The sequence below is a fragment of the Arachidicoccus ginsenosidivorans genome (assembly GCF_007971385.1).
Taxonomy (GTDB): Bacteria; Bacteroidota; Bacteroidia; order Chitinophagales; family Chitinophagaceae; genus Arachidicoccus; species Arachidicoccus ginsenosidivorans.
This window is the reverse complement of sequence record NZ_CP042434.1, coordinates 3,229,601-3,287,271: the sequence shown is the minus strand read 5'-3', so window position 1 is coordinate 3,287,271 and position 57,671 is coordinate 3,229,601. Positions and strand designations below refer to the sequence as shown.

The following is a 57,671-nucleotide window of genomic DNA, read 5'->3' as shown; positions in this document are numbered from 1 at the left end:
CCGCATATTGGAACCAAGATCCTTAAAAATTCGTTTTTGGTCTGATTCACTGATATCTTCTGGTTGAATACAGAGCTCATGAATGCCGTAATAGCCTCCAGGCTTTAAAATTCTGGCAGCTTCTTTTATAATTTGCACCTTGGTGTCTATTGGATGCATGGTTAGCATGGCCTCACCAAATACTTTTGTCGCATACTGATCCGGCAAAGAAGTGGCCATGGCGTCACCAACAATCACCCTGGCCTTTGAAAAATGGATACTTTCCCTGGCCCGCCTTGCGGCCTGCTCATTTCTATCTATCCCTGTATAACTGTGTGGCTTATATTCACAGGCCATATTCGCAGTAAGGCCAAGCCCCGGCGCAAACTCGACAAGGTCGTCCTGGTTATTAATTTTTAATTGAGACAATAATATACGGGTTAGTGCTATTCCTCCCGGTCTCAGCACCTGTTTACCCAACCTGGCCAGCATCCAATGTCCCTGCTTTTCATTATAAGTCTCCTCTATTGCCATTGCTAGAAATTTTGTATCGAAAAGCCTTCGCTATTCACGACATATACGATATATACATACCCACTCAACGAAAGCCCGGAAGATCTAAACGTCTTCCAACAATGTAAAATTAAGCACTAACCATCAATTTTAAAGAGGTTGTCCACTGTACTCAAAGCCACTACCCCTAATACCAGACAACCAAAATAAATATATTAGCTTAATTTTAAATTCAAAATATATTTATCTGAAATACAGACCCCTAACCTAAGCCTCCCACACAACACTTTGTGTAAAATAGGCTAATTTTGACTGGGAGTAGATTTAAAAACAAACAGCAAATTAATTATATGCGTCACATCATTAAAATGAGTATTCTGCTGGGCCTCGTATTTACTGCTAGTCTGGTTAAAACAGATGGCCAGAACCTTCGTATAGCCGTTGCAGCCAATGCGCAGTTTGTAACCGATTCACTAAAAAAGGCATTCCAAAAAGGACATCCTGGGAAAATAGAACTTATTGTCAGTTCTTCTGGCAAATTGACCGCACAAATTGAACATGGCGCCCCCTATGATATTTTCATGTCTGCCGACATGCTGTATGCCAAGACCATTTTTAACGCGGGCAACGCTTTAACCAAACCTAAGGTTTATGCGGCAGGCAAACTTGTATTATGGACCACTAAAGATCTGCCCGTTACTGGTTTGGATGCACTCAAAAACCCAGCCATCAAAAGCATTGCAGTGGCCAGTCCAAAGACGGCCCCCTATGGAGTAGCCGCCATTACAGCTTTGAAAAAAGCAGGCATTTATGCATCCATTAAAAATAAAATAGTTTTTGGCGAAAGTATATCCCAGGTAAATCAATACCAGTTAAGTGGTGCCACTGATGTGGCCTTTACGGCCTTGTCCATTGTCCAAAGCCCAGAACTAAGACACAAAGGCAAATGGACAGAAATTAGCAGTAATTTATACGAGCCTATCGATCAGGGTGTCATCATTTTAAAACATGCAGGTAACGCAAATAGTGACCAGTTAAAACAGGCAAAAGACTTTTATCAATTTCTGTTTAGCGCACAGGGAAAAGCAATTTTCACCTACTTTGGGTATAACGTAAAATAAATAAAAAGCTAATTGATGGATTTTAACTTCCAACCACTTATTTTGAGTCTTGAACTGTCTCTGATCACGACAGTTCTGCTCTTGATTATCGGGATACCAATAGCCTCCTTTTTAGCATTCAAGACCTTTAGAGGAAAATCCATCCTGGAAGCCATCGTCAGCCTACCCCTCGTTTTACCTCCGTCAGTTTTAGGTTTTTATCTGTTGGTTGCATTCAGCCCCAATAATTTTTTTGGAAAATTCCTGGATTCCTATTTTAATTTGCGCCTAGTCTTCTCTTTTTCAGGTCTCGTTTTGGGTTCTTTAATATACAGTCTCCCCTTTATGATTCATCCACTCCAGGCGGGCTTACAGGCGCTTGCCCCAAACCTTAAAGAAGCTTCCTACTCATTAGGAAAATCTAAAAAGGAGACCATGTTCAAAGTATTGCTTCCTAATATAAAGCCTGCAATACTTACTGGCATGGTGCTGACTTTTGCGCATACACTAGGAGAATTTGGCGTTGTACTCATGATTGGTGGTAATCTTGAAGGATCCACCAAAGTGGCCTCTATTGCCATTTATGATGCGGTCGAATCCCTGGATTTTAGGTCTGCACATATTTATTCCTTGGTATTGATTATTATTTCCTTTGTAATATTACTGATTACTTATGGCCTGAATAAAAGACTATTTGACAACCGTGTTCATCTATGATAAAGATCTCCATAGAAAAAGCAATCCCTACGACGCTGTACTCCCAGCCGTTGCGTGTCAACCTGGAAATCGGTACCGGTGAATTTGTTGTCATTTATGGAAAGTCTGGTGTTGGGAAAACAAGTCTGCTCAGAATGATTGCGGGTCTACTCAAACCAGATCAGGGTGTTATTGAGGTCAATCAGCAAATATGGTTCAACCATTTAAATAAGGTCAACCTACCGATTCAAAAAAGGCATCTGGGATTTGTTTTTCAGGAACTCGCCCTTTTTCCGAACATGACAGTTATGGAAAACCTATTATATGCAGCAAACAATCCAAAGGATCAAAGTTATTTGCAACGCTTGCTTAACATAACTGACATGCAATCCTTACGTAGTAGAAAGCCGGCTACTTTATCAGGCGGGCAACAACAAAGATTGGCGATTATCCGTGCACTTGCCAGAAAGCCGACTATATTATTATTAGACGAACCTTTCTCATCATTGGATTATCAATTGGCACAACAATTAAGAGCTGAATTAAAAATCCTCCACAAGGAATTAAAATTTACCACCTTATTAGTATCACATGACCCAAATGACATTAATGGGCAAATAGATCAATTGGTTGAACTAAAGCATGGTAACGCCCATCAATTACGAGGAACAGCACTGCATCCCACTCAAAATAAAAGCAGCCTGATTGGTAAAATTTTACGCGTATATCCTTTTGAGTCCGCCTTTATTATTGAAATTGCTGTAAATCAAGAAATCCTTAAAGTACCAACAGATCCCAAAACTGCCCAAGGCTGCCATCCTAACCAAATGGTACAGATCACTTTTATCGACGGACAAATCTTACTTTCTCAGCTGGGATAAACTTTTCATTCGCACCTATACAATTTCCATCAGAAAATGCAGATCAGACAGCATTCATTAGGCAGGAATAAAATTACAGCTATATTACTCAACTTTCATAATGCTTTTGGCATCACTAATGATCTCAGCAGTACTATCATCGATTTCAAGGATTCTTTTTAAATTGGTTTTCAAATAATTTACTTTTTGCACAGAATCCATATTCTTAAGATCAAAGTCAAAATTATCCATCCAGGTATACATGGAACCTTTTATTTGCTCCAACTGATGATCTGCCTGCTGAATTCGGGTGACAAAAGCATGGTTCACTGGTTGCAGTTTTTGCAGACTATCCACCATTGAAGTAGCCGCTTTCTGCAATCTTACGATTGTGCCCATTTTTGCCATGGCCAGATCGTGGCCATCATTAACCTTCTTATTTAATGAATCAATGACAGAAACAGCTTTGTCCTGTTTATCAGATTTCTTTTGATTTTCATGACTTCCGCAAGAAATCAGTGCCAGGAGTCCCAAAGAACATAATATGGTAGCGCATTTCATTTGAATAATTGTTTTAAAATTAAATAATTAAACATCCTACTTACAAAGGTACTACATCAGCTTACACATCTATCTCCATTATTACGTTAATTTATCCGTTAATGAGGATCGGAGTGAATTTTAAGGCAATTGTTATTGTAGTTAAAATTCAGGCAAAATCCCCTACTTTTATTCCACCTTACTGCAAATAATCAAAAATTAAATAATGAAAAAGTTTTTTCTTGTTTTCCTATCCCTCATTGTATTCAATCTGAATAATATTCAGGCCGCCAACCTGCCTAATAATGAAGATTCAGTGCAAACAGAGACGATCGTGCTTATACGCCATGGCGAAAAGCCGCATGGAGGCCTGGGACAATTGAGTTGCCAAGGGCTTAATCGTGCTCTGGCGCTCCCAAATGTGCTGATTGGGAAGTTCGGCAAACCACAATATATTTTTGCGCCCAACCCTTCCGAAAAGGTAGATGCGGCCAAATATTTTTATGTAAGACCTTTAGTTACCATTGAGCCCACCGCTATCCGGCTTAAACTACCAGTTAATACACAATATGGGTATCTAGAAATAGAGGCGCTACAAAATGAATTACTGCTCCACAAATACCGTAATTCAACGATTTTTATGGCCTGGGAGCATGGCATGCAAAACGTTTTTGCGAAAAGACTCGTGAAGCATTTTGGCGTTGATCCTAAAGTTATACCAAGTTGGCCAGGGAATGAATATGATATGATCTATGTTTTCAAGATAACCACAAAGGGAGAAAAAAGCACCCTGACCTTCAAGATCGAGCACGAAGGACTGAATAACCTAGATGAAAACTGTCCCAATTAATACAACCGAAGCTCAATTTGACAATCGAAGCGTTCTAAACACAGCCAAGAATATGGGCCTATCCAGTCGAGCCACTGGTTGCAATCAATTTTGATGAAGGGAATAATGTACCGATTATCAAGGATGTAAAAGCTTTTAGAAATCACAAAAAGGGATGGCAAATTTATGCTAATAGGCAGGTCGACAAATGTCCATACTTTGTGCTCTTTTATTAATAATTTTGATATCCTATTTTTCTTTATTCCAATAATGATCACGATATTAAGGCTTGTGGTTCACAAACTTGTTGAGTCGACCACAAAGCCAGGTTTTGCAGCAATCTAAATACCCTAAATAGCCGTAACACTATTCCAATAATATTTATTTTAGATTTCAACATCACAAAAGATCCCTGACAAACCATTTCGGTACCTATGATTAAAATATCCAAAATTGATCGCATCTTACTGTGGTGGGTAAGTCAATATTGTAGCTCCATATCTTTCCATCAAAACATCTCCAATTAAAAGAACGACCAACTAGGCTGATTGTCTAATACAATTTTGTCATTTGGGTATTATACCGTGCTACTTTATCTCCAAAATCCCCTAACAAGTTCCTATTGAACAGCAAACAAGGTCCTTTAATGAATTAGAATTCCAGTGCCGCACACAAATAAAAGAGGCCAGAAATATACGCTGACCTCCTTTTTGCATCTTCAATGCCACCTCTCATAGGCTTTATCAGCCAAATTTTTAACACCCATTAAAACCTTACTCAATTAAAGTTACACTTCCTTTCATGGTAGGGTGGATGGTACAAAAATATTGAATACTCTCTGTAGGCTTCATTTTCCAAGAGCTCCCAGGTTCAATATTGCCGGAAGTCCAGGCTTGGCTTTCTACATCTGTAACATTATGTCCCACAATCCCCTTATTAATCCAGATAACTTCATCACCTTTTTGAATGGAAATTTGTGAGGGCACAAATTGCATATTCTCGATAAAAATTGTATCTGTCTTAGCTATATTTTGTCCGGCATTGCGCTCTGGGTTACTACACCCCCGCTAAAATAAGCGATAGCTGCTACCCAGACCATAGCCAGAACTAAATTGCCTTTTTTCATGTAAACCAAATTTTATGCGAGTTACTTAAACTTTGCCTCTGCCATCTTAGCCATTTCCAGATGCTGTTCTAGCAGCGGGGTCACCTTAATCAACATTTGTTTCATCTCTTCATTTTGCGTCTGAGGGATCAATATAGTTTTGACAGCCGAAATGACCGCTTCATGATAGGTTACCTCATTGGAAATATAAGCCTTATCAAAAGCCTTTCCTTTCAGTTTATTCAATTTTGCAACGGTTCCTTTTTCTCCTTTTAACAAAGACTCAGTGACTGCGTTATCCTTGGGTGTCACTCCTAATTTCCCGGCTAGTGCAACTGCAGATTTAATAATCGATTCATGATCCTTAACCATGGATTCAGCAAAATGCTTCACCTCAGCACTTTGGGCTTTCTTTAAAGCAATCTTTCCATAGTTGACATCAATTTGATTAGCTGTGACGGCCACGGATGCAATTTCCGGATCTGTTAATTTTGTCGTTTTTTGTGCCAAAGTACTGCTTGTGGATAAAAGTGTTACACAACCAATCAAAGCGGTTGAAAAGAGACCTCTACGTAAGATATTTTTTTTCATTTTACACGTTTTACTTTTTAAAATTTAATCACTATACAGTATATAGAGTATTTAAATAAGCCAAAGGTTACAGAATATAAAATATTCTATCAAGCAGATGCCGAATTGGCGTTGATACTAAAGCTATACCAGGTAGGACAGGGAATAAATATGATATGATTTATGTATTCAAGCTAATCACAAAGAGAGCAAAAAGCGCCATGACCTTTAAGATTGATCATGAAGGGCTGAATAACCAAGATAAAAACTGTCCCAATTAACTGCGCCTCTAAGGTAGGAAGCGGCAAACAAGCATAATAACCAATGCGTTATTTTTAATCAAAATTAGATAAGATAATAGGTTAAAGACCGGTAAGTTCTGGCAAGATCTATATAATAAAACTTAATACAAAAAAATCAATTTGAGTTGACAACCCAGAAAGAGGTATGGCTATCGATCGCCAAACGAGGTTTTTCACGAAGCAATTAAAAATAACGGGGAGGTGCCGATTGCATTTATGACTTGAATTCACCATATTTCCATTACCATCATAAATATAATCCACCGTTGTAGCCGTCTTAGTAACAGGGGTATATTTAAAATCACCCAGTGTGCTATTAGGATCATTGGCAGCATCCACCACATACTTTTTTTAAACAAATAATAATTTCCAATCTCCACCTGAAATTGCCCAAATCGCCGTATATTTAGCTTACCGCTTTACCTGACTTTAGAACGATACACGATGATAAGCATCCGTCAACAAAGAAATCTGAGACTACTGTGGACCTTTTACCGGAATCATTTTTGGGCGGATATGCTCCTATCAGCAATTGGGTTATGGACACTCCACAACTGGGGACTCGTGGCATTTGAAGCAGTATTCTGGTTTAAGATTATCAGCTATGGAATCATTTACTATTTTGTAAATTCACTCCGAAAAAACGAGTATTACTATTATAGCAACCTTGGTTTTAGAAAATCAACCCTCTGGGCCATAACTTTATCTGTTGACTTTGTCCTGTATATAACACTCATCATACTTACCTATCAATTCCGATGACCCATACTTTAGAAGTCGACAGCATCATCTTAAACTTTGGCCTTCGCCGCATCCTCTCCGATATTTACATAAAATGTGAGACGGGCAAGATAACCACGTTTGCAGGCAGAAACGGCACCGGTAAATCCTGTCTTTTAAACATTATACTGGGGAAGTTAGCACCATTAAGCAAGTCCGTCAGAATCGACGGCCGGCCCATAAAAGCAGCTTATCCGGCCATCAACTATTTGCCGCAGACTCATTTTGTTCCTGCCGGGCTAAGTACCAGACGAGTCTTTTCAGATTATCAAATAGACCTGGACGAATTCCTGCACCATTTTCCGGAAACCAAAAACAGAATAAAGCACAGATTCCGGCAGTTATCCGGCGGCGAGCGGCGCCTGATCGAAGTTTATATACTCATCAAAGCGCCGGCAAAATTTACCTTACTGGACGAGCCGTTTAGTCAAATCATGCCCGTTCAAGTGGAAAAGATAAAGCCTATAATCCAGGCCGAAAGAACAAAAGGTTTTTTGATAACCGACCATCTCTATAAGGACGTAATAGACATTTCGGATAACGGTTATCTTTTGCAGGCGGGAAAGACCTGGCGAGTCCGAGATATGGCCAGTCTGGAAGAGCTGCAAGCCAGAGGCTATATATCCACTATATAATTTGCCGAAAATACCGCGGCAAACGATGCATTCGTACGCTTATTTATGTTCTTCTTGTTCTTGCGGATGGTTTTTTATGTTTAGCTTCAGCAACACCGTCGGCAGGACAATAAGTAGAAGCGGCAGGGCCACGATAAACCCACCGATCACCGCGATCGCCAGTGGTTGATGCATCTTTGCGCCAGTGCCGATCCCCAGGGCAAGCGGCAACAGAGCGATTATCGCCCCTACGGCCGTCATCAACTTTGGTCTCAGTCGGGTACTGATCGCATAGATAATCGAATGTGATTTAGTCATCGTTTTAAGCGACTCGAGATACTGAGCATAGGTAAACACGGCATTTTCACTGATAATGCCCACAATCATGATCGTTCCCGTATAACTGGCCACATTGAGCGCCGTTCCCGTCAGATATAGCAACAAGAAGCTGCCGCTAACCCCAAAAACCGCCAGCAGTAATATCGTCAGAGCCACTCCAAAATCTTTATATAAAAATAAAATAACAGTGAACACCAGCAGGCTGGACAACACAAGTATCAGCACCAATTCCCTAAAAGACTGCTGCTGTTCCCGGTAGGCGCCGCCATAGCGAATGGAGTAGCCACTAGGAAGCTGTATTTTAGCATGGATCTGCCGCTCAATCTCCTGCATGGTACTACCCAGATCCCTTCCTTCCAGCCGGGCGGTAACTTCTCCCATATTTTGTAACTGGTCCCGCTGCTCTTCAGCGATGCCGCTTTCAATATGAAACCGCGCAAAGTCAGAGAACGGCCTGGTACCGCCGCCCGGCAGAAAAACAGGCTGACTGCTAATTGCGGCGATAGACGGCGGATTATCCTGTCTATAGATCATTCTGATCGGAACCAACTGTAAAGGATCCTGCACTTTCCCGGTGATATTCCCATTCAGATAACTTTCCACCTGGGACTGAAAATCGGCCGCCGAAATCCCGTACCTGGCCAACTGCGCAAAATCCGGTTCCATGACCAACGAAGGGCCAGCTATAGTAATACCGTTAAAAACATCCGCGGTACCGGGTACCGAAGAAACAATAGCCGCTACTGATTTAGCTACCTGATGAAGGGTTTTTTGATCAGGCCCAAAGATCTGGATCTCAATAGGCTGAGTAGCCGTCATAAGATCCCCTAACATATCCCCTATAACCTGTCCAAAATCCACCTGCAGCGGCAGTCCTGCTTTCTCAATAGCACTACGCAGACGGCTGATCACTTCAACAGTAGCAGCCGTTTTATGCTTCTTTAAACTGATCAGGTAGTCTCCTCTGTTCGGTTCCGTAATAAAAAAGCCCATCTGCGTACCGGTTCGCCGGTTGAAAGTCGCCACGTCTTTGTCCGCCGCAATAATCCGGTCTACCTGGTCCAGCAACTGGCTGGTTTGTTCCAGCGTTGTACCGGGCGGCGAATTATAATCCAGCACAATCGTGCCTTCGTCCATTTCCGGCAAAAAACCCGTAGAAAGCCTGGGAATGGTATAGAGACTCACCAGTACCAGTAGTACCAGGAATATAACACTGTAAACCGGCCGCCTGATAAAAAAACGCACCCATTTTTTCTCTTTAACCAGGTGGCTTTCGGCCGGCCGTTTTCTTTTCGCCCCTTTTGACAACATCAGGTAGATAACGGGCAGAAAATCCAGGTTGAAAAGAAGGAACAAACCAATGTAATAATCATGGTATCCGTCATCACCGTAAAATAAGCCCCGGCAAGGCCCGACATAAGTATAAAGGGGATAAAAATAACCACCGTACTCAAAGAGGATCCCAGCATAGCTTTAAACAAATACCGAATCGCACTGCGGACCAGTGAACCGGGTGACTGATCGGTAAATTCTTCATGCGTCCGTTGTATCTGCTCAACAACGACAATCGCGTCGTCAATAATCAACCCGATGGAAGCGGCGATGGCCCCCAGTGTCATAATATTCAGCCCCTGGCCTGTAAGCTTTAAAACTGTAATGGTCAAACCAAGCGTAATGGGAATGGTGATGAGTAAGGTCAGGGTCGGTTTAATGGATTTTAAAAATATGATCGCCACAACGACAGCCAGCAGCAGCCCGATCCACAGGCAATCCGACACACTACGGACGGCGTCCAATACAAAATCAGCCTGGTTATAATACGGCTTTAGCTGCACATCAGCCGGCAATGTGGCCTTTAATGTTTTAATTTGTCGCTGCACGCCGTCTGCCACCTCTACAACACTGGCGTTCGGCTGTTTCAGGATACCGATTAGTATACTTTGGCGCCCATCGGCATATATCTTCTCATATTGCCGGGCAGCGTGAACGCTGACCCGGGCGATATCCTGCAGCCGAACCTGCCTTCCGGCCGTATTCTTAACGATCAACTGGTTGATTTGCCTGATAGAGGTTAGCCGGGCGTCCGTAACGCTTAGATACATGGATCTATGATCAGATAAATACCCGGAAGAACGGATAAAATTACTGGTGGCTACCGCGTCGGCAATCTGCCCGGGTGTAACACTTAAAAGGCGCATTTTCTCTGGATTAAGCTCCAGCCAGTACTCCTTATCCTGTCCACCCATCACACTAACGTCACTTACGCCCGGAACCCGCAGTAACCCGGGTTTGATCGTAAAATTAGCCAACTGTTTTAAGGCCATGGGATCCAGATGACTGCTGACAAGCGAATAGCCCATCACCTGCAGAATGGAAGGGTTCATTTTCTCCACACTAATCGTGACCCCTTGGGGCAGATCGCTGCGCACTTGATTGATCTGAGATTCAATCTGTTGTCTGCGGAGGTCCAGGTCCTCACCCCAGTTAAAAAACGCCGCCAGCTCCAGACTGCCCCGGCTGGTCGTACTTCGGACATCCGTCAGGCCGGGGACTTTTTTGATAGCGGCTTCCATGGGGCGCGTAATGGTCATAGACATCTGATCAACCGGTTGCTCACCGGCTTCCACGATGACTTTGATCTTCGGGAAAGTGATCTCCGGAAACAGTGCCACCTGCATATGGGTATAAGAATATACACCTGCCAGCAGCGCCATGACTGCTAATAGGAGGATCGGAAACTTATACTGAGCAAACCAATTGCGCTTCATGGTTATTTATCTTTAGTGTTGGGTTGTGATCCGGATATCAACCCGGTCTCCCAGCCCATATCCGCCGTCCAGCACAAATCTGTCGCTGTCAGAGAACTTCGGCGTGGCAATACCCGTTTGACTGCCATTTTCCAGACCGATCGCCACCGGTATTTTACGTGCAGTAGAATCACTGGTGAGTTGAAACACCCAAAAATGCTGTTTACTTTCATCCGAATAGATACTGGCTGTCGGAAGTAAAAAACCCGTAAAAGAATGGGCCGTTAAATAGACTGTACCCATCAGATTCGCGGGCAATGCCCGAGGAATCGTCTTAATAAATATTTGTTCCGTCTGAGACGCACTATCCATTTGCGGCAGTCGTCTCTCGACCCGGCCTTCCAGGGAGCTGCCATCCGGCAAGTGTATCGTTAGCGGCTGATGCAGCCGGATTTTGTCATTGTATTCAAATGGGAGGTTGAGTGTAAATCCAAAACTTGCATCGTCGGCAATCGTAGCCAGTGCTTCGCCTTCTTGTACATAATCCCCTGCCTGATGGTTTAATGTAGTGATATAGCCTGTCACCGGACTTTTGATTTTCCGCATACCCGAAAACTGGAAAGACGCGTCTAGCTGATTGATCAGATTGCCGATGTTTTTAGACTCCTTGGTCTGCACGGTAAAGAGTCGCTGGCCGCGCAGCACCTTATCGCCTACCCGGTTACCTATTTGTTGAATATAGCCATTCAGATCGTTTTTGACCGAGATTTCCCGCAGATAAGTAGATACGGCACTCAACTGTGTGCTGTCGGTCAGCGTCGCAAAGCTGCCGGCGGTAATGGTCACCGCCACGGGGCCGGGCCGACTACCCCGTCCTGGCTGGATTCGGCATCGCCCGGCCCACCGCTTTTGCAGCCCGCCATCCAGATAACGACCCAGCAGGTCAACAGAAAAGTTCGTCTCATGGTAAAATAATATGTTGCAATTGATAAATGACCAACAGCCTTTTTACCTTATTTTGTATGACTGTTGCACTCAGATTCATATAATTATTGATTCCCATTAAATAATCCGCCATTCGCATATCGCCCGCCGGCAACAGCTTTTTACCGGCAGTGATCAGGGTTTTCGCGTAGACCAGCCTTTTCTCAGCGGCCGCGATCTGCTTGCCGGCAAGATCCAGCTGTTGCTTTAATTGGAGTACCATGCCTTCATACTGCCTTTGACGCTGCGTGGCATGGCGTATACGGCTTTCGTCTGCCAGGCTATTTTGCAGCAGGGCATATTTTTTTTGCTTCCCGTCGTAAATCGGCAATGAATAACTCAGCCCGATGCTGGCCCCAAAATTTTTCCCCGCCTGTCTGGGAAGCGATGAACTATAACCACCGTCGCCAAATACACTGATCCTGGGTTTATAGTTAAGCCTCGTGATCTGAGCAGCGTTATCAATCTGCGCACTGTCCAGTATATTTTGATCATAATAGACACTCTGGTCATACCCCGTCGGCAGCGCAACAGAATCCCGCCAGTCGGGTGCCGGCAGATCCACCCAACTGGTGTCCACCAGGCCACAGGCGTAATTTAATTGCCCCATATCCGTTAAAAACTGACTCCTGGCCTCCTGCTGGGCCAGATCCTGTGTCTGCAGCGCCACCTTAAACAGCAGATAATCAGACTGACTAAAACTGGCGGTGCGGGTCAAGGCTTTTAAAATCTCGTCTTCCACCTCCAGAAAAGCACTGATTTCCCGGGCAAGAAAATACTGCTGCTGATCCCCGTAACAGATGATATATTGCTGCGTAACCGCCCCCTGGATGCTTTCAGAAGAAAGCATCTGCTGGTTATCCGCCTGCTTGCCCTGAATGGAAAATTGCCGGAGCCGGGTCTCCAAATTATCCCGGCTGGTGATCTCCTTTCTTAATGATAACACGCCGGTCATATTCTGTCCATTGGTAATCGCATTATCATATCCCCAGCCATGTATAACAGGAGCGTATAGCAAATTGACGTCAGCTGACACCTGCAGGCCATAAGTAGCCCTTAACCTGGCACTGTCCAGCGACAAGGAACGCCGCTGCCCTGCCAGGTCCGCCAATACCGGGGTATGCCCCTTTGCCATCGACAGGTAAAAGCTTAAGTCTTTTTGCTGCCCGGAACACAACACTGTCACCAGCATCGCCCCACACAGTAAAAAAAACTTCATCCTGTTGACAAATTTCATCTGCCAAAGGTGAAAAGCAATTCTGAACAAAATCTAAAGATGCCCGCTCCTAGATAAAAAATCAATGCCGGGTCTGTTTTTCAAACTTTCTTCAGGATAGCCAGATAGTTTTGTCCCGGAACCTTTCGAATAAAATACACCATGCCTCCAATATCAATTTCAACATCAACGTCAACATTCGCCGCACCCTTCCTTATCAGCCGCCACAGGCGGCGGATAAGGAACTTATATTTACCTTTGCTGATGGCCGTGGTGATGACAGGTATCTGCGCCGCTATCGGTCAACCGCCCGTCTTCAGCAGCACTCCGAAATGCGATAGTGCTAGTGTACTACAGGTAACAGGTATAGACAGTACCATTCCTGGTCGTGCTGAAAGTGCTGACAGTCTTCGTTTTGCTACCGCGCGGCCTGTAATCAATCTGCGGCCATTGAATGATCCGTTTACACCGCATCTGAGGCAACTCATTTGCCCGGGGCTGCTGGCGGCAGCCGGTATGGCCACTTACTTTAATAAGAAAGAAGGGCTAAAAAATGAATTAGTAGAATACAGAACAAATCATTTTTCGAACTTCCGGACCAAAGTCGATAATTATTTACAGTTCTCGCCGCTCATTGCGAACTACGCGCTGGAAGCTTTTGGGGTGCCCGGTAAAACAGATCCATTCAATCAGGCTATGCTTACCCTTAAAAGTGAAGCACTTATGCTGGGCGTGACTTATCTGCTCAAGACCACGGTTCGGGAACAAAGACCAGACGGCAGTAATCATCAGTCCTTCCCTTCCGGCCATACCGCTCAGGCCTTTACTGCAGCCACGCTTTTATGTGAGCAGTACGGATACCGGTATAAATGGTTGCCCTATGTAGCCTACACGGTAGCGGGCGGCACCGGTCTGTTAAGAATGGCCAACAACAAGCATTATATCTGTGATGTATTTATGGGCGCCGCGATAGGCATCCTTTCAGTAAAGGTCGCCTACTGGACCCATCACGCTTTTAGCGTAATGAGCAAAAAGCATAGGGTGTCGACACCAATACAATAGTAATAGCTGCACTTACTTTTTCGTACCCGCTTAAACATCGAAACTGCGGACACCTTATGCTTTATAGGCCAATAACCGCAGGGCATTGAATACAACGACCAGGGTCGAGCCCTCGTGGCCGATAACGGCTGGCCCGATATCCACCAGGCCAATGAGTGTAAGGGTATTAAAATCAGGACCATTCCCAGGCTGATCATCAGGTTTTGCCGGATAATGCGACTAGCCTTCTTGCTGAGTCCAATGGCAAAGGGCAGGTTACTTAATTTATCCGCCATCAGGGCAATATCTGCTGTTTCCAGGGCTACGTCACTGCCCGCCGCTCCCATGGCAATCCCGACTGTGCTTTTTGCCATGGCCGGCGCGTCGTTCACTCCGTCGCCCACCATCGCGACTTTCTTTTCGTCTGTACGCAGTTTTTCGATCGCCGCGACCTTTTGTTCCGGCAGCAAGTCCCCCGGATATCGGTAAGGCCAATGGCCGTTCCGATGGCCTTGGCCACCTCTTGATTATCTCCGGTCAGCATAATCATCTTACGGATGCCCAGCTCGGACAGCTGTTCCAATACTTCTTTGGCTTCCGGACGGGCAGTATCCATAAGCGTAATGATGCCCATAAACTGGCCGTCCCGCTGAACCAGCATAGTTGTATTTCCCGCATTTTCCAGTGCCGCCACCTGCCCGTCTATGGCGTCCGGCAGCGCCCCGTCCTTTTCTGAAAACAGCGCCCTGTTGCCTACGTACACCTCATCACCCTTATAAGTCGCCTGTAAGCCTCGTCCCTGAATGGCTGAGGCTTTTTCTGCCAAGGCCACTTCCCTTTTTAACCGCTCCCTACCGCCTTTTACAATAGCCGCGGCTAGCGGATGATCACTGAGCCTTTCCACCGCAACGACGGTTTCAAGGAGCTGCTCTTCGCCCGTACCCGCCAGCGGATATACCCCTGTGAGTTTCGGCTTTCCTTCCGTTAAAGTCCCGGTCTTATCAAATGCCACCGCCGTCAGCGCTCCCAGATCCTCCAAGGGTTTGCCGCCCTTGATCAGTACACCGCCCCTGGCCGCCCGGGCGACGCCGCTCAGTACAGCGCTAGGCGTCGATATGGCCAGTGCACAGGGGCTTGCCGCCACCAGTACCGCCATCGCGCGGTAAAAGCTTGCACTAAAGCTTTCATCAACCACCAGAAAGGCAAACAGCAATAACACGACTAATATCAATACGGAAGGCACATAATACTTTTCCAGTTTATCGGTAAATGTCTGCGTGGGTGACTTCTGCGTCTCTGCTTCATTAACCAGTTGCACGAGCCGGGCGATCGTGCTGTCGGCCGCCAGTTTTGTCACCTGAATGTCCAGGGCTGCAGCACCGTTAATAGAACCGGCAAAAACTTTGTACTGGCTGTCCAGTCTGTCTGTATTTTCCACGGCACGGCTCCCCTCCGGGGCAGGCAGCTTTTCGACCGGTATACTTTCGCCCGTGACAGGCGCCTGATTAACACTACTGCTTCCCTTAACGACAATGCCATCCGCCGCAATTTTGGAATTTGGCTGTACCACGATAATATCACCCGGCTGAAGGGACTCAATGCGCACTTCTTTTAGGTCACCCCCGGCTTTAAGCAGGGCCGTTTTAGGGGCCAGCGCCGATAAGGCGGTAATTGATTTTTTAGCCTTTTGCATGGCATAGTGCTCCAGAGAATGGCCCAGGCTGAATAAAAACAGTAATAACGCCCCTTCGGCCCATTGTCCCAGCGCCGCGGCGCCTATCGCCGCAACAAGCATCAGAAAATCAATCTCAAATTCGCCTTTAATGACGGCCTGAACGGCTTCTTTTGCCGTATAAAAGCCGCCGAAAAAATAAGCAGCCATATAGCAGCCGATCACTACATACTCCCCCACTGCATTTAAATACGACCATCCAAAGCCAGCGGCTAATAGTGCACCGCACAGAAGCGCAAAAATCAATTCAGACCGCTCACCAAATATACCGCCATGGGTATGCTGATGATCAGGGTCTTTGTCAGCGCCGGCCATGGCCGGCGCTGTGTGACTGGCGCCCTGAAAATCCTCGACATGGTTTATCCTAAGGCCGGCCTGCTCCACCCACCGGAGCACCGCTGCTTTAGTCGTCTGCTTTTTATTATATTCCAATTGTATCGTACCCGTACCCGCTACGGAAACGTATTGCATTGCTTTTTGCCGACGGAGCCGGGTTTCTATCAGCCGTGCGTGGCGAGGATGACGCACCCCCGTGGTATCCAACAGTAAGTGTCCATAGGTTTCGGTCAGCCCGGCGCCCGCTTTTTCGGCAATCTGCTGCACCTCGCTTAGTGAAATGCGGGTCGCATCATAGTGAAAACAAAGTTGGGCGGGCTGGTCCTTTTTTCCGGGTATCATATGCACTTTATCGATGCCCCTGGTGGACTGAAGCTGTCCAATCAGCCGAGTGACACAACGGTCTCTATCATCAGGTATTTCAGGCAGGATAATATCCAGATTGATCTTCGTCTTTTCCATAAAATATAATTTATTCGGAAGGGCTACCAATTCAACCGATTGAATGTCATTACGATTATAAATTTACAACAATCCGGGCACTGCACCTTCACAATTGCCTGATATTTGTTTTCACCATTGTGCCGGGGCACCTGGCCCCCGGCCGGCATATTTTACCCGGTTCAGAATTCATTCAGAATTTTGCGGCACATTTGCAGAAATATTCTTGAATGGTAAGATCGGGTTTGGGGCCGGGAGGTTAATTTGCAGGCTCCTTTTGGTGGGATTACCGCTGGCGGGCCTTCATGGCCAAACGGTAGTCGATCATACGGATACGGCGCGTATCACGGCCATTGCTACCATGACCGATACGGCGTCCTATGGCCGTGCCGGCTTTTCTGCCCCGAGTGCGTTTTCGCCCAGGCAGCTTATCACACCCGGCGTACTAATCGGCGCCGGCATCGCGATGGATTTAAACCAAGGTTTTAAAAACGCCCAGCTGCGTTTCCAGAAGGCGCATTTAAAGGATTTTCATACGGCTGCCGACAATATCTTATTATACCTGCCGGCTGCTATTCCCTATGGCCTGGATCTGTTAGGCGTTCCCTCAAAAACGGATGTTCTCAACCGGACGGCTATTTTAATCAAGGCAGAGATGATGCTGACCGCCACAGGCTATCTATTAAAGCACACCGTACACGAATGGCGCCCAGATGGAAGTAATCGATATAGCTTCCCCTCCGGACATAGCCTGCAGGTGTTCGCAACAGCTACCCTGCTGAGTGAAGAATACCGGGAAAGGTATAAGTGGATGCCCTATGCCGCCTATGGGCTGGCAACAGGGGTGGGCCTTTTGCGTGTGGCCAATAACAAGCACTATATCGGAGACGTTCTGGTAGGCGCCGGCCTGGGCATTTTAACCATGAAAATCGCCTATTGGACGCATCACTACTCGTGGCATAAACACAGCCGACACCGATAAACTCCTTTCATCCGTTTCCACACATATAACAATCACCTATGCGTCCTTTTCTACAATACAGTAAGCCCTTTGCCTACCTGCTGGGATGCTACCTGGCAGTCTCAACCGCGCTGCGGCTGCTGCTGCTGGCGGATCCGCAGATGCATGCAAGTTTTTCCCTGGTGGACTACGCCAGGGCACTCTTTTTAGGACTGATTCCGAATTTCTTAATATTTTGTGTACTCGCGATTCCTTTCTGGCTATACCTGCTGTTGCTGTCCGACGCAAAGTATAAAAAACCCTTCGGACAGCTCCTGCTAGGCGGGTTGATACTGCTGATTGGCTATCTGCTACTGAGCAGCAATATTATTAAAGCCTATGGCGGTGTTTTACTGGAAATTGTGGTTATTTTTATAAGTCTTAAGCTACTTGTAAACGCCTGGATGCTGTGGGCCCTAAATATCGGCTGAGGACCAGGAAATGGCTATACTGTTTTACCCTGTTTATTTACGTAACCGCCATTTTGCTGAATGCCCTGAGTGAATATTTTTTCTGGAAGGAATTTGGCGTTCGCTATAATTTCATTGCCGTTGACTATCTGATCTATACCAATGAAGTTATAGGCAATATCATGCAGTCTTATCCTGTGGTACCGCTGTTTTCGGTTTTGGGCCTGGTCGCGCTGGCTATCACTTTTCTAGTCTACCGCAAAACAAATGACTACCTGAGCGTTTTACCGGGGCTCAAAGAAAAATCCTTGCTCGCCGTCTTTGCCCTGACAACCGTCGGAGTTGGGATAGGCTTGTTACCCCTTTACGCCAATTTAAATAAGGCCGGCAATGTATATGTCAGTGAACTGGGAGCGGACGGTGTTTATAAATTCTACGTCGCCTTTAAAGACAATGATCTCAGCTATACAAAGTTCTATCCCACGATAGACCAACAGGCAGCAGGGCGCTACCTCTCCCATCGTCTGGACTGGCCGGCTTCTGACAGTATACATCCGGGGTTTGAAAAAAACGTGATGCCGGCGGATAGTGCAGCAGAACTTCATAAGAACATCGTACTGATCAGCGTAGAGAGTCTGAGTGCAGATTATCTGGCCCATTATGGCAACCGGCAGGGACTGACGCCTTTTCTGGATTCACTGGCGGATCAGAGTTTACTCTTTACGCGGCTATATGCGGCCGGCAACAGAACGGTCAGGGGGCTGGAAGCCCTGACCCTCTGCATTCCGCCGTCTCCGGGAGAAAGCCTTATTAAACGGCAAGACAATAAAAATAAATTCACCACCGGTAGCATTTTTCGAAAAAAAGGTTATACCGTGCAGTTCCTATATGGAGGTTACAGCTATTTTGACAATATGCAGGACTTTTTTGAAGGCAATGGCTATCAGGTGATCGACCGTAATGACTTTCAACCTTCAGAAATCAGTTTTGCCAATATATGGGGCGTCTGCGATGAAGATATGGCAATCAAAATGATCCAGGTCCTGGATAAAGATCAGACCCTGGGCAAACCGTTTTTTGCCCACTGGATGACCGTATCTAACCACCGGCCTTTTACCTACCCCAACGGTAAAATAGCCATACCGGGCGATGCCAGATCCAGAAAGGGGGTGTTATGTACACCGACTATGCGCTGCGCCGCTTTTTTACCATGGCCAGTCAGCGTCCCTGGTTTAACAATACGATTTTTATTGTCGTCGCCGACCACTGCGCTTCTTCGGCCGGTAAAGTAGCCCTGCCACTGGATAAATACCGGATTCCCTGCCTGGTATATAGTCCTGGCTTTATCGCTCCCCAAAAGGTGAATACCCTAATGTCGCAAATTGATATCATGCCGACCGTACTGGGTTTGCTTCATTTTAGCTACCGGTCCAAGTTTATCGGCCAGGACGTATTCAGGGAAGGCTACCAGCCCCGTGCCCTGATGGCCACTTACCAAGACCTGGGATACCTTCAGGATAGTATTTTAACCGTACTCTCTCCTGTTCGCCGGATTGAGTCATACCGGATAAGACCCGCCAAAAACGGAGCACCGTTACCGGAAGGCAAAAATTTTATCAGTAAATTTGACGAACTGCCGGTAAAGCGTCCCGGTAATGATAGCCTGGCAAGCGTCGCCATCAGTTACTACCAGACCACCACCTGGCTTTTGGACAAGAAGAAATACCAGCGCCATTAAGCGGGAACTGCAAGAGACGGAGGCGGATAACGGGTTATAATATCAACACAAAGGTGCCGGTAATGATCAGCGCGGCACCGGCCAGGGTTTTCCAGTCCGGCGTCTCTCCTAAAAATACAATAGAAAGTAATATGGCAAGGGCCACGCTGAGTTTATCCACCGGTGCTACCTGGGAGACTTTACCCAGGCTGAGTGCCTTAAAATAAAAAATCCAGGAAAGTCCGGTGGCAACGCCTGACAACACAAGAAAAAAAATATTCTGCCGGGTCAGTTGCTGCCAGCCCCGCCATTCTTCTTTATACAATACAATGCCCCAGGCCAGTATCAGGATCACGACGGTCCGGATAGCTGTTGCCAGATCAGCTGAGACGCCTTTGATCCCCACCTTGGCAAATATGGCGGTTAGTGCGGCAAATAGCGCCGCGAGTAAAGCATAGATCCACCACATAGTTGGACTGATATTTATGTAAAAATACCATAAAGTCGGCAACTTTATGGCGGGACCTGCCTAAGAAATTTGCGGCCTTATCTTTGTATATTTCCTGTAAATTCAGGTTTTATTCGGAATTTAGCAGGTTCTTTGTTCCGGCAGAAATAGGAAGGCAGGCAACCTATACGCTGCAGAAATCGAGAGATGGCAGTTTATAGGTGGTGGCTATCACTTCGTACAATTGATGCATACTTTGAAATCCAGACTATGAAAATATTAATTATTGAAGATGAATTGCAGCTGGCTAAAAGCATCCGGCAGTATTTACAAAGAGAGAATTATCTCTGTGAGGTAGAGATGGATATTACCGAAGGGCGGAGCATGATAGAGGATTTTGCTTATGACTGCATTTTGCTGGACATTAACCTGCCAGGCGGTAGCGGCCTCACGCTGCTGAAAGAACTCAAGCAAGACAAAAAAACTGATGGTGTCATCATTATTTCCGCCAGGGACGCGCTGGAAGATAAAGTCCTTTCTTTAAAACTGGGGGCAGACGACTACCTGGCCAAGCCTTTCCATCTGGCAGAACTCAGTGCCAGAATTGAGACCGTTATCCGCAGGCGCTACCTGCAGGGAGACAGCCAGCTTAGCTATGACTCACTTGTGATCGATACACTGGCCAGATCGGTCAGTGTAGACGGAGAAACGATTCAGCTGACGAAAACTGAATATGAACTGTTACTGTTTTTAATGATCAACAAAGGCCGGGTGATCACTAAAAACGCCATTGCCGAACACCTTTTAGGCGGATCTGCCTTATATTTGGACAACTTTGATATTATTTATGCCCATGTCAAGAACCTGAAAAAGAAATTGCAGTCCATGGGTGGCAGTATTAAAACGATCTATGGCACGGGCTATAAGTTCTCCTGATGAAATTATTGCATTACACATCGCTCCGGCATTTATTATTTGCCTCCCTGCTGACCCTGATCAGCATTCCGGTTTTCTATGTCCTGTTGAATAATATCTTCGTACACTCCATAGATCGGGATCTTGGGCTGCAGGCTGCTCAGATACCTTCCATCGTCAGTACGATTCAGACACCGGCCGATTTTAAATTATGGAAAGAACTGGATAACGATCTCGATATACAGCCGGCCGACAGTGTGACCTTTCATGATAAGCCCTTTACCATCCAGAAAAGTCCTTCCGGCCAGGCCGCCGAGGAAGACTTCAGGATCCTGCAGAAAAAAATAGAGATCCTGGGGCGCCCCTATATTGTGAATATCGAATCCTCTTTATTTGAAAAGGAAGACCTCATACAAACCATTCTAACGATCCAGTTAGGTATCCTGGTGTTACTACTCGCCGGTACGGTCGGGATCAATTACTTTATCCATAAAAGGATCTGGAAACCCTTCTATGATTCCCTGGCCTACCTAAAGGCCTTTAATATAGAGTCTAACCTGGCTGCACCCCAGGAACTGAAGCGGCTTCCGATCAGTGAATTTACGGAACTGAATCAGTCTATTCAGCAGCTCTCTATCCGCGTGCGCCGCGCGTATGACTCCCAGAAAGAATTTATTGAGAACGCCTCTCATGAACTACAGACACCGCTGACTGTGCTCAAATTCAAATTGGAGCTCCTTGTTCAGCAAAAAGACCTGAGCCAGGACCAGGGAGAGCTGATTGGGGATATGTACCGGGAAATTGAACAAATGCAGGAACTTAACCGTCATTTGCTGTTGCTCAGTAAGATAGAAAACGGCCAGTTTGCCAGCCAGGAAACGGTTCATGTGCAACAAGTGATGGGCGAAGTGACGGAGGATCTTTCCTTACTGGCCGAGGCAAAAGACCAGGAGATCGTAAAAGAGAGCCCACCGGAAATAGTTCAGCTCTCCGGCGCCAACCGGACGCTATTTAAAATCATGGTGGCTAATTTGCTGACCAATGCGATTCAATACTCACCGCCGGGCAGTCGGATTACGATACAGATAACCGGGCGCTATTTATTAATGAGCAACCCCGGCGAGCCCTTTTGGGACGTCCGTGACAGTATCTTTAAACGATTTGTCCGGCACAATCAACAAAAGGGCAACGGACTTGGCCTGTCGATTGTCCAGACCATTGCCAAATACCTGCATTATGACATTATCTATGATTATAGTAACGGGTGCCACCAATTTAAAATCAAGTGGCCTCTGCTTGGTTGAACCCAAAGCCAGAACCAAAGCCAAGCGTAAAAGCAATTCCTAAGAATGCCCAAATCAACGAGGGCTGGTGGGTAAGCGACAAAACGGGATCCGGATCCGCGAAGTGGTTGAAAAACAACGGCAGGCTGCCTACCCTTGTTTGGGCGTTTTTTATGGAGTGGCCGGGATTTGTTAAACAAAATACCCAATTCGAAATTTTAGGTAGTTTTGCATGGTCTGCGATGCAAAGGATGACCTTTTCACCTGTGTCCTAAAAAGGGTTGTCGTCCAAATAGATAGCATCGATTGAGCTTTCAAACACTTGAAATATGATCACGATTAGTAAGATAGACAATTTTGAGCATTGTAACCAGTCTCCTGTCCGCCTGCTCAAATACCGGCTGATTTATTGCTTTTCAGGGACTGTGGGTCTTCGGATCGATGAATCGGATTTTACCATGAGACCTGGAGATGTCATTACGATTACCTCCGGTCAAATACATTATTTTACCGGGCTGGAGGGCCATATTGACATACTTGATTTTACACTGGAATTTATCTGCAAAGATGACAATGATATTGAGTTGATCTTCCATAACGGCTTGTTTTGCCATTTTGGAGCCAATGAACTGATCACTGTAAGATATCCGGCGTTGTTTGAACGGCTTTTAGGCCAAATCGATAAAGAACTGCAAGGAAAGCCTTTTCAATATTTGATGGCTGTCCGAAGCGATATAGAATTGCTGCTGATTGAGATCAACCGGACCAAAATAGACAGAGGTGATCCGGTCTGGAAACCGGATGCCCTGTTTTTGAAGTTCCTGGAACGGATCAGAGCTAGTTTTACAGCGCACTACACAGTGGCAGACTATGCCGGCCAGCTGTCTACCACGGAAGCGCGGTTAAACGAAGTTTCCAAATTACACACCAGCAAGACAGCCCAAAACGTGCTGTTTAGCCTGAAGGTTTCGGAAGCAAAACGAATATTGCTTTATCAGGAACTGAGTATTAAAGAAGTGGCCTATGCATTAGGTTTTTCCGATCCTTTTTATTTTTCCAATTTCTTCAAAAAACATACGGGTATATCCCCTAAGGATTATAAGAAGGCGCATATCGGCTGACCAGGGCGGATTTTACAGGGATTTTGCAGGATTCTCTATTTTTTGAGGCGCTGTTTGATGGAACTTTGCGGGTATAATAAAAAATCGAAAATATCCGTTATGCAAAACCTATTATCTTCCGGATTCGCCTTTTTCCTGCTAAGAATCTCCCTCGCTATTGGCTTTTTGTCCGCCGTGGCCAGCCGGCTCGGTTTATGGGGTAAAAGATCCTCTGGCTGGCAGGGATTTGTTGCCTATACAAAGGAAATTAATTTTTATCTACCCGAAAAAATCATTCCGCTCACCGCCACCGTCGCGACCATATTTGAGACCGTTTTTGGGCTATTGCTCCTGATGGGTCTCTATACCCGAGAGACTGCTTATGGGGCGGCTATATTAACGGCGTTGTTTGCTGTTGCCATGAGTGTAGCCAGTGGCATCAAAGAACCGCTGGATTATTCTGTATTTGCTTTCAGCGCCGGTGCACTGGTGCTGGCTTCTGCAGACAGTTATAGCTATAGCCTGGACCAAATCATCCGGCATATTAAATAATACATAAAAATAAAAACAAAAACAGACCATGGATACCGATATTCAGCATTATATCACCCATACCGCCGCACAGCCTTGGCAGCCCTTAGTTGAGAAGGCGGTTCATTATACCGGGGTTTACGTAAAATCGCTGCGTTTTGATCCCTTGCAACACCGTTCTCCTTCCATTCTGCTTAGATTTGATGCCGGGGCGGCCTACCCCTATCATAACCACCCTGGCGGTGAAGAGTTGTATGTTATCAGCGGCGAAGTGGACATTGCCGGGGCGCATCTGGTTAGCGGTGACTATTTGTATACACCACCTGGGTTTAAACACCTGGTCTCTTCTGGACCTGGATGTATCCTATTATTAATTGTTCCGGAGGAAGTCGAACTGATCAATAGTTAGTCCGTATTATATGTGCCTCTCTCAATCACAGCGACTGTCGTCTGCTTTTAAAGTTGGGAAATCCTCTTGACTGGATGGTGCTTATTCATTAGACTGGTATCGGTTTGGGCATAGGGCCGCTATTGCCAGCGCTTCTTTTCTACTCACTGCTTTGCATGTAGTCTAAGTGGGCAGCAGGGGCGTCAAACTAAATGCTCCTTGCGTGAAAAGAAAATAAGTGTGCTTATCCCCTGGCTTTCAGATAGGATTTTGGGGTCACTCCTGAGAATTTCTTAAACTCTGAGGTAAAATGGGAACTGTCGTAAAATCCGTAATCCAAGGCAGCGGATGTTAAAGGCTCCGAAGTATTGTTTGTATCCAACCGACTTTTTACGGCATTAAAACGGACGATGCGTGCATACAGTTTTGGATGCACACCCAGGTAATGGGCAAAAGCCCGTTCCAGAGTTTTACGAGAAGTGTTGATCTCTGCCTGGAGGGTCTTGATGTCGATATTTCCGTGGGTATGTGTGATCAATCCTCTTACTACGATTAATTAAACTGGTTTAACCATTTTAATTTATTAAATTTTCTTATATTTACATTAAGAACATCTGTTCACATCCAAAGTTAATATAGTTTAGACATAAATTTAAAAATTATGAAACGAAAATCCAATCATGTAATACCCTCATCATCCGGATGGTCTGTAAAGAAATCTGGTGCAGAAAGAGCATCCAAATCTTTTACCACAAAAGAGAAAGCCATTGAGTATGGGAAAAAGCTTAGTAAAACCGAGAAGACTGAACTATATATCCATAAGAAGAATGGCATTATACAGAATAAGAACTCTTATGGAAACGATCCTAATCCACCAAAAGATAAGAAATAATGGCAGATAACTTCGACAAAAATATATTCATTAATTGCCCTTTTGACGAAAAGTATAAAAATGACTTGCTTAATCCAATTTTGTATCTAATCGTTAAAAACGGTTACACACCCAAAATAGCATCTGAAGACGCTGATTCTGCTGAATGTAAAATCTTATTAAATAGCGCCATAATCGCAAGTTCTAGTAGCCGCCCTTATTTGACATAAATTCTGTAATTATGTCAGGGGTATTTCCCTTCTCAAATTTAAAAACACCACTTTTTATCATTTTTCGGTTGCCATTTTTTCGCAATTTATTTGCTGCCATTTCTGTATTTTTTTTAGTACCCGTATGTTTTAACTGGGTTACGCTTCTGTATGGTGCAGTTTCGTTTTCCCTTTATCTACGGTCAATAAAAGCATTTAATAGTCTACACAGGATCCACTAACGGGCTGGCCCGTTAGTGGACCCTGTGTAGACTATTAAACAAGAGCTTCAAAAGTGGTGCATAATAATTTGCGAATAGAAGGCTCTTTGAAAATGCGAAAAAATGGTACTCATCAATTTAAGAAAAACTGGCTCACTGTCATCATGGCTTAAAAATAGCCAATATACCTCGGCTATTTCAACCTGCGATTTTGGCGTTTTAATTTGCGAATTTACACTGAATTAAGATTAGATAAAATTGTTGATCTAATGCGGGAAAGCAGGTATGGAATTCATGATATATCACTTGTCAAGTCTCAAAAAGAAAATGAGTACGCTAGAATGAATATGCCTTTTGAACTTGGCATCGACTATGGACTAAGAAAATTTGGAGGAGAGAAGTACAAAGGCAAAAAATTTCTGATCCTAGGTGGTAAAAAGTATGACCATCTTCCTGCAATATCAGATATAAACGGCATGGATATAATGTGCCACGATAATGAGACCCTTACACTTATACAAACGTTACGCAAATGGTTTAGTAGTGTATTGAATATTAAAGATCAACCGCCGCCTTCTAAATTAAGCAGCGAATATTTTGAATTCCAAACAGCGTTGTTTGAAAAAATGACACAAAAGCATGGAAACGAAATTTTAGACAAAGAAGTGGTAGCGAATTTGACAAATACAGAATTTATAAGCGAAATTAATCAAGCTTGTCAATAATCATTTTTCGCAAATTCGATACCTATTTCGATACCTCCAAAAAGAAAAGATGACTTAATAAATTATAAATCAATTTACTAAGCCATCTTATAAGTAGCGAGATCGGGAATTGAACCCGAGACCTCAGGGTTATGAATCCTGCGCTCTAACCACCTGAGCTACCTCGCCGTGGTTATCCATCAGGTTATCAGCAGGGCTGGTACCCTAATGGGTTGCAAAAGTAATAGTAAAATAGTTTTTTTGCAAAAAAATCAACACATTAATTTAGTTTACTCCCATTCTATGGTTGCAGGCGGTTTGCTGCTGATGTCATAAACCACCCTATTGATTCCCTTTACATTATTGATAATGGCATTGGAGACATCCGCCAGGAACTCATAAGGTAAATGAGACCAGTCGGCCGTCATCCCGTCCACTGAACTGACGGCTCTTAATGCCAGGGTAAACTCATAGGTTCTTTCATCGCCCATCACCCCTACGCTCTTCACTGGCAAAAGGATAGCCCCAGCCTGCCAAACTTCATTATAAAGATTTTTGTCTTTTAATGCCTTGATATAGATGTGATCTGCCTCCTGTAGTAACCTGGCCTTTTCTTCTGTGACTTCCCCTAAAATTCTGATCGCAAGCCCAGGCCCCGGGAAAGGATGCCTGTTAATCATATCAGATGGTATGCCTAGTTCCAGGCCTACCCTTCTGACCTCATCCTTAAATAAGGATCTCAACGGCTCTACCAGTTCCAAATTCATGGTCGCCGGCAGGCCTCCTACATTATGATGAGATTTAATGGTAACGGAAGGGCCATGGACGCTGACACTCTCTATGACATCTGGATAGATCGTCCCCTGGCCCAGAAATGAAGCTTCATCAATTTTTAGTGCTTCTTCATGAAAAACATCAATAAAGAGCTTACCAATCGTTTTTCTTTTAGCCTCTGGATCAGATTTACCCGCCAATTCTTTATAGAAAAGGGCTTTAGCATCTATCCCCTTAACATTCAGGCCTATTTCATTATAAGTTTCCAATACCTCTTTAAATTCATCCTTACGTAACACACCGTTATCCACAAAGATACCATGGAGCCTGTCCCCGATAGCCCTGCTGATTAAAGTAGCAGCAACGGTACTGTCTACTCCACCGCTAAGCGCCATAATTACATGCTTATTGCCTATTTTTTCCTTCAGCATGGCCACGGTCTCTTCAACAAAGGAGGCCGGTGTCCAGTCCTGTGCACAACCACAGATATTTACCAGAAAGTTGTATAAAATCTTTTTCCCTTCTGTAGAGTGATATACTTCTGGATGAAACTGTAAACCGTATAGTGGGTTAGGATCCTCGGAGCTCATTTTAAAGGCCGCAACAGGAATGCTTTCAGTAGTGGCCAATACCTCAAATCCAACTGGTAATTCCTTAATGGTATCACTGTGGCTCATCCAAACCTGGCTTTTAGCGGAAAGTCCTTGTAAAAGTTTATCATCCAACTGCCGCAGCATTTGTGCACGACCATATTCCCTTTTATCCGATTTCTCCACCCGACCACCAAATACTTTGGCGGCCAGTTGTGCACCATAACAAACGCCCAGAACAGGTACTTTATCCAGGATTGCCTTAATATCAATCATAGGTGCATCCTGTTCATTGACACTGCAAGGAGAGCCACTGAGAATCACCCCTTTGATATGCTCATTAAAATCTATCGCACTATGGAAAGGAATAATGTCACAATAGACATTCGCCTCTCTTACGGCTCTGGCAATCAACTGTGTATACTGGCTACCAAAATCTAAAATGATAATCTTTTCAGTCATAAAGTTTGAATATTTGCAAAGGATTTACCGGGAATTTGCCGCAAAGCTAAACAAAAAGCCGGTTTAATTAAAAACCGGCTCCATTTATTCTGTATTTATAGGATCACTTACTCTGAATCAGGATCCATGATTTTCCCCATAAATAAAATTGTATTGGATGTTTTTTCGCTGATAATGATCCCAAAGGGGTGATCACAGAGCATCTCCTGTGGTATTTGAACGGAAGTTGTCACCATACCCGTAGTCGTTACTGCAGCAGCCTCTGTACCCTGTTCATCTACTTTTAGGTACGTATCCTGCTTCACAAAGCTCACATAGACACCCTGAGCAGACATTTTGGAGAAATCAGCCGTCTTGCTACTGAAAGCAGCTTTCATGCCCATTGCCTCCAAAACAGCGTTAAGCTTGATTTCATAAGTGGGGATCGTAAATCTAGGGAGTCCCAGGTTGATTTTCCCAGCCACCATATTGTCCTGGATATTAGCCCAGTCATTACTTCCAAGGCCAGCAAGTACCTTATTTAATGTTTGCCCCTGCTTAGGCAAAATAACAGTCATAGAAAACTGTCCGTTACCATAAGGTAATTGAATGGCGGTATAATCAGCTGCACTATAATGTTTAAAGCTGGCGCTCTGATGCATCATTTGTACTTGCTTGGTACTGCCATCCTCCAGGTGAAAATCAGCCGCGCGGGTATTGTCTTTATCAAACTTTGAACTCCAGTCTCCTTTAAAATACAGGGCATTCACCAAAAACATAACATCATCCGGCTGAATGACATCCAAGACTTTTTTGATTTTTCCATTTGTTTTATCACTGGCCCAGTCATTGATATAACTGGCATCATCGGGTTTAAAATCAAGGGCTTTAACGGTAGCCTCAAAATTATCCTGCATACTTTTGAGATAATCCTGCTTAAAAGGAAAGGCTTTTTTGTACCAGATGGAGTTATATAACCCCAACTTAACTTTTGGATCAGCGCCAGGCAATTGGTCCAGTAATGTCTTATAGGCTTTATTTACCTGATCTAAACTTTTTCCATCCAGATCCAGCACTTTCAGCAATTCATCATAAGTGTTACCCGCTGCGCCACTCAGTACCATGCCCAAATCCATATGTAGACTGAGTGGAGACACAAAGAAGTTCTCATTTTTGGGCGCACTCGCCTCCAAATGCTGTAAGAAATTAAACGAAAAGTCATTAACACTTGCCTGCACCATAGGACTAATACTGATCTCTTTAACCGGTGCCTGTTGATTGGAATTATCTGACGCTCCCGAGTGCATTCCCTTACTACAACCGGCAAAACCAAGCACTCCCAAACCTAAAAGCATTGAAAACCCCATAAAATGTTTCATATTAAAATAATTTTAAATAAGACCAAATACCGGCCGTAAATAATTTTCACGGCCTATAATCCATGGACATAAGCCAGGCCACTTTTAAACTTAAACGACATATTACAAAAAACGCTACACTATCTGGCTTTTTTTTAAGTATTTGCCTTTTTAAATTATAAGCCAACAAAAATGGCTCCATTACTTTTATAAAGATGATGAATAACAAAGGAGTAAGGGGCAAAAGAGCTATGCATCAATTGGTAGCCAAGGATCAATCAAAAAAACGAAGCAGGCAAGTAGTAGCGGCTCTGTTACGAATTAGGTAGGCAGTTAATAAAAAGTAATCAAAGGGAAAATAATAGCGTTCATATAGGAGCACAAAAAAACCAGGCAATGTGTTTATTCAACTCAACTGACTGGTTTTAAATAAGATAATTGAAAAAACTAACTCAAATCACCCTCCTTAGGCGGGTTTTTTAAATTCAGTTTTTCTGGCTAATTTACTTTTCAGGTTATTAGCTTTATTTTTATGAATTACACCGCGTTTTGCCAATTTATCGATCATAGAGAAAGTTAAAGGCAATGCAGCATCATAAGCTGCATCATCGGCAGACGCTTTAAGGTTACGAATATTGTTACGGGTAGTTTTACCGTTATAACGGTTTCTGTCCCTGCGTTTAGCTGCTTGACGTACGTCTTTTTTGGTAGCTTTATGATTTGCCATTAAAAATTTCTTTTTTGAGTAACTGTTTTTTCGGACTGCAAATGTAGAGCAAATTTCTGAAAGGAAAAATTTTTTTTAAATCCCCATGGTTTCTCAGCTTTGGACACACAACCGTTTGTTGAAAAAAAAACCTAACATTAGGCTTTTATTAGAAGGGAATATTTGATATTTGCATTCTATTATAACTCATCTCACAAATACCCTGGAGAGATATGAAAGATTTCTCGTATATAACCAATTCCCACCCTTCATTTATTGAAGGATTGTACACAGATTTTACCGAAGACCCCGAAAAAGTAGACCCAGAATTTAGAAAGTTTTTTGAAGGATTTGACTACGCCGTTGCAGGCGATCTGTCTCCTGCCGGTACCGGCAGTGTTGACACGCATCAACTATCGAAAGAATTCTCTGTATATAGGCTCATTGAAGCATACCGCAATAAAGGCCACTTGATTGCTCAGACCAATCCTATTCGCTCCCGTAAGGACCGTCATGCCAACCTGGAACTCAAATATTTCGGGCTTACGGATAAGGATCTGAGCGAAAAATTTCAGGCAGGCCAGTTTATCGGGCTTGCCGGTGCTTCTTTGCAGCAGATCATTGATAAATTAAACAAGCTTTATTGCGGCTCTGTTGGCGTTGAGTGCGGCTATGTTACTGATCCGGATATTTATAACTGGCTCATTGACGCCGTCGAAAAAAAGTTTTTGGAAGCGCCAACCCTGGAAAAACGCAAAAGATACCTGGAAAAGATCAATCAGGGCGTTATTTTCGAGAAATTCCTGCATACTAAATATATAGGTCAGAAAAGGTTTTCATTAGAAGGTGGTGAAGCGCTGATTCCGGCCCTGGATGCCATCATCCATGAAGCCACCAATGATAACGTGGAAGAGGCCGTCATTGGCATGGCCCATAGAGGCCGCCTGAATGTACTGGCCAATACGCTGGGAAAAACTTACGAGCAAATTTTCAGTGAATTTGAAGGGGTTATACCTGCCGATAAGACGCAGGGAAGTGGGGACGTCAAATACCATCTGGGTTTCAGAAGTGATTTTATCACCGCAAGCGGTAAGAAAATCAATTTGCAACTCTGTCCGAACCCTTCGCATCTGGAGGTCGTAGATCCTGTTGCACTCGGATTTGCACGTGCCAAGGCTAATGTGCTTTATAACTTTGAATACAATAAAATTCTCCCCATCCTAATTCACGGGGATGCCGCCCTGGCTGGCCAGGGAGTCATCTATGAAGTCGCCCAGATGAGCGAACTAGATGGCTATAATGTTGGCGGAACCGTTCACCTGGTGATCAATAACCAGATCGGGTTTACCACTGATTATGAAGATGCCCGCAGTTCGGATTACTGTACAGCGATTGCCGGTATCACTAAGTCACCAGTATTCCACGTGAATGGCGATGATATTGAAGCAGTTGTAAAGGCAGCAGAGATTGCTACTACTTTCAGGCAGCAATTCCATCAAGACATTTATATTGATATCCTTTGTTACCGTCGTCATGGACATAACGAAGGCGATGAACCTAAATTTACCCAGCCTCACCTCTATTCGCTGATCGATAAACATCCTAATCCAAGGGAAGTCTATATGGCATTCCTCACTAAAAACGGAGAAAAAGATGTTCTGCAACTGGCCAAAGAAATGGAGACTAAGTTCTGGAATGATCTGCAGGAAAGGTTTGATGAGGTGCATCAAAAGCCCCTGCCCTATAAATTGCAGGCTCCGGAACAGTGGTGGCAAAAACTTCGCTATTCTGAGCCAGGTGACTTCAAAGAGTCTCCAGTAACTGGTATTGCTGAAGCCAGTGTTAGCGAACTCATGGAAAATATACTGAGTTGGCCAGAAGATTTTCAGCCGCTTCGTAAAATCAAAAAATTACTCCTTGACAAAAAGGCGCTTTTGAAAAAGAAGGCCTGATTGACTGGGGTACAGCAGAGTTATTGGCTTATGCCAGCCTGCTGATTGAGGATCAAACCGTTCGCCTCAGTGGCGAAGACGTTAAACGTGGCACTTTCGCTCAGCGCCATGCTGTGTTATTTGATGAGAATACCAATCTGGAATACAACCGTTTGGATCATTTATCCAATGATCCAAATACTAAGTTCAGGGTGTATAATTCTCTGCTCAGCGAATATGCCGTACTGGGTTTTGAATATGGCTATGCACTGGCCAACCCGAATAACCTGGCTGTCTGGGAGGCACAATATGGCGACTTCGCCAATGGTGCCCAGATGGTTATTGACCAGTACATTACCAGTGCAGAATCCAAATGGGGACTCATGAGTGGCGTTGTACTGCTATTACCACATGGGTATGAAGGCAGTGGCCCGGATCACTCCAGTGCCCGTCTGGAAAGATTCCTTCAAAGCTGCGCGGAACAAAATATTGTGGTCACCAATATTACCACGGCTGCCAATTTCTTCCATGCGCTCAGACGGCAGATGAAATGGTCGTTTAGAAAGCCCTTGATCAATATGAGCCCGAAAGCGAACCTCAGACATCCTGGCTCCTACAGTAAGGCCGAAGACTTTGCCGGTCAGCACCGTTTCCAGGAAGTGATCGATGACCAGGCAGCAGCCGCTGACCCGTCCAAGATCAAAAAAGTACTCCTTTGCTCTGGTAAGCTTTATTTTGATCTGGAGGAAAAAAGACAAAAAGAAAACAGGACCGATATTGCGCTGATCCGTCTGGAGCAAATCTACCCAACCCCGGAAGAACAATTGATTACCTTACATGAAAAGTATAGTGGGGCAGTCTGGTTTTGGGTACAGGAAGAACCGCAGAATATGGGAGCAGCAACCTATTTGCAGACCAACTTCAAAGCCTTCCCTTATGGTATCATCAGCAGAAATGCCAGTGCGTCTACCGCTACGGGTTATGCTAAGGTCCATAAGGTAGAACAGGAAGAAATCCTGGATACCGCATTTAATGTTTAAAGCAATATGCCTTGATGCTTTGGACCAATAAGTGCGACAAAGAGGCAAGGCCACATAAGCAATAAAACAATAGAAGGGTCATTTTAGCTGGTTAAATGGTACAATCCATTTACCTTTAAAGCGACCTGAAAAATTTTATAAGAGTATGATAGATATCAAAGTCCCCACAGTGGGGGAATCCATTAGTGAGGTGACCTTAATCAAATGGGTCAAAAAAACCGGAGATTATGTCAACCGGGATGAAGTTATTGCTGAGCTGGAAAGTGAAAAAGCCACCTTTGAAGTCAATGCAGAACAGGCTGGCATTTTACAAACGGTAGCAGAGGAGGAACAAACCCTGCAGATTGGCGATGTGCTGGCTAAAATTGATGAAACAGCCGTAGCTCCCGCAGCAGATGCACCTGCTACTGCTCCCACCCAAACCTCAGATGCGCCCACTGTACAGCAGCCCGACGCAGATGCGCAAAGCGCACCTAAGGAAGCTGCAGTTGCCGTAGGCAAGGGCGTCATTGATATGACAGTTCCGACCATTGGTGAATCTATCACTGAGGTTACTTTGGTCAACTATCTGAAAGCTGACGGAGATCTGGTCCGTAGAGATGAACCTATTGCTGAGCTGGAAAGTGAAAAAGCAACTTTTGAGCTCAACGCAGAGGAATCCGGTAAGCTCTCCCTAGTCGCTAAAATCGATGATGTGTTACAAATTGGTGATTTAGTTGCCAAAATAGACACTGACGTAGCCGTACCTGCCAGTCAACCTGCTGCCAACGCTACACCTGCTTCTACTTCCACGCAGGCACCAGCCGCAGCCCCTGCTGAGCCAGCAGCGCAGGCTCCGGTAACCGCCATTCCAAATGATCTTAAAGCAAGTCCTGTGGCTTCTGCTATGATTGCCGATAAAAAAATTGATCCTACTTCCATTACTGCAACTGGCTCCGGTGGCAGAATTATGAAAGGAGATGTGCTGGCTGCACTGGCTAATCCAGGCAAACAGACCTTCCCGGGTCAGCAGCTGGGTTCCCGTAATGAGCGCCGGGTAAAAATGAGCAATCTGCGTAAAACCATCAGTCGCAGGCTGGTGGAATCCAAAAATACCACCGCCATGCTAACCACTTTCAATGAAGTGGATATGACGCGTATTATGGAGATCCGCAAACAATATAAAGAGAAATTCAAAGAACAGCACGGTGTAGGCCTGGGCTTTATGAGCTTTTTCAGTAAGGCTTGTGCCATTGCCCTTAGCGAATGGCCAGCTGTCAATGCCTATATGGATGGCAACGAACTGATCTACCATGATTATGCAGACATTTCTATTGCGGTCAGCACGCCTAAAGGCCTGACGGTTCCGGTTATGCGCAATGTGGAATCCATGAGTATGGCTGATATTGAAAAATCAGTTGTAACACTAGCAACAAAAGCACGTAACGGCAAGCTGGGCATGGAAGATTTAACAGGTGGCACCTTTACCATTACCAATGGCGGGACTTTTGGCAGTCTGCTTAGCACGCCAATTATCAATTTGCCCCAAAGTGCGATCCTGGGTATGCATAAAATCCAGGAAAGACCCATGGCAATTGCCGGTCAGGTGGTGATCCGTCCGATGATGTATGTGGCATTAAGCTATGATCACCGCATCATTGACGGCAAAGAGTCTGTCAGCTTCCTGGTCAGGGTAAAAGAGCTCCTGGAAAACCCCGAACTCTTGCTATATAGCAAAAACCCTGTACAGGCGCTGCTCGAGTTATAAACTTAGCGCAGGCAGGTAAGTTTTTAAACCCATAATTCATTCATATATACGGTTTGTGCAATCTTTTGGATTGCATAAACCGTATTTTTTTATTTTAAGTTGAGTCAGAAACGGGCCTTTCAGGTCAGCAGCTTTTCAAAATAAGGCAATACAGTATGGGTACATTCAGATGCTTAATCAGATTTGAGGCTGCTGACTGGATTTACCCTGGCTGCTTTTATTGTCTGAATGCTGATCGTCAGTAGTGCAATTATAATGGATAAAGACGCCGAAAATAAAAATATCCATACAGAGATTTTAATTCTGTAATCATAGTTAAGCAGCCATTTATTCATGGCAAAATAACCCAATGGAATGGCTACGCATACACTAATAAAAACCAGCAGGATAAGTTCCCGGGAAAGTAGCTTCCATATAACAGAAACAGAAGCGCCCAGCACTTTTCTGATCCCCACTTCTTTTGTTTTCTGTTCGACGGTAAAAGAAGCGATACCAAACAAGCCTAATAAACTGATAAATAGCGCCAGCGCGGAGAATACAGTTGAAATATTGCCGATTCTTTCCTCATTATTGAAATTTGCCGCATAATCATCATCGACAAAGGTGTAGCTAAAGGGCGCATAAGGATTATATTGCTCCATGGTTTGCTTTATTTTTGCCATTACCTCATGCAATGACTTGTTTGGATTGAGTCTTAGTACGATAAAATTACCCGGCTCCTTTAAGAGTGGAAAAATAACCGGCGGATTCTCACCAAAGGGAGAATCCATCATAACGTCTTTCACGACACCCAAAACCGTATAATCCTTACCGTGCCATTTTATACTTTGACCAATCGGATTGTCCAGGTGCATATAATTTACCGCGCTTTGGCTGAGTACCAAACCAGAAGAGTCCGTGGCAAAATCCTTGGAATAGCCGCGACCGGCAATAAATTGCCATCCCAGAACCGATCCAAATTCAATAGAGGCCGCTACAACCGGAAACCCACTGGCTGTACCAGGTGGTTTACCTTTCCATTCAAAGCCGTCTGAGCCGGCCCAAATTTGGGTGACGGGGCATTGAGATTCAGCCATACCTGTAATGGCGCCAGCGGTCATTAAATCATGTTTAATCGCATTATAAGCGTCATAAATTTCAGGAGTGGTCATATGAATAGATAATAACCCGTTTTGGTTGTATCCTACAGGCCGGTCTTTGGCATGTTGGATCTGTTTATAAATAACAATAGTGGCAATGATCAAAAATATGGACACCGTAAATTGAAAGACGACTAATATTTTTCTGGGCAAATTCGCGGTACTTTTCGTCTTGAAGATGCCTTTTAGCACTTTTATTGGTTTAAAAGAGGACAGATAAAAGGCCGGATAACTTCCGGCAATGATCCCGGTTAATAAACAGATACCTATTCCCGCCTCCCAAAACCACAGATTTATCCAAGGGAAGCGAAGCTGTTTTCCTGCCAGGGAATTGAACATGGGTAGCACAAAAGCCATGATTAAGATGGCCAGCCCAAAGGAGATCAAAGTGGCTACAATGGATTCACAAAAAAACTGGCCAATCAGTTGTTTTCTGTCGGATCCAATGGCCTTGCGTACACCCACTTCCCGGGCTCTTTTCACAGACCTGGCTGTACTAAGGTTCATAAAATTAATACAAGCAAGCAATAAAATAAATAATCCAATACTGCCAAACAATTCTACATATTTGATACTACCACCTACATTTTGCCCATTCTCTTCAAATTTGTCAAATAAATGCCATCTGGACATTGGAAAGAGCAGTAAATGCTGTTGGGTGACCAAATCCCTGTTGGATGCGTGTTCAGCTAAAATGTGGCTTATTTTGGCAGAAGCGACATCTTTCTTGACGCCTGGAGCCAATTGCACACAAATATTGAATAAATTATAATCCCAGTTATCTTTTTGCTGTTTGATCCAATCCCAGTTCGACTGATAAAATGCCCAGGGAGCGATAAAGTCAATGTCATTATAGGCAACATTTCCCGGAAAGTCCTTAAATACACCCGCCACCTTAAGGTTGAATTGGTTCGTGACTCGAATAACCTGGTTAATCGGATCGCTATTGCCAAATAAGGACGCAGCAAAACGCTCGGAGATCAAGACGCTGGAAGGATCTTGCAAGCCTTGCCCATCGGTTCCTTTGATTATTTTGGCAGAAAACATATCCTGGCCACCCGGCTCCAAAAACATCCCTTTCCCAGAAACTTTTTTATCCCCGAAATTGATATTATAGTCACCTTTGCCTATTAAGGACACGTGATCTGCCTCACTGCCTAAGGCATTGCGCACTGCGGCACTGAGCGGAATAGGCAATGACGTATTGGTATTTACAACGCCATTACGGCTTTGCTGGCTTAAGACCATGGCTATCCTATCATAATGCTGATAATATTTATTGTAGGATAATTCATCCTGTACCCAAAGGGCGATCAACATTACAGCAGCCAGCCCCATGGTCAGTCCCAAAATATTAATAAGGCCATAGCTTTTGTTTCGGATCAGATTGCGCCAGGCAGATTTTAAAAAATGCTTTAGCATGTTGAATGTTTTAAATTTAAAGTAGACTTGTAAACGAAAAAAGCTTTTACGCCTAAAAATCCTTTATTAATAAATCCCGTCTTAGAAAATAATCAAGTACAACCCATACGGGTGTTTTTGATAGTAGACTGCCGAAAAAGACCAATATATCATCAAATTAATTCAGCTTTGACAACTATTCAGATTTTAGACTCCTTACCGGATTAGCGCGCGCCGCTTTAACAGTTTGAAAGCCAATTGTTACCAATGCTATTAGGATGGCAGAAACTCCGGCCACCAAAAAGGTCCACCATTTAATCTCCACCCTATATTGATAATTCTGCAACCAACTGCGCATAACCAATCCAGCAATTGGGAAAGCAATCAGACAGGCGATGGCAATTAGTTTTAAAAAATCCTTAGACAATAATAACGCAATGCCACGAACACTCGCACCAAATACCTTTCGGATGCCTATTTCCTTAATTCTTCTTTCGGCTGTAAAAGCCGCTAGTCCAAATAATCCAAGACATGAAATCACAATGGCCAGTGCTGCAAATACCCTGGATAATTTACTAATCAGCCTTTCACCTAAAAGCATCTGATTAAACTGATCGTCCACAAACTGATACTTAAAGGGATACTCGGGATTATATCGCTTCATGACAGACTGCATAAAAGCCAGGCTCTTTGTCAAATCTGCCCTGGATTTTAAACGGGCATACATAAATAGCGCACTGGCAGGTCGGCCATAATAAAATATGACCGGATCGGATTTTCCATACATATCGCCATAGACATAATCATGTACGACACCCACCACCTGGGCCGCTATGCCACTGGTATCGCCTTGATCCCAAATCTTTTTCCCCAAGGCACTTCCACTACCCATCAACTTTTCCAAGGACTGGGTGATGACAATACCGATCGTCTTATTAACGACAGCACTATCTTTTGCAGCCAGATCTCTGCCTTCCAATAGCTTAATCCCCGAAGTATTAAAAAAGTCTTTACTTACATATCGCTGCGAAATTAAGATTTGCGCTTCCGTCGTTTTGCCTTTCCACATAAGACTACCCGTATTATTGCCGCTATAAATGGTCTGGTGATCACTTAGGGCTACATTTTCAAAATAGCCGGATGCCAATAAGTCTTGTTTTATAGCGTCATAGTTTTTTGCAACATCCCCCTGAACATCTATCTGTAACAAGTTACTTTTATTGAAACCCAGGTTCCTGCTTTTTACACGCTGTATTTGCTGATAAACAATGATGGTGCAAATAATTAAAATAATGGAGGCCGTAAACTGTAATACGACCAAGCCCTTGCGGATCCATTCAACACTTTTGGTTTTCGATTTTAAGCCTTTTAGCACCTCCACCGGGTCGAATGAAGATAAATAAAGCGCGGGGTAGCTACCCGCTGCCAAACCACATATAAGCGTTATAATTAGTAGGACAACTATATGTATGGGGTTGCTTAAACCAAGTGAAAGATGCTTTTCCACCAATAAATTAAAGGCAGGCAGGGTAAGAAAGACTATAACCACCGCCGTTAATGCCGCCAAAAATGCCATCAATACGGCTTCCCCAATAAAATTGAAAATGAGATTTCGTCGGAAGGCCCCCAGGGTTTTTCTGACACCGACCTCTTTTGCCCTTTTCTCACTTCTTGCCGTGGAAAGGTTCATAAAGTTAATACAAGCAATCAGCAGGATAATGGCTGCAATTATTGTAAATAAACGTATATATTCAATACGGCCACCACCTGTCTGAACACCATTGTCAAATTGATCTCGCAGATGCCAATCATTCATACTGAATAAAAAAGGCCGCGCAATGGACGTAGGATCTCTTTGCTGAATAAAATTATATAACCTTTTATTGACAGCAGCCGCGCTAACGCCAGGCTTCAATTCTACATATGTACTCAAGGAACTATTTCCCCAGCGATGCAGGTATGGATTGCTTTGGAAAAAAATCTTGAATGGAGCGACCCATTCAAAATTTAAAGATGCGTTTTGGGGAATATCCTTTAGTACTCCTGTAATTACATAATCGGTTTTGCCATCCACCCGCACAGTTTTGCCGATCGCCTTATCTTTTTCGCTCCCAAAGAATTTTTTAGCTGTTTTCTCCGTGATGACTATTGAATGCAACTCACTAAAAGCATTTGCTCCACTCCCTTGCACAAACGGTAAAGTAAACATGTTGAACAAGGAGGGTTCAGCATATATGCCGGAGGCATACATAGACTTATCCCCTATTGTAAAAAGAAGCTGTTTGCTGCCTTCGGAGGTGCGGCAGGTATTGGCGATTCCTGGAATTTCCTTTTGAATGGCGGGCCCAAGTAAACCGGGCGTTGAACTAAAAGTAGTCGTATAAGTGTTGTATTTCTGATTTTCCCGCACAAAATATAACTGATCCTTTTTCGTATTAAAATCATCCCAATGCAGTTCATTTTCCACCCATAAAAATATCATGGCTGCACAGGAAATGCCGATGGCCAATCCAAGAATATTAATGATTGAGAAAAACTTATTGTTTTTCAGGCGGCGCCAAGCTGTTTTAAAATAATTCAATAGCATAAAAAGACATTTGGATAGATATTTTAATCCGTCATTTATAATTAACCGCGAAATACCCTTTACGGAAGCGTTCCCCAAAAAGGGAAACTACAAAGATTAAGCAGCAAATATGCTAGAATAACAACTAAATGATTTACAATAAATTACAAAATCACCCTTTCCAGTCAGTGTGCCAAAAGCGAACAAATAGTGTTCGCTTTTGGCACACTGACTGGAAAGAGCTGCTCCCTATATAACGCAAGCAGCCCCGTTCAGTAAAACCTGAACGGGGCTGCTTTAATTTGTATCTCGTAGCACCCCTGAAAGAGAAGCTCCAGGGCGCTTTATGTACTATTTGATCTCTTTAGGATGCAATTTTTCGTGATGCTTGCGCTCCATAACTGAGTGATCTTTTACTTTTCCTAGTGGTTTGTCTTTGGCGAAGTCGATCAGGATCGGCGCCGCAACAAAAATAGAAGAATAAGTACCAGTCAGTACACCAATCAGCATGGCAAAGGCAAATCCTCTGACCACTTCGCCACCAAAGATAAACAGGATCAGGATACTTAAGAACACGGTCAGAGAGGTCATGATCGTACGGCTTAAGGTTTCATTGATCGCTTTATTGATGATGGTTTCTTTATCCAGCGTATGCAGGATACCGGCATCTTCACGGATACGGTCATACACAATCACCGTGTCATTCATGGAGAAACCAATTACCGTCAGTACCGCCGCAATAAAGTGCTGGTCGATTTCCAGTGGGAATGGTACAATATTTCTGAAGAAACTAAATACAATCAGGGTCACTAACACGTCATGCAACAAGGATACGATGGTACCCAAAGAGAAACGCCAGTCCCTGAACCTGATAAAGATATACAGACAGATCACAATGATCGCAAAGACCGTTGCCTTCGTGGCACCCGCTTTCAGATCTTTGGAGATCGTTGGCAGCACCGTTTGTGAACTCTGAATATACGTATTCTTAAAGCTGGCAAAGGTGGTAGCAGGCGGCAAGTAAGGCTGCAGACCTTTATACAGAATCTGTTCGACTTTTGCATCTACATCTTTACCGGTCTCATGGATCAGATAAGAAGTCGTGATATTCAACTGTTCCGGAACATTAACGGTTTTAATGATCGGGGATTCTTTGAACAGGGCTTTCAAATCATCTCTTACATTATCCTGATTAGGGGCTTTTTCAAACTTAACTGTATAGCTACGTCCACCGGAGAATTCTACCCCTTCGTTAAAACCATTGAAGAAGGAACCTACTCCCAATAGCACCACAAATATGGAGATGATGTAAGCAACCTTGCGATATTTTACAAAAGGAATCGCACGGTGAGAGAAGACGATTTTGGATATTTTGGTAAAATATTTAAAGTGTCTTTGTTTGTTGGTATAAATATCTGACACCAGGCGAGACACCAGGATACCGCAGAATAAGGACAACAGGATACCGATAATCTGCGTAGTGGCAAATCCGAGTACAGGTCCTAAACCAAAGTAAAACAAGATACAGGCTGTCAGCAAAGTCGTTACGTGAGCATCCAATACTGGCGCATAGGAACGCTTATACCCGTCTTCCACCGCATGGAGGTACCCCTTGCCTCGGACAAGTTCCTCCTTGATACGCTCAAAGATAATTACGTTGGTGTCCACCGCCATACCGACCGTCAGTACCAGGGCCGCAATACCCGGCGCCGTCAGTGTAAAGCCTAACGAGCAAAGCACGCCTATGGTAAAGAGCAGGTTCAGGGTAAGGGCAATATTGGCAATCCAGCCAGCTGAATTAAAATATAACAGCATTAAAGCAAAGATGACCACAAAGGACAATCCAAAGGAGATCATACCACCTGTTACTGCCGCCTGACCAAGTGTAGGTCCAACGATCTGCTCCTGTACAATTTTAGCAGGTGCCGGTAATTTACCGGATTCCAGGATATTGGCCATATCCTGCGCTTCTGCTACAGTGTAATTACCAGAAATCTGGGAATTACCACCAGAGATTTCTCCATTTACGTTAGGAGCACTATACACAATATTATCCAGAACAATCGCAATGGGTTTACCCACATTCTTTTTGGTCATGTCTGCCCAAATGCGGGATCCAGACTCGTCCATTTTCATATTCACTACGACCTGTCCCATTTGGTCATTACCTTGGCTGGCGTCAGTGACGTGGTCACCTTCCAGTCTAGCCTGACCATTGTCCAGGGTTTTAATAGCAAATAACTGTAGGATACCGTTCATTTTAGTATCCTTCTCATCTGGTTTGCCATACATAAAGACCAGATTGGAAGGGAATGCCGCTTTAACGATATCGCTCTGCAATAATTTATTCAGTTTAGCCGTGTCAGACTTGCTGATCATGCCAATATAGGAAGGATAACGAACGTGACCTTGTTCATCCTGGTAAGGACGTGCAATATCCAGGAACATGGAGCTGAACGGATATTTTTCGCGGATCAGTTTAGCGCTGTCAACAGCGCCACTGGCTGTTTTGTCGGCTGCTGCAAAAGTCGCATTCGTATCTTTAGCTGTATTTTCAAGGGCAGATAAAGAGGTATTGCCGGTATCTGCTTTAGCAGTCGCTGTAGCAGCAGGCTGCACAGCAGCTGCCTTCTGTGCAGTTGTAGCTGTAGCTGTATCTTCTTTGCTTGTATTGACACCTACTTTGGAGAGTAAGCCATCGACTTTTTGAATATCCTGACTGATATCAGAGATATTATATACTTCAAAGAATTGCAGATTGGCAGTTGATTGCAGGTAATGACGCACACGTTCTGCATCATTTACACCCGCCAGTTCGATCGTAATGATTCCTTTCGCTTCGTCCGGATTGATGGTCGGGGAAGAAAGGCCAAAACGGTCAATACGTGTTCTTAAGATTTTATAAGTATTGGTAAAAGCAGCTTTTGCCTGTTTACGCAAATAAAGCAGTACCTGATCGTCCGTAGACTCATAGGTCAGCTCTTTATTACTTTTTTGTGCAAAGAAAGGCGCCAGTTTCTTACCATTGCTGACCTTTTTCCATTGCTCAGCGAATAGAGAGATATAATCAGTATTGTCATTGGCCTTGATGGCTTTTGCCTGATCAATAGCCTGATTGATAGAAGGATCCTTTGTGTAATTGGACAAAGCGTGTACCAACCCGTCCAGACCGACTTCCATGGTGACACTCATCCCACCTTGCAGATCCAGCCCCAACATCAGTTCACTGTTTTTGGCTTTCTGGTAGGTTGTCATACCAAAGGGTCCGATTTTGGAATTACGGGTGCTGTCCAGTAAATGCCTTAATTGGTTTTTCCCAATGATCTCCAGTGAGTCAGCATATAATTTTTGCTGTTCCAGATTACCGGCATATTTTTGTTCAGGCGTAGCGTAATTGGCTTTTACCCAGGCATTTGCCTTATTTTCCATTTTGTTTTCATGGCTGTGCACCATCCAGGTGAAGGAGAGCTGATAAATACAAATCAGCACCAAAGCCACGGTAAAGAAACGTACTAATCCTTTTAATTGCATAAAATTCGAAGGGTAATTTGTTTTACTAAATTTGCGCAAAGATAGGGTTTGCGATTGAATTGTGTTAAATAAAAATTATAAGCCATATTTAGCAGGAAATTGCCATATTTAGTGGCTTTCAGCATCAGTCCCTTACCCTGACCCTTCCATTTAACCGCAGACAAGTATTTATAGATGCTTTCAGCGGTTAGTTTTTCCGGCACGCTAAGCTAAGGGATTTCATGCAAAGGATTGCGCATATTCAACAAAATATTAAAAATATTCTGTCTGTGAACTTGAAATATTGCTTTTATAACCCTTTGTTGAAAATCCCACCTAACTTGACACACCAAAGCAAAATGGCCGGTTCAGGTTACTGACCGGCCATTTTGCTTTATGACAACCACGCTCAATCTAATTGAAAGCGGTTTTAATTATTTGCCATAGGTCGTTTTTACAAACCCTACTACTTTGATATCAAAATACAGCGGTGAGTTAGCAGGTATTCCCTGTTTTGCTACATTACTATACCCATAGGCAGATGGTGTCAAAATACGTAATTCTCCCCCTTTACCTACTTTATTCATTAATAAATACCAAGCAGCCACCAAATTAGGAACCGGCATTAAAACAGGTTCGTCCTGCTTATCAAACACGGTACCGTCTAACAAGGTACCGACATAAGTAACGGAGGCATACAAAGTGCTGTCCGTATAAGTATTATAAAGTTGTGTGGTACCACCGATTGCTCCGCCAATTGCCGCATCAGAGGTATCAACGCTACCTTGGGTCATTTCACCGGACGTCACTACTTCAAAATATAAATATGGTGCGGAAGCAGTTGCTAATTTAAATGTCTGCGATGACTGATCAAAACTATAATAGGAATAGTCATTAGACTGTGTTGCAAGATTATAGCCAGTCGAATCTATAAAAGCCTCTAAAGCAGGAGCTTCTGCAGCTGGATCTACCGGAGGCACATAATCAGGGGTGTCATTTTTCAGACAAGAACTCATTACTACACACATTGCGGCCACCATGCTGACCGACATTAGGAATTTTTTCATTGAAGATATTTTTTGAATTTAACACGTATAACGTGTATTGTTAAACAAACGCTACAATATTTATGCTGAAAAGATAAAAAGATTTCAAATAATCACTCTTCATTTAAGGTATCTTTTTTGGGAGTAGATACATTTAATTCATTTTCAATGACTTTTCCTTTTTCAGTGGTATTTGGATTGGGCACTTGAACAGCCGATTCATCCTTATTTTCTCTTTTTAACTTAGCCAAAAGTTCTAAATAGGACTGTTCATTCATTTCCCACTTCTGTTTTTGAGAGAAAATCGAATAGGTAATAGCAATCAGTAGCACAGCAATAATAAGCAACACCGGACTCACATCGGTGGAAAGCTCCATCATCGCCCTTGTATACCAACCACTAAAAACACAGACCAGAATAGCAGCGGAAAAGGAGAGCCCCAAAGGCAGACCTGCCCTGGCCTGACGCAGGAGTTTTTTTTCTTTATCCCGGTTGGCCGCCCAATACTGCAAAAATTTTTCCTGTTCCGGCGTTAACATGGGGCAAAGTTATCCAAACTTTTGTTGGGAAAACGGCAATGTTATATAAATATTACGCAAAAAAATTTAGTACAATTTTACTTTTCTACTGAAAAATGAACTAAACTTGCAAACCATATTGATCGAAATTGAATACAGGAACCTAAAAATTAGGCAAATTTTGAGCTTATCTACGCGCTATATCAGAGAATATCTGGAACTGCATAAAACTGTTACACTGGAAAAGATCGGTACACTCACTTTACCAGATGCCATTACCAAAGACGAGGAAGGCAATATTATCAGTAGTCCAACATTTGTCTATGACAAAAAAGCGGTCACGACGCCGGCGTTTGTAGATTATCTCGCCGAGGTAACTCAAAAATCCCACTCTATTGCCGCCAGCGATCTTGAATATTTCCTGGACCAGACCAGGCAATTGATGAATATCGGTTCCACCCCTTTTGTCATTGAGGGAATGGGCTATATTTATGCAGATAAAAGCGGTTCCTATCAATTAAGTACAGAAAGACTAGAAGTAAGTAAAGAGAAGGAGAAGAAACATTACGAAGATAATTACAGCAACTCCCCTCTTACTTCTGCCACCAATTATGCCAGTCGGAAGGTCAATAAAAGGGTTATCGGTAGATGGGTGCTTATCCTGCTAATTATTGGGGTCATTGTTTACGGAGCCTATTTTATCCCTAAATCCTCGTTTAATTTCCTTAAAGACAGTACAACTGACACAACAGTTATGGCGGACACCCTGGCCAAGGCAAAAACAACACTTCCGTCCGCACCGGCTAAAGAAGTGCGAAAAGATGGAAGTTACCATTTTATTTTCCAGACCTATACGACCAAAGCCCATGCTGAAAAACGCATCGATCAATTAAGAAGCTATGGAAATGTTGTATCCATGGATTCTATAAAGACGCCAACAGGGTATGAATACCGGCTATTTGTGGCTATTGACAACGTGACGCCGACTGATACTACCCGCATGAAAGACAGTCTGCGCTCCTATTATGGGCATGCAGTCACCATTGAATAAAGGTGCTTTCGTTATAATTGAGGCCAATACCTGTCCCGTTCTGCTTAATTTTGTGATTCTTCCCGGTCCTGACGGCTTGAGTTATTATTTCTCTCCGTTACTATTATTAGGATTTGGGAATATAAGCTGGTTTTGCCTTGCTAAACCTTAAAAACAAGTTGATTTTTGTTTGGGTCTCTGCTTGTTTGTTGATTCTAACGACGCTATCCTTCTTTTGATTTTCCCAGATTGCTCAGCAAAACGTTTTAAATAGGTGGCCACCCTGAGAGGTGTGCTGAACTGGTAGATATGCAATTTTGTCACTTCCTTACCGTCATTTCCTGCAATCTGACAATTTTTACCCGCCAAAATGGGTCTTTTGTCTGTCTTTCTAACCAATTAAATGAAATTTTGACCCTTTAGCGGGTAGTGGCAATAAAATTGCTAACCAGTAGTTGTTTGAAAACATAAATTATTCTTATCACAAACCATTAAATACGTAATTCTATGGCAAAAAAATTAAATGTAACCCCGCTGCATGACAGGGTACTTATCCAGCCAGCAGTTGCCGAGACTAAAAGTGCCGGTGGAATCATTATCCCAGACACTGCAAAAGAAAAACCTCAGCGTGGAATTGTTGTCGCTGTAGGTGCTGGTAAAAAAGATGAACCAATGACCGTTAAAGCCGGTGACGCTGTTTTATATGGCAAATATGCTGGTCAGGAACTCGAGTTCGAAGGCAAGCAATATCTGATTATGCGGGAAAGCGATATCGTTGCAATCCTCTAATCAGACTTTTTTATTTAATTTTCGTAAACAATAAAGTTTAATATAGCATTATGGCAAAACAGATCTTTTTTGATATAGACGCCAGGAACAAAATGAAAAAAGGCGTGGATACCCTGGCCAACGCCGTTAAAGTAACCCTGGGACCTAAAGGTCGTAACGTGGTAATTGAAAAAAAATTTGGTGCACCTTCTGTTACCAAGGATGGTGTTACTGTAGCGAAAGAAGTTGAATTAGAAGACGCTATCGAGAACATGGGCGCACAGATGGTTAAAGAAGTTGCTTCCAAAACTGCAGATGTTGCAGGTGATGGTACCACGACTGCAACTGTTCTGGCACAGGCCATTATCGGTGAAGGGCTTAAAACGTCGCTGCTGGAGCCAATCCAATGGATTTGAAACGCGGTATTGATAAGGCCGTTGTGAAAATTGTTGATAATCTGCGTCAGCAGTCTCAGACTGTTGGTAATGACAGCAAAAAAATTGAACAGGTAGCCTCAATTTCTGCCAATAACGATAATGAAATCGGTAAATTGATTGCGCAGGCTTTCTCTAAAGTAGGCAAAGAAGGTGTTATTACTGTAGAAGAAGCTAAAGGCACAGAAACAACCGTAGATGTTGTGGAAGGTATGCAATTTGACCGTGGATATATCTCTGCTTACTTTGTTACCAATACAGAGAAAATGGAAGTAGAGCTGGAAAACCCTTATATCCTGATTTTTGACAAAAAAATCGCCAATTTAAAAGAAATCCTGCCTTTGCTGGAAAAAATCGTTCAATCCTCCGCTTCTTTGCTGATCATTGCAGAAGACCTGGAAGGCGAAGCACTTTCTACACTGGTTGTGAACAAATTACGCGGTCAGCTGAAAGTAGCTGCTGTTAAAGCACCTGGCTTTGGTGACCGTAGAAAAGAAATGCTGCAGGATATCGCTGCTTTAACCGGTGGTACTGTTATTAGCGAAGAACAGGGTATCTCCCTTGAAAATGCTGATTTACCAGCGATGGGCCGTGCGGCTTCTGTGACCATCAACAAAGACAATACAACCATTGTCAACGGTAAAGGTAAAAAAGCAGATATCCAGGCAAGAGTAGCACAAATCAAAGCGCAGCTGGAAAGCTCAACTTCTGACTATGATAAAGAAAAATTACAGGAACGTCTGGCTAAACTGGCCGGCGGTGTGGCTGTTCTTTATGTAGGTGCTGCTACTGAAGTAGAAATGAAAGAAAAGAAAGACCGCGTTGATGATGCACTGCATGCTACACGTGCTGCTGTTCAGGAAGGTATTGTTCCTGGTGGCGGGGTGGCTTACATCCGTGCTACAACTGCGCTGGATAAATTAAAAGGCGCGAATGCAGACGAAACAACCGGTATTGCTATTATTAAACGTGCGATCGAAGAGCCACTGCGTCAGATCGTTAAGAACTGTGGCGTGGAAGGTTCCATCGTGGTACAGACCATTAAAGAAGGCAAAGCAGACTATGGCTTTAACGCCCGCAGCGAGGTCTTCGAACCACTTCTGAAAGCAGGGGTAATTGATCCGACCAAAGTAACGCGTATCGCCCTGGAAAATGCAGCTTCTATTGCCGGCATGTTGCTAACAACAGAATGTGTTATCGCTGACAAGCCAGAACCTAAGACTGCTGCTCCGGCAATGCCTGATCCTTCAATGGGAGGAATGGGTTACTAATATTATAAGTTTAGATAATATTAATAGACAAGTAGCTATTGGCCGCTGTTATCTTTTGGATAATAGCGGCCATTTTATTGGCGGGTAGGACAAAATTTACCATGCTGCTGATCCAGGCCTGCCTCTATTTTTCCTTAGGTCATTAGTATCTTGCGCTGTATCCGCAAGTCTGCACAATAAACAAATTACAATCAGCGTTTTTATAATCAACAGCCAGCACACAGGCGTCCCCTTTGCAGTGCTTCTATTTAGCCCATTAACGACCGTTAAGTGGAAAGGAAAGAAAGCATTGCAATTAGGACAAGCGAATGATGTGCTGTTATTTGCATCAATAAACATTTATTAAATAGGCTTTATTTTAAAAAACACGGCTGGTTTTTAGCCCGCAGTTTTAGACCTATATGACTGAAAATAAAACGAATTTTTTACTGCCTGTCCTCCTGGCACTGGTTGTTCTGGGCGGTTGTAAATCAAATAAAATCAGCGCTTCTGCCTCGGACGATGGCGTGGTGCATGGTATTAAATATGACAAGGTGCCCAAAGGCATGGATTTACCCTCTAATATGGTATATATTCCTACCGGTTCTTTTACGCTGGGAAGTAATGAATCTGGTGGAGCCGGCACAACTAGTGTATCAGTGAACGGCTTTTGGATGGATAAATATGAAGTCACCAATGCGCAGTATCACCAGTTTGTCAATTGGGTTCGTGACTCGACAGCTGCCATGATATTGGGATATGTACATGTGTCTAAAGAAGGAGACACTGCTGTTGACTGGTCCAAGGCTAAAAAGATCAATTACAAGGACGATGATATCCAACAAAGACTCAGTAGTATGATGCTGCCTTCCCAGGATTTGCTCAATGATCAGCCTGAACTAGATCCTTCAAAGCTTATTTATAGAGCAAAAGGGTATGATTTTAACGCTGCAGCCCATCACCCGGATCAGCCAAGGAAAAATTTTATCTATAGCTATGATGTGCCTATTTACCCGGACACACTTGTGTGGATCAAGGATTTTGATTATTCCTATAATGTCTCTATGGCAAGAGACTATTTTGAGAATGCCGCCTATGCCCAGTATCCTGTAGTGGGCGTAAACTGGCGGCAGGCCACTGCCTTTGCTCACTGGCGCACCTATTACCTGAATCAGTATTTGGGTCGCAAAAAACTGGCGCTGCAAAATGCCTACCGGCTGCCCACGGAAGCAGAATATGAATATGCGGCCCGGGGCGGACACAACAATTACCTCTATCCCTGGGGTAATTACCTGAAAAACGCAGAAGGTTGTATGATGGCCAATTTTAAAAACGGTAAAGGTAATTATACAGACGATGGTGCGCTTTACCCTGCCCGGGTGGATAGTTACCTGCCCAACGATTTTGGGCTATTTAATATAGCCGGCAATGTGGCAGAATGGACTGCCACTAGCTATGTAAATGGTTATCAGGCCTATGACAATGATTTTAACCCCAACATTTATATCAACGCAACGGATCAGGACAGTCAGGATAAAAAAAGAAAGACCGTCAGAGGCGGGAGTTGGAAGGATCCGGCTGTAGGCATTCAGGTCAGCGCCAGAAGCTATGAATATATGGACTCTGCCAGATCTTATATCGGGTTCAGATGTGTCATTGATATTCCACCTGGCACCCCAAAAAAATAATATCATTTGTCTAAGCATGGGTGGCTTTAATAATAAAAAAGCTTCCCGCGCCTCAATCAAAGACCATGAACAGATTTAAAAATAGCGCAACAAGCTTAAGATACCGGATTTTATACAAGATTTCCTCCGCTTTTCGTTTTAGCGGACCGCACTTCCGTATAATCCGACCAGCCCTGTGTGCCTGTATGGCAATAGGGATTAATTTAGCAATGGCGCAGCCTTCTGGCGGCAGTGCTTATGAAACTAAAAAGGCGGATACTGCCCGCACACCAATCTCCCCTAATTTTTTCTCTCAGGGAGCCGGTGACAGTCTGCCTGTACAGGTCATTAATAATGGACCGGAACTGCCACAGGGGAAAATGCCGTTACGTAATGATTTCCCTTATCAGCAAGCACCTTACCAACAAAGCAATGCATTACCTTATCCAAAGGTCAGGCAGGAAAATATTTCTTTTAATGTGCGTGTCTGGGAGAATATTGATACCCGTAAACCTGGCAACCGCCATATAATGTATGCGCTGGATGATTTTGGGGCTCATCAACTCATTACGCTCATGCTAAAAGCCATTAATGAAGGCAAGATTACCGCTTTTAATGCAGAAGATGACCGTTTTACGACACCCATGACGCCCGATCAGGTTAAGGAATCTATGGGTAACGGCCTGGACACTTCGGCCGTGTATGATCTGGAGGGCAATATCTCGGGTTATCAGGTTCGCTCTAAAAGTATTGATCTGGACTCTGTCTTTACTTTCTGTTTGAAAGAAGACTGGTTTTATGATAAGAGTTATGGAAAAATGATGGTCCGGATTCTGGGTATCGCCCCTATCGTGCCTTATAAGCTTTCTACCGGAGAGGTCATTCCACATAGTGAACACGCGCTGTTCTGGTTATATTTTCCGGATCTGCGGTCTCTTATGACCAAATATAAGGCTTATGACAATGGCGCCACCGGCACAAAAATACCCTTTAATGAACTCTTTGATCTCAGAGAATTTAGTGGTCAGATGGTAAAATCAGATTATCAGAACCCAGGAGAAATCCCCTGGAATATCCTGATGCCGGATTTGGATGAGCAAAAGGCCACCGCAGAGAAGATTTGGCAACTCATTGATAATTATGGCACGGATAAATACCATATGATCTCCGAAACCTTACCAGAATCTGGCAGAAGAAGACGTAAATAAGTCCCGCAGACCTTTAATCCTTCCTTACCTGTTTAAAGGCTTTTAAGGGATTTTTTAGCCCGGTTGGCCTTAACCCGCTAGATTCTGCTATCTTTGCCCGCAGGCAGGTTGTTTATTATGACAGCTTCCTTTATTAAAATTATAATATCATGGGGGAAATAGGACCTAAGGAACTCTTACTGATCGCCATCGTCATCTTACTATTATTTGGCACAAAAAAACTGCCTGAACTCATGCGGGGGTTGGGCAAAGGCTTCAAGACATTTAATGACGGCAAAAACTCCGTAATGGAAGAGATGGACAGTATCAAAAAGCCAATGAACGTGGTTAAAAATCCAATCGGTGCCGCCAAAAAAGAAATGCTGTCTTCCATGAAATCCAGCATCACCGATGTGGATCATGAACCGGTGGAGAAAAAAGGCGCCTAATATACACTTTATACGCACCTGCTAAGGTGGGGTTAAGATACGATGTACCTACTTAAATCTATTTTTAAGGCTAATCTAATCTGGCCGGTTCACAAATTCCAGATAAACGGCCAGTGAATCCATACCCAGGGCTGCCATTCTTTTATCTGCGGCTACCTTTCCTCCTATAATTGCAAAAGGAACAAATTTATTTTGCTGTTGATCGAAATAACACTGCGTTCCATAGTACTGCCTTTTACTTTGCAAAAGCGTTACCCGGTCCTTTAACAAGGCGTAATCGTTCGGTGGTAATGCCCTCATTTTTACACTTTGGTAAATTAAAGGCAAGAATTTTACCTGATGCAGCGAATCGCTGTGTTGAATCACCAAAAAAATAGTGGATTTAGCCTGATCGTAAAGTTCCATCAGTTGCTGCCAGCCGTAGCGTTTATTAAGCGCTTCAATAGCAAGCATATTACACTGGTCTTGAGCATTTTGCCGGGCCCAAAGGGAATCATAAGCTGTTTGCATACTGTCATGCCAGTGTTGATCCATATACACCAGGCGTTCTCTAAGTGCCTGATCTTTAATGGCCATGCTGTCAAGTTGAATGGTGACTTCATTTTTATCAAAGTGCTGCGCTAATAATAAATAAGGTGCTGCTCCTAAAAATAGAAGTATGATTACCCGCAAGCCAAGAAGCGCTGGCATCATTTTTAACCAACCATGCTGTTTACTTTTACCGTTTGTTTTTAGGCGTTCCATAAAACCTTTTGTGTTCAACGTTGGGAAGTCAGGCCAGGGTATCTGGTTATCGTTATTTAAATGTCTGAGACAGGATGCTTCCTCAGGGGTTGTTTGGTTGTAAACAAAAAAGTGATAACTCCTGCCAGTATCCAAAGTGCTCCCCCAGCCAGAAAAAATAGTTCTCCACGGTTAGGATCTCCCCAAAAACACCAGCCGATAAAAAGCTGTAAAAGGCCTTCTGCCATAAATAAAACAGCTTTAATTTTTCTTTTCCTTACAGGCGAAGCCGGCTGCTTTGCGCCTGAGTGTATTTTGCTATTTGTTTTATTGAATGCGGACAATAGCAAGATGATCTGCAAAAAAATAAATTGAAAAATAACCATTGATGATTTATTTTGATCTTGGATTGAAGTTAATAGCCCTGGGCTAATTCAGGTCTGGTTCACTGAGCTGTGCCGGATAAAATTACAGGCTCATCCGCGAATATATATACACATAAAATTATAAATACATGCATGCATACATACATACATACACACTGTTCAAATGGGACCTAAGGTTTTTATATCCTTTGTTTTTATTTTTCTAGCCTTTCCATCTACCTATTTCCGTGTGCTCTATGCTACCGGTCTAATCTACCGTTCTTGCCTACGCCATTTGCTTAGCTGACCGCAGCAGGTATAAACTGAAATCCTTGTTCACTGTCTGTTTCCAGATAATCCAGTCTGATACCTTGGAGTTGCATCAGTTGTCCTTTATTGATAATACAATCAATGCCCGCTACGCTAAAAACCTGGTCAGTTGCCTCTGCCTTATCAAATCCCAGATAATAAGTGACAGCCACACCGCATCCGCCGCCTCTGGCACCCAGTCTCAGATAAGGATTACCTTGCTCAGCCGCTGCTGCCCTTAACGCCTCAATTTTTGCCTGAGCCGCCGGGGTTACCTCTATTAAATCCATGATTCTTATACTGCTATTTGTTTGATTCAAAGGTAAGTCACTTATTGTTACTGTGTGCAGGCTGGTGGTTAATATATGCGGAGACAAAATACCTGTATATCACAGCTAATAACATGGATGCTAACCATTATTCGTTGAAGGATTGCTAAATTGTGAATAAAATCAGCAAGTCCATTGCATTATAGTAATTTTGCCTCATTTTTCTAACTTTTTTACATGAAACGTGCACTGATCAAATTACATATAGCTGTCTTCCTCTGGGGTTTTACCGGTGTACTCGGCAGAACCATAAGCCTGAACGAGGGTTGGCTGGTCTGGTGGCGTATGTTGCTCACAGTGGTGACCATGTGGATTTTATTTGGAGCAACTGGTAAAATCAAAAAGATCTCAGCCAGGCAGTTTCTAACCATAGGCGGTATCGGTGTACTTTTGGCACTGCACTGGCTGTGCTTTTATGGTAGTATTAAATATGCCAATGTCTCCATTGCCTTGATCTGCCTATCAGGCTCAGGCTTTGTCTCTGCCATACTGGAACCTTTATTTTTTGGCCGCAAAATCAATATCAAGGAGCTCTTTTTTGGTCTGTTGACCATTGTCGGTATTTTTATGATCTATCAGACCAATCTGCACTTTTCTACCGGCTTTTATATTGGTATCCTGGCCTGTTTCTTAACAGTCACAGTGTCTATTCTAAACAAAAAAATTGTAGACCAATACCAACCAGAATCTTTCACGCTCTACCAGCTGACCGGTGGTTTTATCGGGCTAAGTGTCCTGATGCCTTTTTACAACCACGCCTTCCCGGCCATTACCTGGCTGCCTGCAGGCAGGGAATGGATCTGGCTGATTGTTCTGGCCTGGTTTTGTACCATATTTACCTTTATTTTATATACCCAGGCCTTAAAAAAGCTCAGTGCCTTTACTATGAATCTGACACTGACGCTGGAACCCGTATATGGCATCCTTCTGGCATTTGTGATCTACCATGAGAATAAGGATCTTTCCAATACTTTTTATATCGGTTTTCTCTTTATACTCTTTGCGGTGTTTTTACAGACCCTGTCGCTGGCAAGAAAAAGGCCGGGCACGGCCGCAGCGCCACTGCCAAAATGGTGGCAGTTCAGAATAAAAGGGCAAAAATAAGGGGCAAAATAATCTGACGCATTCAGATCAAAAGGCTATATAAATAGTAGATTTGCCTGGCTGCTGATTATCAGATATGCCTATTTTAGTAGCAGATGCAATTTAATAAAGCATTATTTTAGGTGGCTGGAGACTGCTAGGTGGAGTCAATCACCCTTACTTGAAGATTGAGATTATAATCCGAATATTGTGGCTAAAGAGATAAAAGCAATTAAAGCAAAGAAAAAGAAAGTTGATATAGACTCAGACAGTGGGCTGAACCCTTCAATGCCCACCAGTAATGCCAAAGTCATTGCTTTATTTACCAGTAGGCTGCTACAGTGGCACCGGGAGCTAAACCGCCGTCAAATGCCCTGGAAAGGGGAAAAGGATCCTTATAAAATCTGGCTCAGTGAGATTATACTGCAACAAACACGCGTAGAACAAGGGCTAGCCTATTATGAGAAATTCATTCTTCATTATCCCAGGATCCAGGATCTGGCGGCAGCTGATCCTGATCAGGTTTTTAAAGACTGGGAAGGCCTTGGTTATTATAGTAGGTGCAAAAATCTGCTGCATACAGCAAAAGTGATTAGTCAGGATTATCAAGGAATATTTCCCAGTCAATATGAGCAGATACTGGCGCTAAAAGGAATTGGCCCCTACACGGCAGCAGCCATCTCTGCCTTTGCTTTTAACCAGCCTTATGCGGTTTTGGACGGCAATGTATTTAGGGTACTGGCAAGGTTTTTTGGCATTGATACGCCCATAGACAGCGCTAATGGTAAGCTGCAGTTCCAAGGGCTGGCAGAAAAAACACTGAGTAAAACTGAGCCAGCCGCCTACAACCAGGCGATAATGGATTTTGGGGCTACTGTCTGTAAGCCGGCCCAACCGCTTTGCGGCAGCTGCGTAATGCAGGATAGCTGCGTGGCAAAAAGGACCGCGCGCGTTATGACGCTTCCCAAAAAAGAAAAAACCCTGCAAAAGAAAACCCGCCATATCACCTGGCTGATACTTGAATTACCTGCCCAAAATAAAAATTCAGCCAACACCTTATTTTATGTTCAAAAAAGACCTGCTGGTGATATCTGGGAGAACCTGCATGAATTTTACCCGGTAGAATCCCCCGCCTCACCTGACTGGACAATAGACAGCATCCAGGAGCTCATTGAAAATCAATTAGATATTAAGCTATCATCTAAAGATATTCAGCGCTTGCCCTGTTCGGCCCAACAGCTGACGCATCAGAAGATCCATGGCTATTTTTACCGGGTAAAACTGACTAAAAAACCGCCTTTGCTTGCATCTCACAACTGGCACTCCTTACAGCAAATGGATCAGCTGGCTTTCCCAAAATTGTTAAAAATTTTACAGACCAATCTGTTAGAGAAACAATAATAACAGTTATTCGTTTTAAAAAATAGGCATTACTTGGATACCTTTGTAAGGGAGTAGTGATACTTTTTTAAGCGCTTGCTCCCTACCGGCTATGACTATTCACCTTAAAACACGCCCAATATGCAGGTAGCACTCATTGGCGCCACTGGCTTTGTCGGCAGGCATGTATTGACAGAATTATGCGCTAGAGATCATCAGGTAGCCGCTATCTCCCGGCACGCCAATACACAGATTCACCAGGATCGAGGTAGCCAGCAGTTGCATATTTATCAGGCGGATGCGACGGATGGCAATCAGCTTTTGCCCTTACTCGCTGAAAAGGATGCGGTTATCAGCACATTTAGTGGCGGTTGGACCAATCCAGACCATTACGAAGCTTACATGGAAGGTGCGATTAGTATCCAGCACAGTGTTGAGGTATCTGGGATTAAAAGGTTCATGGTGATCGGTGGTGCAGGCAGTCTGTATGATGAAACCGGCCGGCAGCTGGTTGACAGCCCGGATTTCCCAAAAGCTTTTTTTGCGGGGGCTTCAGCCAACAGGGATTATTTAAATATCCTCAGACAAAATACGTCGCTGGATTGGACCTTTGTCAGTCCGGCCATAGAAATGAATAAGACCACCGCCGGAATCAGGCGGGGCCATTACCGTACCAATCTGGAATCACCGGTTTTTGATGAAAATGGCCGCTCTGTTATTTCCATTGAGGATCTTTCCATGGCCATTGTTGATGAACTGGAAAATCCACGGTTTATCCGACAGCGGTTTACAGCTGCCTATTAGCATTTAACGCCGATTTAACGGGCATGAGGCGCTAAATTTTAATTTTTGTTTTGAGAGATTAATATTACCTTTGCGGGTCTATGTACATTGACTTTTTGCGTTTTTCTCGGGTTTTAGTAGGGTCTACTACAGGGCGGCTTGTGCCAAATAGTCTGTAACACATTGATTAAAAATGTAGTTACAGTTTTTTATTTGTACCAGTTTAAACCGTCTGCAGGCCAAAGGGACCGCGGAAAAAAAGCAAAAATTTTCATTTTCAAATTTGAAATCATATATGGCAATCAAGAAAGACAATCGACCAAGATCCACCTTTTCTAAGATTACGATTGGTCTGGCATCACCGGACACAATTTTAGAACGCAGTTTTGGTGAAGTTTTAAAGCCTGAGACCATCAACTATCGTACTTACAAGCCAGAACGTGATGGTCTGTTCTGCGAAAGAATATTTGGGCCGGTTAAAGATTATGAATGTGCCTGCGGAAAATACAAGCGTATTCGCTATAAAGGTATTGTCTGCGACCGTTGCGGTGTGGAAGTAACTGAGAAAAAGGTTCGTCGTGAACGTATGGGCCATATCAAACTGGTGGTACCTATTGTTCATATCT

51 protein-coding genes, 1 tRNA gene and 2 pseudogenes (2 of these 54 running past the window's edge) are annotated in these 57,671 nt (G+C 43.7%); 30 read left to right on the top strand and 24 right to left on the bottom strand.

The window, feature by feature from the left end; genetic code table 11:
- On the bottom strand, positions 1-513 hold the 5' portion of the coding sequence (locus FSB73_RS13155; RefSeq protein WP_146782958.1) for a class I SAM-dependent methyltransferase. It extends 267 nt beyond the left edge of the window; the window shows 513 of its 780 coding nt (coding positions 1-513); the start codon lies at positions 511-513; its stop codon lies beyond the left edge, outside the window.
- A gap of 287 nt (positions 514-800) precedes the next feature.
- On the opposite strand from FSB73_RS13155, the gene modA reads away from it, so the two are divergent.
- Genes modA through FSB73_RS13140 form a run of 3 tightly spaced genes read left to right on the top strand, consistent with a single transcriptional unit; the run spans position 801 to position 3,169 of the window.
- Positions 801-1,613, top strand: coding sequence for a molybdate ABC transporter substrate-binding protein (gene modA, locus FSB73_RS13150; protein WP_225973989.1), 813 nt, complete (start codon positions 801-803; stop codon positions 1,611-1,613).
- A gap of 15 nt (positions 1,614-1,628) precedes the next feature.
- The gene (gene modB, locus FSB73_RS13145) at positions 1,629-2,309 is read left to right on the top strand and encodes a molybdate ABC transporter permease subunit (protein WP_146782955.1); all 681 of its coding nucleotides are present in this window, start codon (positions 1,629-1,631) and stop codon (positions 2,307-2,309) included.
- Positions 2,306-3,169 (top strand): ATP-binding cassette domain-containing protein, encoded by an 864-nt coding sequence (locus FSB73_RS13140; protein WP_146782952.1) that lies wholly within the window; start codon positions 2,306-2,308, stop codon positions 3,167-3,169. Before modB ends, FSB73_RS13140 begins: the two co-directional genes overlap by 4 nt.
- An 84-nt stretch (positions 3,170-3,253) precedes the next feature.
- Here FSB73_RS13140 and FSB73_RS13135 read toward each other — a convergent pair whose 3' ends face one another.
- The gene (locus FSB73_RS13135; protein ID WP_146782949.1) at positions 3,254-3,709 is read right to left on the bottom strand and encodes a hypothetical protein; all 456 of its coding nucleotides are present in this window, start codon (positions 3,707-3,709) and stop codon (positions 3,254-3,256) included.
- A 205-nt stretch (positions 3,710-3,914) separates the two neighbouring features.
- Here FSB73_RS13135 and FSB73_RS13130 point away from each other — a divergent pair, with 205 nt between their 5' ends.
- Entirely contained in the window at positions 3,915-4,538 is a 624-nt protein-coding gene (locus tag FSB73_RS13130) for a hypothetical protein (protein WP_146782946.1), read from the top strand.
- Between the two features lie 752 nt (positions 4,539-5,290).
- Here the strand turns inward: FSB73_RS13130 and FSB73_RS13125 are convergent.
- Both FSB73_RS13125 and FSB73_RS13120 read right to left on the bottom strand, forming a co-directional pair.
- Positions 5,291-5,512: a cupredoxin domain-containing protein gene (locus tag FSB73_RS13125; protein WP_146782942.1), complete on the bottom strand. Its 222-nt coding sequence runs from the start codon at positions 5,510-5,512 to the stop codon at positions 5,291-5,293.
- A gap of 152 nt (positions 5,513-5,664) precedes the next feature.
- Positions 5,665-6,213, bottom strand: coding sequence for a DUF4142 domain-containing protein (locus FSB73_RS13120; protein ID WP_146782939.1), 549 nt, complete (start codon positions 6,211-6,213; stop codon positions 5,665-5,667).
- Between the two features lie 1,039 nt (positions 6,214-7,252).
- On the opposite strand from FSB73_RS13120, the gene FSB73_RS13115 reads away from it, so the two are divergent.
- On the top strand, positions 7,253-7,909 hold the full coding sequence (locus FSB73_RS13115; RefSeq protein ID WP_146782936.1) for an ATP-binding cassette domain-containing protein: 657 nt from the start codon (positions 7,253-7,255) through the stop codon (positions 7,907-7,909).
- A 39-nt stretch (positions 7,910-7,948) separates the two neighbouring features.
- Here FSB73_RS13115 and FSB73_RS24995 read toward each other — a convergent pair whose 3' ends face one another.
- The 4 genes from FSB73_RS24995 to FSB73_RS13100 all read right to left on the bottom strand — a co-directional run bounded on the left by FSB73_RS24995 (position 7,949) and on the right by FSB73_RS13100 (position 13,177).
- Positions 7,949-9,583, bottom strand: a complete 1,635-nt coding sequence (locus FSB73_RS24995) for an efflux RND transporter permease subunit (protein ID WP_225973988.1) — start codon at positions 9,581-9,583, stop codon at positions 7,949-7,951.
- Positions 9,538-10,995 carry an efflux RND transporter permease subunit gene (locus FSB73_RS24990; RefSeq protein ID WP_225973987.1) on the bottom strand — a complete coding sequence of 486 codons (1,458 nt, stop codon included), beginning with the start codon at positions 10,993-10,995 and terminating at the stop codon, positions 9,538-9,540. Before FSB73_RS24990 ends, FSB73_RS24995 begins: the two co-directional genes overlap by 46 nt.
- A gap of 12 nt (positions 10,996-11,007) precedes the next feature.
- Positions 11,008-11,826, bottom strand: a complete 819-nt coding sequence (locus FSB73_RS13105) for an efflux RND transporter periplasmic adaptor subunit (protein ID WP_146782933.1) — start codon at positions 11,824-11,826, stop codon at positions 11,008-11,010.
- Positions 11,827-11,935: 109 nt separating this feature from the next.
- Complete coding sequence (locus FSB73_RS13100) at positions 11,936-13,177, bottom strand: TolC family protein (protein WP_158639539.1); 1,242 nt, start codon at positions 13,175-13,177, stop codon at positions 11,936-11,938.
- Between the two features lie 261 nt (positions 13,178-13,438).
- Between FSB73_RS13100 and FSB73_RS13095 the strand changes: the two genes are divergently transcribed.
- Positions 13,439-14,236: a phosphatase PAP2 family protein gene (locus FSB73_RS13095; RefSeq protein ID WP_158639538.1), complete on the top strand. Its 798-nt coding sequence runs from the start codon at positions 13,439-13,441 to the stop codon at positions 14,234-14,236.
- On the opposite strand, the gene FSB73_RS26730 is transcribed toward FSB73_RS13095, so the two are convergent.
- The gene (locus FSB73_RS26730) at positions 14,182-14,622 is read right to left on the bottom strand and encodes a hypothetical protein (RefSeq protein WP_394344849.1); all 441 of its coding nucleotides are present in this window, start codon (positions 14,620-14,622) and stop codon (positions 14,182-14,184) included. The genes FSB73_RS13095 and FSB73_RS26730 overlap by 55 nt on opposite strands.
- An 18-nt stretch (positions 14,623-14,640) precedes the next feature.
- Positions 14,641-16,010 (bottom strand): annotated as a pseudogene (locus FSB73_RS27625) (heavy metal translocating P-type ATPase); the annotation flags it as partial.
- Positions 16,011-17,004: 994 nt separating this feature from the next.
- Between FSB73_RS27625 and FSB73_RS13085 the strand changes: the two are divergent.
- The 4 genes from FSB73_RS13085 to FSB73_RS26715 are packed head-to-tail and all read left to right on the top strand — an operon-like array spanning position 17,005 to position 19,872.
- The gene (locus tag FSB73_RS13085) at positions 17,005-17,706 is read left to right on the top strand and encodes a phosphatase PAP2 family protein (RefSeq protein ID WP_225973986.1); all 702 of its coding nucleotides are present in this window, start codon (positions 17,005-17,007) and stop codon (positions 17,704-17,706) included.
- A gap of 38 nt (positions 17,707-17,744) precedes the next feature.
- The gene (locus FSB73_RS24985) at positions 17,745-18,155 is read left to right on the top strand and encodes a hypothetical protein (RefSeq protein ID WP_225973985.1); all 411 of its coding nucleotides are present in this window, start codon (positions 17,745-17,747) and stop codon (positions 18,153-18,155) included.
- Positions 18,134-19,426: an LTA synthase family protein gene (locus tag FSB73_RS26720; RefSeq protein WP_262712326.1), complete on the top strand. Its 1,293-nt coding sequence runs from the start codon at positions 18,134-18,136 to the stop codon at positions 19,424-19,426. The genes FSB73_RS24985 and FSB73_RS26720 overlap by 22 nt, the downstream gene beginning before the upstream one ends.
- Positions 19,309-19,872: an LTA synthase family protein gene (locus tag FSB73_RS26715; protein ID WP_262712325.1), complete on the top strand. Its 564-nt coding sequence runs from the start codon at positions 19,309-19,311 to the stop codon at positions 19,870-19,872. The genes FSB73_RS26720 and FSB73_RS26715 overlap by 118 nt, the downstream gene beginning before the upstream one ends.
- A gap of 34 nt (positions 19,873-19,906) precedes the next feature.
- Here the strand turns inward: FSB73_RS26715 and FSB73_RS13075 are convergent, their stop codons facing one another.
- On the bottom strand, positions 19,907-20,320 hold the full coding sequence (locus FSB73_RS13075; RefSeq protein WP_146782923.1) for an EamA family transporter: 414 nt from the start codon (positions 20,318-20,320) through the stop codon (positions 19,907-19,909).
- 249 nt (positions 20,321-20,569) lie between these two features.
- Here FSB73_RS13075 and FSB73_RS13070 point away from each other — a divergent pair, with 249 nt between their 5' ends.
- From FSB73_RS13070 to FSB73_RS13050, 5 genes are all read left to right on the top strand, one after another.
- Positions 20,570-21,235 carry a response regulator transcription factor gene (locus FSB73_RS13070; protein WP_146782920.1) on the top strand — a complete coding sequence of 222 codons (666 nt, stop codon included), beginning with the start codon at positions 20,570-20,572 and terminating at the stop codon, positions 21,233-21,235.
- Complete coding sequence (locus tag FSB73_RS13065; protein ID WP_146782917.1) at positions 21,235-22,518, top strand: sensor histidine kinase; 1,284 nt, start codon at positions 21,235-21,237, stop codon at positions 22,516-22,518. The genes FSB73_RS13070 and FSB73_RS13065 overlap by 1 nt, the downstream gene beginning before the upstream one ends.
- A 308-nt stretch (positions 22,519-22,826) precedes the next feature.
- Positions 22,827-23,618, top strand: coding sequence for a helix-turn-helix domain-containing protein (locus tag FSB73_RS13060; protein WP_146782914.1), 792 nt, complete (start codon positions 22,827-22,829; stop codon positions 23,616-23,618).
- Positions 23,619-23,717: 99 nt separating this feature from the next.
- The gene (locus tag FSB73_RS13055; RefSeq protein ID WP_146782911.1) at positions 23,718-24,149 is read left to right on the top strand and encodes a DoxX family protein; all 432 of its coding nucleotides are present in this window, start codon (positions 23,718-23,720) and stop codon (positions 24,147-24,149) included.
- 28 nt (positions 24,150-24,177) lie between these two features.
- A complete protein-coding gene (locus FSB73_RS13050; protein WP_146782908.1) occupies positions 24,178-24,537 on the top strand; it encodes a cupin domain-containing protein in 360 nt (119 codons plus the stop codon).
- Positions 24,538-24,760: 223 nt separating this feature from the next.
- Here FSB73_RS13050 and FSB73_RS13045 read toward each other — a convergent pair whose 3' ends face one another.
- The gene (locus tag FSB73_RS13045) at positions 24,761-25,054 is read right to left on the bottom strand and encodes a helix-turn-helix domain-containing protein (RefSeq protein ID WP_158639537.1); all 294 of its coding nucleotides are present in this window, start codon (positions 25,052-25,054) and stop codon (positions 24,761-24,763) included.
- 123 nt (positions 25,055-25,177) lie between these two features.
- Between FSB73_RS13045 and FSB73_RS13040 the strand changes: the two genes are divergently transcribed.
- Both FSB73_RS13040 and FSB73_RS13035 read left to right on the top strand, forming a co-directional pair.
- Positions 25,178-25,408, top strand: a complete 231-nt coding sequence (locus FSB73_RS13040) for a DUF2188 domain-containing protein (protein ID WP_146782902.1) — start codon at positions 25,178-25,180, stop codon at positions 25,406-25,408.
- Between the two features lie 678 nt (positions 25,409-26,086).
- A complete protein-coding gene (locus tag FSB73_RS13035) occupies positions 26,087-26,542 on the top strand; it encodes a hypothetical protein (protein ID WP_146782899.1) in 456 nt (151 codons plus the stop codon).
- 94 nt (positions 26,543-26,636) lie between these two features.
- Here FSB73_RS13035 and FSB73_RS13030 read toward each other — a convergent pair.
- The 4 genes from FSB73_RS13030 to rpsT all read right to left on the bottom strand — a co-directional run bounded on the left by FSB73_RS13030 (position 26,637) and on the right by rpsT (position 30,411).
- Positions 26,637-26,710: transfer RNA gene (locus FSB73_RS13030), tRNA-Met, on the bottom strand.
- 101 nt (positions 26,711-26,811) lie between these two features.
- Positions 26,812-28,347, bottom strand: a complete 1,536-nt coding sequence (gene guaA, locus FSB73_RS13025; RefSeq protein ID WP_146782896.1) for a glutamine-hydrolyzing GMP synthase — start codon at positions 28,345-28,347, stop codon at positions 26,812-26,814.
- Between the two features lie 107 nt (positions 28,348-28,454).
- The gene (locus FSB73_RS13020; protein ID WP_146782893.1) at positions 28,455-29,705 is read right to left on the bottom strand and encodes a serpin family protein; all 1,251 of its coding nucleotides are present in this window, start codon (positions 29,703-29,705) and stop codon (positions 28,455-28,457) included.
- Between the two features lie 445 nt (positions 29,706-30,150).
- Positions 30,151-30,411: a 30S ribosomal protein S20 gene (gene rpsT, locus FSB73_RS13015; RefSeq protein ID WP_146782890.1), complete on the bottom strand. Its 261-nt coding sequence runs from the start codon at positions 30,409-30,411 to the stop codon at positions 30,151-30,153.
- Positions 30,412-30,623: 212 nt separating this feature from the next.
- Between rpsT and FSB73_RS24975 the strand changes: the two genes are divergently transcribed.
- From FSB73_RS24975 to odhB, 3 genes are all read left to right on the top strand, one after another.
- Complete coding sequence (locus tag FSB73_RS24975) at positions 30,624-32,342, top strand: thiamine pyrophosphate-dependent enzyme (RefSeq protein WP_225973984.1); 1,719 nt, start codon at positions 30,624-30,626, stop codon at positions 32,340-32,342.
- A 23-nt stretch (positions 32,343-32,365) separates the two neighbouring features.
- The gene (locus tag FSB73_RS24970; protein ID WP_262712324.1) at positions 32,366-33,361 is read left to right on the top strand and encodes a 2-oxoglutarate dehydrogenase component E1 family protein; all 996 of its coding nucleotides are present in this window, start codon (positions 32,366-32,368) and stop codon (positions 33,359-33,361) included.
- A gap of 145 nt (positions 33,362-33,506) precedes the next feature.
- Complete coding sequence (odhB, locus tag FSB73_RS13005; protein ID WP_146782887.1) at positions 33,507-35,108, top strand: 2-oxoglutarate dehydrogenase complex dihydrolipoyllysine-residue succinyltransferase; 1,602 nt, start codon at positions 33,507-33,509, stop codon at positions 35,106-35,108.
- Between the two features lie 173 nt (positions 35,109-35,281).
- Here the strand turns inward: odhB and FSB73_RS13000 are convergent, their stop codons facing one another.
- From FSB73_RS13000 to FSB73_RS12980, 5 genes are all read right to left on the bottom strand, one after another.
- Positions 35,282-37,669 carry an ABC transporter permease gene (locus FSB73_RS13000; protein ID WP_146782884.1) on the bottom strand — a complete coding sequence of 796 codons (2,388 nt, stop codon included), beginning with the start codon at positions 37,667-37,669 and terminating at the stop codon, positions 35,282-35,284.
- Positions 37,670-37,844: 175 nt separating this feature from the next.
- The gene (locus FSB73_RS12995; RefSeq protein WP_146782881.1) at positions 37,845-40,235 is read right to left on the bottom strand and encodes an ABC transporter permease; all 2,391 of its coding nucleotides are present in this window, start codon (positions 40,233-40,235) and stop codon (positions 37,845-37,847) included.
- 330 nt (positions 40,236-40,565) lie between these two features.
- Entirely contained in the window at positions 40,566-43,745 is a 3,180-nt protein-coding gene (secDF, locus tag FSB73_RS12990) for a protein translocase subunit SecDF (protein WP_146782878.1), read from the bottom strand.
- 413 nt (positions 43,746-44,158) lie between these two features.
- A complete protein-coding gene (locus FSB73_RS12985) occupies positions 44,159-44,791 on the bottom strand; it encodes an FKBP-type peptidyl-prolyl cis-trans isomerase (protein ID WP_146782875.1) in 633 nt (210 codons plus the stop codon).
- Positions 44,792-44,883: 92 nt separating this feature from the next.
- Entirely contained in the window at positions 44,884-45,309 is a 426-nt protein-coding gene (locus FSB73_RS12980) for a hypothetical protein (protein ID WP_192904060.1), read from the bottom strand.
- 160 nt (positions 45,310-45,469) lie between these two features.
- On the opposite strand from FSB73_RS12980, the gene FSB73_RS12975 reads away from it, so the two are divergent.
- From FSB73_RS12975 to FSB73_RS12950, 6 genes and pseudogenes are all read left to right on the top strand, one after another.
- Positions 45,470-46,339, top strand: a complete 870-nt coding sequence (locus tag FSB73_RS12975; RefSeq protein ID WP_146782872.1) for a hypothetical protein — start codon at positions 45,470-45,472, stop codon at positions 46,337-46,339.
- 486 nt (positions 46,340-46,825) lie between these two features.
- Entirely contained in the window at positions 46,826-47,107 is a 282-nt protein-coding gene (locus FSB73_RS12970; protein WP_146782869.1) for a co-chaperone GroES, read from the top strand.
- 50 nt (positions 47,108-47,157) lie between these two features.
- Positions 47,158-48,791, top strand: a pseudogene (gene groL / locus FSB73_RS12965) (chaperonin GroEL).
- A gap of 401 nt (positions 48,792-49,192) precedes the next feature.
- A complete protein-coding gene (gene porK, locus FSB73_RS12960; protein WP_146782866.1) occupies positions 49,193-50,458 on the top strand; it encodes a T9SS ring complex lipoprotein PorK/GldK in 1,266 nt (421 codons plus the stop codon).
- Positions 50,459-50,523: 65 nt separating this feature from the next.
- Complete coding sequence (gene porN, locus FSB73_RS12955) at positions 50,524-51,645, top strand: type IX secretion system ring subunit PorN/GldN (protein WP_146782863.1); 1,122 nt, start codon at positions 50,524-50,526, stop codon at positions 51,643-51,645.
- Positions 51,646-51,794: 149 nt separating this feature from the next.
- Complete coding sequence (locus tag FSB73_RS12950) at positions 51,795-52,073, top strand: Sec-independent protein translocase subunit TatA/TatB (protein ID WP_146782860.1); 279 nt, start codon at positions 51,795-51,797, stop codon at positions 52,071-52,073.
- 75 nt (positions 52,074-52,148) lie between these two features.
- Here FSB73_RS12950 and FSB73_RS12945 read toward each other — a convergent pair whose 3' ends face one another.
- The 3 genes from FSB73_RS12945 to FSB73_RS12940 form a co-directional block, all read right to left on the bottom strand.
- The gene (locus tag FSB73_RS12945) at positions 52,149-52,817 is read right to left on the bottom strand and encodes a DUF6624 domain-containing protein (protein ID WP_146782858.1); all 669 of its coding nucleotides are present in this window, start codon (positions 52,815-52,817) and stop codon (positions 52,149-52,151) included.
- A 56-nt stretch (positions 52,818-52,873) separates the two neighbouring features.
- Positions 52,874-53,044 (bottom strand): hypothetical protein, encoded by a 171-nt coding sequence (locus tag FSB73_RS23305; protein ID WP_158639536.1) that lies wholly within the window; start codon positions 53,042-53,044, stop codon positions 52,874-52,876.
- A 416-nt stretch (positions 53,045-53,460) separates the two neighbouring features.
- Positions 53,461-53,760, bottom strand: a complete 300-nt coding sequence (locus FSB73_RS12940; RefSeq protein ID WP_146782855.1) for a HesB/IscA family protein — start codon at positions 53,758-53,760, stop codon at positions 53,461-53,463.
- Positions 53,761-53,976: 216 nt separating this feature from the next.
- Between FSB73_RS12940 and FSB73_RS12935 the strand changes: the two genes are divergently transcribed.
- From FSB73_RS12935 to rpoC, 4 genes are all read left to right on the top strand, one after another.
- Positions 53,977-54,903, top strand: coding sequence for a DMT family transporter (locus tag FSB73_RS12935; RefSeq protein ID WP_146782852.1), 927 nt, complete (start codon positions 53,977-53,979; stop codon positions 54,901-54,903).
- Between the two features lie 189 nt (positions 54,904-55,092).
- Positions 55,093-56,283 (top strand): A/G-specific adenine glycosylase, encoded by a 1,191-nt coding sequence (gene mutY, locus FSB73_RS12930; RefSeq protein WP_225973983.1) that lies wholly within the window; start codon positions 55,093-55,095, stop codon positions 56,281-56,283.
- A 120-nt stretch (positions 56,284-56,403) separates the two neighbouring features.
- The gene (locus FSB73_RS12925; protein WP_146782849.1) at positions 56,404-57,066 is read left to right on the top strand and encodes an NAD(P)-dependent oxidoreductase; all 663 of its coding nucleotides are present in this window, start codon (positions 56,404-56,406) and stop codon (positions 57,064-57,066) included.
- A 274-nt stretch (positions 57,067-57,340) separates the two neighbouring features.
- On the top strand, positions 57,341-57,671 hold the 5' end (the start) of the coding sequence (rpoC, locus tag FSB73_RS12920; RefSeq protein WP_146782846.1) for a DNA-directed RNA polymerase subunit beta'. 3,962 nt of this gene lie beyond the right edge of the window; the window shows 331 of its 4,293 coding nt (coding positions 1-331); its start codon is at positions 57,341-57,343; its stop codon lies beyond the right edge, outside the window.

Excerpts from the sequence above, each read along its gene's own strand:
- modB (WP_146782955.1), top strand. The coding sequence starts at position 1,629 with ATGGATTTTAACTTCCAACCACTTATTTTGAGTCTTGAACTGTCTCTG.
- FSB73_RS13140 (WP_146782952.1), top strand. The coding sequence starts at position 2,306 with ATGATAAAGATCTCCATAGAAAAAGCAATCCCTACGACGCTGTACTCC.
- FSB73_RS13135 (WP_146782949.1), bottom strand. The coding sequence starts at position 3,709 with ATGAAATGCGCTACCATATTATGTTCTTTGGGACTCCTGGCACTGATT.
- FSB73_RS13130 (WP_146782946.1), top strand. The coding sequence starts at position 3,915 with ATGAAAAAGTTTTTTCTTGTTTTCCTATCCCTCATTGTATTCAATCTG.
- FSB73_RS13125 (WP_146782942.1), bottom strand. The coding sequence starts at position 5,512 with ATGCAATTTGTGCCCTCACAAATTTCCATTCAAAAAGGTGATGAAGTT.
- FSB73_RS13120 (WP_146782939.1), bottom strand. The coding sequence starts at position 6,213 with ATGAAAAAAAATATCTTACGTAGAGGTCTCTTTTCAACCGCTTTGATT.
- FSB73_RS13115 (WP_146782936.1), top strand. The coding sequence starts at position 7,253 with ATGACCCATACTTTAGAAGTCGACAGCATCATCTTAAACTTTGGCCTT.
- FSB73_RS24990 (WP_225973987.1), bottom strand. The coding sequence starts at position 10,995 with ATGAAGCGCAATTGGTTTGCTCAGTATAAGTTTCCGATCCTCCTATTA.
- FSB73_RS13100 (WP_158639539.1), bottom strand. The coding sequence starts at position 13,177 with ATGAAGTTTTTTTTACTGTGTGGGGCGATGCTGGTGACAGTGTTGTGT.
- FSB73_RS13095 (WP_158639538.1), top strand. The coding sequence starts at position 13,439 with ATGGCCGTGGTGATGACAGGTATCTGCGCCGCTATCGGTCAACCGCCC.
- FSB73_RS26730 (WP_394344849.1), bottom strand. The coding sequence starts at position 14,622 with ATGGTGGGCGACGGAGTGAACGACGCGCCGGCCATGGCAAAAAGCACA.
- FSB73_RS24985 (WP_225973985.1), top strand. The coding sequence starts at position 17,745 with ATGCGTCCTTTTCTACAATACAGTAAGCCCTTTGCCTACCTGCTGGGA.
- FSB73_RS26715 (WP_262712325.1), top strand. The coding sequence starts at position 19,309 with ATGTACACCGACTATGCGCTGCGCCGCTTTTTTACCATGGCCAGTCAG.
- FSB73_RS13075 (WP_146782923.1), bottom strand. The coding sequence starts at position 20,320 with ATGTGGTGGATCTATGCTTTACTCGCGGCGCTATTTGCCGCACTAACC.
- FSB73_RS13070 (WP_146782920.1), top strand. The coding sequence starts at position 20,570 with ATGAAAATATTAATTATTGAAGATGAATTGCAGCTGGCTAAAAGCATC.
- FSB73_RS13065 (WP_146782917.1), top strand. The coding sequence starts at position 21,235 with ATGAAATTATTGCATTACACATCGCTCCGGCATTTATTATTTGCCTCC.
- FSB73_RS13060 (WP_146782914.1), top strand. The coding sequence starts at position 22,827 with ATGATCACGATTAGTAAGATAGACAATTTTGAGCATTGTAACCAGTCT.
- FSB73_RS13055 (WP_146782911.1), top strand. The coding sequence starts at position 23,718 with ATGCAAAACCTATTATCTTCCGGATTCGCCTTTTTCCTGCTAAGAATC.
- FSB73_RS13050 (WP_146782908.1), top strand. The coding sequence starts at position 24,178 with ATGGATACCGATATTCAGCATTATATCACCCATACCGCCGCACAGCCT.
- FSB73_RS13040 (WP_146782902.1), top strand. The coding sequence starts at position 25,178 with ATGAAACGAAAATCCAATCATGTAATACCCTCATCATCCGGATGGTCT.
- FSB73_RS13035 (WP_146782899.1), top strand. The coding sequence starts at position 26,087 with ATGCGGGAAAGCAGGTATGGAATTCATGATATATCACTTGTCAAGTCT.
- guaA (WP_146782896.1), bottom strand. The coding sequence starts at position 28,347 with ATGACTGAAAAGATTATCATTTTAGATTTTGGTAGCCAGTATACACAG.
- FSB73_RS13020 (WP_146782893.1), bottom strand. The coding sequence starts at position 29,705 with ATGAAACATTTTATGGGGTTTTCAATGCTTTTAGGTTTGGGAGTGCTT.
- rpsT (WP_146782890.1), bottom strand. The coding sequence starts at position 30,411 with ATGGCAAATCATAAAGCTACCAAAAAAGACGTACGTCAAGCAGCTAAA.
- FSB73_RS24975 (WP_225973984.1), top strand. The coding sequence starts at position 30,624 with ATGAAAGATTTCTCGTATATAACCAATTCCCACCCTTCATTTATTGAA.
- odhB (WP_146782887.1), top strand. The coding sequence starts at position 33,507 with ATGATAGATATCAAAGTCCCCACAGTGGGGGAATCCATTAGTGAGGTG.
- FSB73_RS13000 (WP_146782884.1), bottom strand. The coding sequence starts at position 37,669 with ATGCTAAAGCATTTTTTAAAATCTGCCTGGCGCAATCTGATCCGAAAC.
- FSB73_RS12995 (WP_146782881.1), bottom strand. The coding sequence starts at position 40,235 with ATGCTATTGAATTATTTTAAAACAGCTTGGCGCCGCCTGAAAAACAAT.
- secDF (WP_146782878.1), bottom strand. The coding sequence starts at position 43,745 with ATGCAATTAAAAGGATTAGTACGTTTCTTTACCGTGGCTTTGGTGCTG.
- FSB73_RS12985 (WP_146782875.1), bottom strand. The coding sequence starts at position 44,791 with ATGAAAAAATTCCTAATGTCGGTCAGCATGGTGGCCGCAATGTGTGTA.
- FSB73_RS12980 (WP_192904060.1), bottom strand. The coding sequence starts at position 45,309 with ATGTTAACGCCGGAACAGGAAAAATTTTTGCAGTATTGGGCGGCCAAC.
- FSB73_RS12970 (WP_146782869.1), top strand. The coding sequence starts at position 46,826 with ATGGCAAAAAAATTAAATGTAACCCCGCTGCATGACAGGGTACTTATC.
- porK (WP_146782866.1), top strand. The coding sequence starts at position 49,193 with ATGACTGAAAATAAAACGAATTTTTTACTGCCTGTCCTCCTGGCACTG.
- porN (WP_146782863.1), top strand. The coding sequence starts at position 50,524 with ATGAACAGATTTAAAAATAGCGCAACAAGCTTAAGATACCGGATTTTA.
- FSB73_RS12950 (WP_146782860.1), top strand. The coding sequence starts at position 51,795 with ATGGGGGAAATAGGACCTAAGGAACTCTTACTGATCGCCATCGTCATC.
- FSB73_RS12945 (WP_146782858.1), bottom strand. The coding sequence starts at position 52,817 with ATGGAACGCCTAAAAACAAACGGTAAAAGTAAACAGCATGGTTGGTTA.
- FSB73_RS23305 (WP_158639536.1), bottom strand. The coding sequence starts at position 53,044 with ATGGCAGAAGGCCTTTTACAGCTTTTTATCGGCTGGTGTTTTTGGGGA.
- FSB73_RS12940 (WP_146782855.1), bottom strand. The coding sequence starts at position 53,760 with ATGGATTTAATAGAGGTAACCCCGGCGGCTCAGGCAAAAATTGAGGCG.
- FSB73_RS12935 (WP_146782852.1), top strand. The coding sequence starts at position 53,977 with ATGAAACGTGCACTGATCAAATTACATATAGCTGTCTTCCTCTGGGGT.
- FSB73_RS12925 (WP_146782849.1), top strand. The coding sequence starts at position 56,404 with ATGCAGGTAGCACTCATTGGCGCCACTGGCTTTGTCGGCAGGCATGTA.